This is a genomic window from Azospirillum sp. Marseille-Q6669 (assembly GCF_965111635.1).
On the sequence record NZ_CBCOOP010000002.1, the window covers coordinates 991,492 to 1,045,374 of the forward strand.

58 protein-coding genes, 1 tRNA gene, 1 other RNA gene, 1 pseudogene and 1 riboswitch (2 of these 62 cut by a window edge) are annotated in these 53,883 nt (G+C 68.7%); of the genes and pseudogenes, 27 read left to right on the forward strand and 34 right to left on the reverse strand.

Annotated elements, in window-relative coordinates; genetic code table 11:
- The 4 genes from ACWPXE_RS15930 to ACWPXE_RS15945 form a co-directional block, all read right to left on the reverse strand.
- Positions 1-582 carry the 5' portion of a sensor histidine kinase gene (locus ACWPXE_RS15930; protein WP_454018610.1) on the reverse strand. 468 nt of this gene lie to the left of the window's left edge, so the window shows 582 of its 1,050 coding nt (coding positions 1-582); it begins with the start codon at positions 580-582; its stop codon lies off the left edge, out of view.
- A complete protein-coding gene (locus ACWPXE_RS15935) occupies positions 579-977 on the reverse strand; it encodes a DUF1987 domain-containing protein (RefSeq protein ID WP_237903340.1) in 399 nt (132 codons plus the stop codon). The genes ACWPXE_RS15930 and ACWPXE_RS15935 overlap by 4 nt, the downstream gene beginning before the upstream one ends.
- Before the next feature lie 27 nt (positions 978-1,004).
- Positions 1,005-1,556: a SiaB family protein kinase gene (locus tag ACWPXE_RS15940; protein WP_014240539.1), complete on the reverse strand. Its 552-nt coding sequence runs from the start codon at positions 1,554-1,556 to the stop codon at positions 1,005-1,007.
- Between the two features lie 169 nt (positions 1,557-1,725).
- On the reverse strand, positions 1,726-3,501 hold the full coding sequence (locus tag ACWPXE_RS15945; RefSeq protein WP_454018611.1) for an ATP-binding response regulator: 1,776 nt from the start codon (positions 3,499-3,501) through the stop codon (positions 1,726-1,728).
- A 228-nt stretch (positions 3,502-3,729) separates the two neighbouring features.
- Between ACWPXE_RS15945 and ACWPXE_RS15950 the strand changes: the two genes are divergently transcribed.
- From ACWPXE_RS15950 to sugE, 5 genes are all read left to right on the forward strand, one after another.
- Positions 3,730-4,851 (forward strand): hypothetical protein, encoded by a 1,122-nt coding sequence (locus tag ACWPXE_RS15950; RefSeq protein ID WP_454018612.1) that lies wholly within the window; start codon positions 3,730-3,732, stop codon positions 4,849-4,851.
- 19 nt (positions 4,852-4,870) lie between these two features.
- Positions 4,871-5,443, forward strand: a complete 573-nt coding sequence (locus ACWPXE_RS15955) for a hypothetical protein (RefSeq protein WP_454018613.1) — start codon at positions 4,871-4,873, stop codon at positions 5,441-5,443.
- Positions 5,440-5,985, forward strand: coding sequence for a hypothetical protein (locus ACWPXE_RS15960; protein WP_454018614.1), 546 nt, complete (start codon positions 5,440-5,442; stop codon positions 5,983-5,985). Before ACWPXE_RS15955 ends, ACWPXE_RS15960 begins: the two co-directional genes overlap by 4 nt.
- Before the next feature lie 83 nt (positions 5,986-6,068).
- Positions 6,069-6,242 (forward strand): hypothetical protein, encoded by a 174-nt coding sequence (locus ACWPXE_RS15965; protein WP_454018615.1) that lies wholly within the window; start codon positions 6,069-6,071, stop codon positions 6,240-6,242.
- A gap of 141 nt (positions 6,243-6,383) precedes the next feature.
- A complete protein-coding gene (gene sugE, locus ACWPXE_RS15970; protein ID WP_145626089.1) occupies positions 6,384-6,701 on the forward strand; it encodes a quaternary ammonium compound efflux SMR transporter SugE in 318 nt (105 codons plus the stop codon).
- Positions 6,702-6,714: 13 nt separating this feature from the next.
- On the opposite strand, the gene ACWPXE_RS15975 is transcribed toward sugE, so the two are convergent.
- From ACWPXE_RS15975 to murA, 4 genes are all read right to left on the reverse strand, one after another.
- Complete coding sequence (locus ACWPXE_RS15975; RefSeq protein WP_454018616.1) at positions 6,715-7,746, reverse strand: SDR family oxidoreductase; 1,032 nt, start codon at positions 7,744-7,746, stop codon at positions 6,715-6,717.
- Positions 7,747-7,841: 95 nt separating this feature from the next.
- Positions 7,842-8,261 carry an OsmC family protein gene (locus tag ACWPXE_RS15980; protein WP_454018617.1) on the reverse strand — a complete coding sequence of 140 codons (420 nt, stop codon included), beginning with the start codon at positions 8,259-8,261 and terminating at the stop codon, positions 7,842-7,844.
- 13 nt (positions 8,262-8,274) lie between these two features.
- A complete protein-coding gene (locus ACWPXE_RS15985; protein WP_454018618.1) occupies positions 8,275-8,739 on the reverse strand; it encodes a DUF2948 family protein in 465 nt (154 codons plus the stop codon).
- A 44-nt stretch (positions 8,740-8,783) separates the two neighbouring features.
- The gene (murA, locus tag ACWPXE_RS15990) at positions 8,784-10,088 is read right to left on the reverse strand and encodes a UDP-N-acetylglucosamine 1-carboxyvinyltransferase (protein ID WP_454018619.1); all 1,305 of its coding nucleotides are present in this window, start codon (positions 10,086-10,088) and stop codon (positions 8,784-8,786) included.
- A gap of 231 nt (positions 10,089-10,319) precedes the next feature.
- Between murA and ACWPXE_RS15995 the strand changes: the two genes are divergently transcribed.
- Positions 10,320-10,799, forward strand: coding sequence for a GNAT family N-acetyltransferase (locus tag ACWPXE_RS15995; RefSeq protein WP_454018620.1), 480 nt, complete (start codon positions 10,320-10,322; stop codon positions 10,797-10,799).
- Here ACWPXE_RS15995 and ACWPXE_RS16000 read toward each other — a convergent pair.
- The 4 genes from ACWPXE_RS16000 to ACWPXE_RS16015 form a co-directional block, all read right to left on the reverse strand.
- Positions 10,768-11,697 carry a DMT family transporter gene (locus tag ACWPXE_RS16000; protein WP_454018621.1) on the reverse strand — a complete coding sequence of 310 codons (930 nt, stop codon included), beginning with the start codon at positions 11,695-11,697 and terminating at the stop codon, positions 10,768-10,770. The two genes, ACWPXE_RS15995 and ACWPXE_RS16000, sit on opposite strands and share 32 nt — an antisense overlap.
- A 93-nt stretch (positions 11,698-11,790) precedes the next feature.
- Complete coding sequence (locus ACWPXE_RS16005) at positions 11,791-11,937, reverse strand: hypothetical protein (RefSeq protein ID WP_200485387.1); 147 nt, start codon at positions 11,935-11,937, stop codon at positions 11,791-11,793.
- Positions 11,934-13,901, reverse strand: coding sequence for an asparagine synthase (glutamine-hydrolyzing) (gene asnB, locus ACWPXE_RS16010; RefSeq protein ID WP_454018622.1), 1,968 nt, complete (start codon positions 13,899-13,901; stop codon positions 11,934-11,936). Before asnB ends, ACWPXE_RS16005 begins: the two co-directional genes overlap by 4 nt.
- Before the next feature lie 17 nt (positions 13,902-13,918).
- A complete protein-coding gene (locus ACWPXE_RS16015) occupies positions 13,919-14,257 on the reverse strand; it encodes a hypothetical protein (RefSeq protein ID WP_149163371.1) in 339 nt (112 codons plus the stop codon).
- Positions 14,258-14,443: 186 nt separating this feature from the next.
- On the opposite strand from ACWPXE_RS16015, the gene ACWPXE_RS16020 reads away from it, so the two are divergent.
- The 6 genes from ACWPXE_RS16020 to ACWPXE_RS16045 all read left to right on the forward strand — a co-directional run bounded on the left by ACWPXE_RS16020 (position 14,444) and on the right by ACWPXE_RS16045 (position 20,872).
- Positions 14,444-15,427 (forward strand): SDR family NAD(P)-dependent oxidoreductase, encoded by a 984-nt coding sequence (locus ACWPXE_RS16020; protein ID WP_454018623.1) that lies wholly within the window; start codon positions 14,444-14,446, stop codon positions 15,425-15,427.
- A 10-nt stretch (positions 15,428-15,437) separates the two neighbouring features.
- The gene (locus ACWPXE_RS16025) at positions 15,438-16,628 is read left to right on the forward strand and encodes a glycosyltransferase family 4 protein (RefSeq protein ID WP_454018624.1); all 1,191 of its coding nucleotides are present in this window, start codon (positions 15,438-15,440) and stop codon (positions 16,626-16,628) included.
- Positions 16,625-17,626 carry an MraY family glycosyltransferase gene (locus tag ACWPXE_RS16030; RefSeq protein WP_454018625.1) on the forward strand — a complete coding sequence of 334 codons (1,002 nt, stop codon included), beginning with the start codon at positions 16,625-16,627 and terminating at the stop codon, positions 17,624-17,626. Before ACWPXE_RS16025 ends, ACWPXE_RS16030 begins: the two co-directional genes overlap by 4 nt.
- Positions 17,626-18,579 (forward strand): NAD-dependent epimerase/dehydratase family protein, encoded by a 954-nt coding sequence (locus tag ACWPXE_RS16035; protein ID WP_454018626.1) that lies wholly within the window; start codon positions 17,626-17,628, stop codon positions 18,577-18,579. Before ACWPXE_RS16030 ends, ACWPXE_RS16035 begins: the two co-directional genes overlap by 1 nt.
- 70 nt (positions 18,580-18,649) lie before the next feature.
- Positions 18,650-20,635 (forward strand): polysaccharide biosynthesis protein, encoded by a 1,986-nt coding sequence (locus ACWPXE_RS16040; protein ID WP_454018627.1) that lies wholly within the window; start codon positions 18,650-18,652, stop codon positions 20,633-20,635.
- Between the two features lie 162 nt (positions 20,636-20,797).
- Positions 20,798-20,872 (forward strand) — tRNA-Thr (locus tag ACWPXE_RS16045).
- A gap of 197 nt (positions 20,873-21,069) precedes the next feature.
- Here ACWPXE_RS16045 and pal read toward each other — a convergent pair.
- The 16 genes and pseudogenes from pal to ACWPXE_RS16125 form a co-directional block, all read right to left on the reverse strand.
- Positions 21,070-21,546, reverse strand: coding sequence for a peptidoglycan-associated lipoprotein Pal (gene pal, locus ACWPXE_RS16050; protein WP_149163366.1), 477 nt, complete (start codon positions 21,544-21,546; stop codon positions 21,070-21,072).
- A 148-nt stretch (positions 21,547-21,694) separates the two neighbouring features.
- The gene (tolB, locus tag ACWPXE_RS16055; protein ID WP_094307343.1) at positions 21,695-23,047 is read right to left on the reverse strand and encodes a Tol-Pal system beta propeller repeat protein TolB; all 1,353 of its coding nucleotides are present in this window, start codon (positions 23,045-23,047) and stop codon (positions 21,695-21,697) included.
- 2 nt (positions 23,048-23,049) lie between these two features.
- Positions 23,050-24,210 (reverse strand): hypothetical protein, encoded by a 1,161-nt coding sequence (locus ACWPXE_RS16060; RefSeq protein ID WP_454018628.1) that lies wholly within the window; start codon positions 24,208-24,210, stop codon positions 23,050-23,052.
- 28 nt (positions 24,211-24,238) lie between these two features.
- Positions 24,239-24,721 carry a protein TolR gene (gene tolR, locus ACWPXE_RS16065; protein WP_014240514.1) on the reverse strand — a complete coding sequence of 161 codons (483 nt, stop codon included), beginning with the start codon at positions 24,719-24,721 and terminating at the stop codon, positions 24,239-24,241.
- 1 nt (position 24,722) lies between these two features.
- Positions 24,723-25,445, reverse strand: a complete 723-nt coding sequence (gene tolQ / locus ACWPXE_RS16070) for a protein TolQ (protein ID WP_149163363.1) — start codon at positions 25,443-25,445, stop codon at positions 24,723-24,725.
- Between the two features lie 5 nt (positions 25,446-25,450).
- The gene (gene ybgC / locus ACWPXE_RS16075; protein WP_454018629.1) at positions 25,451-25,930 is read right to left on the reverse strand and encodes a tol-pal system-associated acyl-CoA thioesterase; all 480 of its coding nucleotides are present in this window, start codon (positions 25,928-25,930) and stop codon (positions 25,451-25,453) included.
- Entirely contained in the window at positions 25,923-27,014 is a 1,092-nt protein-coding gene (ruvB, locus tag ACWPXE_RS16080) for a Holliday junction branch migration DNA helicase RuvB (RefSeq protein ID WP_454018630.1), read from the reverse strand. Before ruvB ends, ybgC begins: the two co-directional genes overlap by 8 nt.
- The gene (gene ruvA / locus ACWPXE_RS16085; protein ID WP_137138859.1) at positions 27,011-27,640 is read right to left on the reverse strand and encodes a Holliday junction branch migration protein RuvA; all 630 of its coding nucleotides are present in this window, start codon (positions 27,638-27,640) and stop codon (positions 27,011-27,013) included. Before ruvA ends, ruvB begins: the two co-directional genes overlap by 4 nt.
- Positions 27,637-28,053: an endonuclease domain-containing protein gene (locus ACWPXE_RS16090; RefSeq protein WP_454018631.1), complete on the reverse strand. Its 417-nt coding sequence runs from the start codon at positions 28,051-28,053 to the stop codon at positions 27,637-27,639. Before ACWPXE_RS16090 ends, ruvA begins: the two co-directional genes overlap by 4 nt.
- A 125-nt stretch (positions 28,054-28,178) precedes the next feature.
- A pseudogene (gene ruvC, locus ACWPXE_RS16095) lies at positions 28,179-28,718 on the reverse strand (crossover junction endodeoxyribonuclease RuvC); the annotation flags it as partial.
- A 29-nt stretch (positions 28,719-28,747) separates the two neighbouring features.
- Entirely contained in the window at positions 28,748-29,500 is a 753-nt protein-coding gene (locus ACWPXE_RS16100; RefSeq protein WP_014240508.1) for a YebC/PmpR family DNA-binding transcriptional regulator, read from the reverse strand.
- A 200-nt stretch (positions 29,501-29,700) separates the two neighbouring features.
- Positions 29,701-30,522, reverse strand: coding sequence for a TIGR00282 family metallophosphoesterase (locus tag ACWPXE_RS16105; protein ID WP_454018632.1), 822 nt, complete (start codon positions 30,520-30,522; stop codon positions 29,701-29,703).
- A 12-nt stretch (positions 30,523-30,534) separates the two neighbouring features.
- Positions 30,535-31,143 carry a 5-formyltetrahydrofolate cyclo-ligase gene (locus ACWPXE_RS16110; protein ID WP_454018633.1) on the reverse strand — a complete coding sequence of 203 codons (609 nt, stop codon included), beginning with the start codon at positions 31,141-31,143 and terminating at the stop codon, positions 30,535-30,537.
- Positions 31,144-31,182: 39 nt separating this feature from the next.
- Positions 31,183-31,342, reverse strand: a non-coding RNA gene (ssrS, locus tag ACWPXE_RS16115) — 6S RNA.
- A gap of 13 nt (positions 31,343-31,355) precedes the next feature.
- Complete coding sequence (locus ACWPXE_RS16120; RefSeq protein WP_237903316.1) at positions 31,356-31,670, reverse strand: cell division protein ZapA; 315 nt, start codon at positions 31,668-31,670, stop codon at positions 31,356-31,358.
- Positions 31,671-31,673: 3 nt separating this feature from the next.
- Positions 31,674-31,898 carry a hypothetical protein gene (locus tag ACWPXE_RS16125; RefSeq protein WP_038527192.1) on the reverse strand — a complete coding sequence of 75 codons (225 nt, stop codon included), beginning with the start codon at positions 31,896-31,898 and terminating at the stop codon, positions 31,674-31,676.
- Positions 31,899-32,227: 329 nt separating this feature from the next.
- Here ACWPXE_RS16125 and tkt point away from each other — a divergent pair, with 329 nt between their 5' ends.
- Positions 32,228-34,240 carry a transketolase gene (gene tkt, locus ACWPXE_RS16130; RefSeq protein ID WP_454018634.1) on the forward strand — a complete coding sequence of 671 codons (2,013 nt, stop codon included), beginning with the start codon at positions 32,228-32,230 and terminating at the stop codon, positions 34,238-34,240.
- A gap of 94 nt (positions 34,241-34,334) precedes the next feature.
- On the forward strand, positions 34,335-35,342 hold the full coding sequence (gene gap, locus ACWPXE_RS16135; RefSeq protein WP_109469277.1) for a type I glyceraldehyde-3-phosphate dehydrogenase: 1,008 nt from the start codon (positions 34,335-34,337) through the stop codon (positions 35,340-35,342).
- A gap of 103 nt (positions 35,343-35,445) precedes the next feature.
- On the opposite strand, the gene ACWPXE_RS16140 is transcribed toward gap, so the two are convergent.
- Positions 35,446-35,790, reverse strand: coding sequence for a type II toxin-antitoxin system HicB family antitoxin (locus ACWPXE_RS16140; protein ID WP_149163355.1), 345 nt, complete (start codon positions 35,788-35,790; stop codon positions 35,446-35,448).
- A 118-nt stretch (positions 35,791-35,908) separates the two neighbouring features.
- On the opposite strand from ACWPXE_RS16140, the gene ACWPXE_RS16145 reads away from it, so the two are divergent.
- The 7 genes from ACWPXE_RS16145 (at position 35,909) to ACWPXE_RS16175 (ending at position 41,917) form a co-directional block, all read left to right on the forward strand.
- Complete coding sequence (locus tag ACWPXE_RS16145) at positions 35,909-36,352, forward strand: hypothetical protein (RefSeq protein ID WP_454018635.1); 444 nt, start codon at positions 35,909-35,911, stop codon at positions 36,350-36,352.
- An 87-nt stretch (positions 36,353-36,439) separates the two neighbouring features.
- The gene (locus ACWPXE_RS16150; protein WP_454018636.1) at positions 36,440-36,685 is read left to right on the forward strand and encodes a hypothetical protein; all 246 of its coding nucleotides are present in this window, start codon (positions 36,440-36,442) and stop codon (positions 36,683-36,685) included.
- A 180-nt stretch (positions 36,686-36,865) separates the two neighbouring features.
- The gene (locus tag ACWPXE_RS16155; protein WP_306711140.1) at positions 36,866-37,795 is read left to right on the forward strand and encodes a class I fructose-bisphosphate aldolase; all 930 of its coding nucleotides are present in this window, start codon (positions 36,866-36,868) and stop codon (positions 37,793-37,795) included.
- A 12-nt stretch (positions 37,796-37,807) separates the two neighbouring features.
- Complete coding sequence (gene thiE, locus ACWPXE_RS16160; protein ID WP_145699857.1) at positions 37,808-38,446, forward strand: thiamine phosphate synthase; 639 nt, start codon at positions 37,808-37,810, stop codon at positions 38,444-38,446.
- A gap of 19 nt (positions 38,447-38,465) precedes the next feature.
- Complete coding sequence (locus ACWPXE_RS16165; RefSeq protein WP_454018637.1) at positions 38,466-39,272, forward strand: TSUP family transporter; 807 nt, start codon at positions 38,466-38,468, stop codon at positions 39,270-39,272.
- A 179-nt stretch (positions 39,273-39,451) separates the two neighbouring features.
- A complete protein-coding gene (locus tag ACWPXE_RS16170) occupies positions 39,452-40,798 on the forward strand; it encodes an OmpP1/FadL family transporter (RefSeq protein WP_454018638.1) in 1,347 nt (448 codons plus the stop codon).
- A 123-nt stretch (positions 40,799-40,921) separates the two neighbouring features.
- Positions 40,922-41,917, forward strand: coding sequence for an MDR family oxidoreductase (locus tag ACWPXE_RS16175; protein WP_454018639.1), 996 nt, complete (start codon positions 40,922-40,924; stop codon positions 41,915-41,917).
- Between the two features lie 27 nt (positions 41,918-41,944).
- Here ACWPXE_RS16175 and epmA read toward each other — a convergent pair whose 3' ends face one another.
- A complete protein-coding gene (gene epmA / locus ACWPXE_RS16180; protein ID WP_454018640.1) occupies positions 41,945-42,997 on the reverse strand; it encodes an EF-P lysine aminoacylase EpmA in 1,053 nt (350 codons plus the stop codon).
- 167 nt (positions 42,998-43,164) lie between these two features.
- Here epmA and efp point away from each other — a divergent pair, with 167 nt between their 5' ends.
- The 5 genes from efp to ACWPXE_RS16205 all read left to right on the forward strand — a co-directional run bounded on the left by efp (position 43,165) and on the right by ACWPXE_RS16205 (position 48,273).
- Positions 43,165-43,731, forward strand: a complete 567-nt coding sequence (efp, locus tag ACWPXE_RS16185) for an elongation factor P (RefSeq protein ID WP_014240821.1) — start codon at positions 43,165-43,167, stop codon at positions 43,729-43,731.
- Between the two features lie 91 nt (positions 43,732-43,822).
- A complete protein-coding gene (locus ACWPXE_RS16190; RefSeq protein WP_059398833.1) occupies positions 43,823-44,677 on the forward strand; it encodes an inositol monophosphatase family protein in 855 nt (284 codons plus the stop codon).
- Positions 44,678-45,164: 487 nt separating this feature from the next.
- Positions 45,165-45,662 carry an OmpA family protein gene (locus ACWPXE_RS16195; protein WP_454018641.1) on the forward strand — a complete coding sequence of 166 codons (498 nt, stop codon included), beginning with the start codon at positions 45,165-45,167 and terminating at the stop codon, positions 45,660-45,662.
- 52 nt (positions 45,663-45,714) lie between these two features.
- Positions 45,715-46,902 carry a DNA repair protein RecN gene (locus ACWPXE_RS16200; RefSeq protein ID WP_119510309.1) on the forward strand — a complete coding sequence of 396 codons (1,188 nt, stop codon included), beginning with the start codon at positions 45,715-45,717 and terminating at the stop codon, positions 46,900-46,902.
- Between the two features lie 51 nt (positions 46,903-46,953).
- Positions 46,954-48,273, forward strand: a complete 1,320-nt coding sequence (locus ACWPXE_RS16205; protein ID WP_454018642.1) for a peptidoglycan -binding protein — start codon at positions 46,954-46,956, stop codon at positions 48,271-48,273.
- Between the two features lie 139 nt (positions 48,274-48,412).
- On the opposite strand, the gene gcvPB is transcribed toward ACWPXE_RS16205, so the two are convergent.
- The 4 genes from gcvPB to gcvT are packed head-to-tail and all read right to left on the reverse strand — an operon-like array spanning position 48,413 to position 52,840.
- A complete protein-coding gene (gene gcvPB, locus ACWPXE_RS16210; protein ID WP_454018643.1) occupies positions 48,413-49,978 on the reverse strand; it encodes an aminomethyl-transferring glycine dehydrogenase subunit GcvPB in 1,566 nt (521 codons plus the stop codon).
- Positions 49,978-51,318, reverse strand: a complete 1,341-nt coding sequence (gene gcvPA, locus ACWPXE_RS16215; protein WP_454018644.1) for an aminomethyl-transferring glycine dehydrogenase subunit GcvPA — start codon at positions 51,316-51,318, stop codon at positions 49,978-49,980. The genes gcvPB and gcvPA overlap by 1 nt, the downstream gene beginning before the upstream one ends.
- A gap of 1 nt (position 51,319) precedes the next feature.
- A complete protein-coding gene (gcvH, locus tag ACWPXE_RS16220) occupies positions 51,320-51,697 on the reverse strand; it encodes a glycine cleavage system protein GcvH (protein WP_454018785.1) in 378 nt (125 codons plus the stop codon).
- Positions 51,698-51,727: 30 nt separating this feature from the next.
- Entirely contained in the window at positions 51,728-52,840 is a 1,113-nt protein-coding gene (gene gcvT / locus ACWPXE_RS16225; protein ID WP_454018645.1) for a glycine cleavage system aminomethyltransferase GcvT, read from the reverse strand.
- A gap of 175 nt (positions 52,841-53,015) precedes the next feature.
- Positions 53,016-53,129, reverse strand: a riboswitch (glycine riboswitch).
- Between the two features lie 547 nt (positions 53,130-53,676).
- Between gcvT and ACWPXE_RS16230 the strand changes: the two genes are divergently transcribed.
- Positions 53,677-53,883, forward strand: partial view of a class I SAM-dependent methyltransferase gene (locus ACWPXE_RS16230; protein WP_454018646.1) — the beginning only. Its footprint extends 711 nt past the window's final position; only the first 207 of its 918 coding nucleotides appear in the window; it begins with the start codon at positions 53,677-53,679; its stop codon lies off the right edge, out of view.

Genomic DNA, 53,883 nt, shown 5'->3' on the forward strand with positions numbered 1-53,883 from the left:
GATGTAGCGGTTGAGGTGCACGACGCGCCGTTCGGCGCTGGCACGGTCCACCGCCACCTGCTTGAAGCTGGCGATCAGCTTGGCCGCCCGCTCGCAATTGGTGAGGATCAGCGCCGTCGTGTCCGTGGCGGTGGCGACGTAGCGGGTAAAATCCGCCTTGCTCAGCTCGCCCGTCTGGGCACGCCCGCGCAACCGCGACGTGGCGTCGGACAGATGCGACGCGCAGGACACGGCAATGCCGACCGGCGTGTTGATCTCGTGGGCCACCCCGGCCACCAGGGCGCCGAGGGACGCCAGCTTCTCCGCGCGGACCATCGCCTCCTGCGCCTCGCGCAGGTCGGCCAGAGCGGTTTCCGCCTCCTGCCGGCGGCGCTCCAGCTCCTGGTTGGCAGAGCCGAGCTGCGCCTGCAGCCGGTCGCTGACCCGCACCAGCCGGCGCTGTTCGCGCGTGCTGCGCTGGAACGCCTCCACCAGCGCCTCGAAATCAGCGCGCAGTTCGGGCGCGGCAGCGCCCAGCCTCTCCCCCAGAAGGCGGGCCTGCTCGATGGCCTGCTCCTCGGCGGCGAAGAGGTTGAAGGTCATGACGCCTCGTCTGCGGGAATCTGTTTCAGAGTGAAGGCGACGTGATGCAGATCCTCGGAGAAATCCTCGCCCAACTCCTGCATGGAGTCGTCGTTCTCCTCGTAACACCAGGTGACGGAAATGCTGCGCCCTTCACTGGCCGCCGTCTCCAGCATCTGAAAGATGTTCATCAGCGCCTTCGCGCTGGAGCTGTTAAAGTACAGCAGCTCCATGTCGAACCGGATGGGATGGCCGCCCGCTTCGGCCAGGAAGGCGCGGAGCGCTGCGAAGATCGGCCCGAAGAAGGTCGCCACGTCGTCGGGATAGGACTCGCCGCTGAGGCGGAGCACGCCTTGGGCAAAGTCGAAATCGACCTCGGGCGTCCGGCCCGTCGCGGGTAATTTCAGGGATTCCATGGTCGTCCGGATGTCCACAAGCCGCTTTCAGATCCGAGCCTTAAGGCAGAAGAAGCTCTTGCCCTCGTCCATTTCAAGGAAGTCGTACTCGATGGGTTCGCTGGCGCGGCGCGCGATCTCGATCAGCCCGATGTTGGCGCCCCGCGCGCCCTCTTCCGGGGTTTCGCGCAGCTGCTCCCGGTAATAGGTCTTGATCGCGTCCTTGTCCAAGCCCTTGAGATACTCCAGCCGCTCGCGCAGGCGCGGCACGTCGGCGTTGTACACGGTGTTGCCGCAGACGATGAAGACCTTCCCGCCTTCCATGCCGATGGTGACCATGCCGGCGCTCAGCTCGACCGGCTTCTCCCGGGCGCCGGTCACCTTTTCGGCCGAGTAGCGGATGATGTTCTGCATCTGCTCGACGAAGACGGCGAAGACCCGGCGGACCGTCGGGCCGTCGGTGTCCTCCAACGTCATCTTTTCCCGCAACGCCTCTCCCAGGGAATAGAGTATCCCCTCGGACAGATAGCCACTGAACGAGAAGATGATGCCCTTCTCGTCAAGGTCCCGTTTGATCCCGGCATATTGCTGAGCGAGCATGGTGGAGTCCACGGTTCTTCCGTTGGAGTGCGACGAGGCCGCCTGTTGCGTCTGAACGTCCCGGACCGCATCCGGAGATCGCGTCGGCCTTGTTATGAACACGTTACATTTCCGCCCGCTGCGCTGGAAGGAATATCGCGGCGCACATCGGCAGCCCGGCGTTGCGGATTCAGCCCTTCACGGGAAGGCGGACGCGGAAGACGCTGCCCTGCCCGACCGTGCTTTCCGCGGTGATCGATCCGCCGTGCAGCAGGATGATCTGCCGCACCGTGTGCAGACCGATTCCCGTTCCCGGCACCCCGGCGGAACCGGCCCCCCGGTAATGCCGCTCGAACAGCAGGGGCAGCTCGTTCTGTGGAATGCCGCGCCCCTGGTCGGCCACCTCCACCACCGCCACGCTTCCCTCGGCCCACCCGCTCGCCGTGACGCGGCAGTCGCCATCCGAATATTTGAAGGCGTTGTTCAGCAGGTTGTTGAAGAGCATTCCCAGCAGATGCCCGTCGGCCATCACCATGGGCGGCAGACGGTCGAGATCGAGGCGGAAGTCGCACCCGGGATAGGCGGTGCGGAAGGGTTCGGTCACCGAACGCAGCAGCGCCGGCAGATCGACCTCCGCCCGCTGCACCTTCAGCGTCCCGGCCTGGAGCCGCTCGTCGGTCAGATGCGTGTCGATCAGTCCGGTCAGGCGCTGCACGCTGCTGCGGATGACGCGCAGCCGCTCCAACGATTCCGGGGTTTCCCGCTCCGCCCGCAGGGTCAGCATCTGGGCCGCGCTGTCGATGATGGCCAGCGGGGTGCGGAATTCGTGGCTGACCATGGTGACGAACTGGCGCTGCTGCTCGCGGGCGACCAGTTCCGCCTCCAGCGCACGCTCCACCCGCTCCTTGGCGGCGACCAGTGCGGCCTGGTTGGCGGCCAGCTCGGCCGTCCGCTCACTGACACGCCGCTCCAGCGACTGGTTCAGCGCGACCAGATCCTCATACAGGCACACATTGTCGAAGCCGATGATGACGCGGGCGCAGAACAGCTGCAGCAGCCGGTGGTCGTCCTCGCGATAGGGCTCGCTCCGCTCCAGGGCGAAGACCGTCGTCCCATGCTCCCGCGTGCGGAAGGCCAGGATGCAGCGGGCCGATCCGAAACTGCTCTGCTGCGTCTCGAAGGCGGCGACCACCTGGGCGGTCAGGTCGGGCTCCAGCGCGTCGGAAGCGGGCCGCCCGATAAACCGCGCGAAGCGGCTGGAGCCGGCGATCACGGTGGCTCGCGTCTTGCCGTCGCCGCGATCCACCATGCGGCAGGCCAGAACGGCGCCGCCGCTGTTGTCCACCACCTTGCTGAGCTGGTCCACCAGTTCCTCGACCAGCGTGCGCATGGACCGGGTTTCGAACAGCGGGGCCGAGGCGGCGAGGATGCGCTCCAGACCCTGGCGATGCCGCTCGATGGTCACGATGTCGCGCCACGCCCGCAGCCCGCTGACCAGCGTGGTGAACAGGCGCTGGGCGGTGAGTTCGCTCTTGGCCTTGTAATCGTTGATGTCGTAGGCGACGACCACGTCCCGCTCCGGCGCCTGCCCCGGCTGGCCGGTGCGCAGGATGATGCGCATGCGGTGGTTGTTGAGATCCTCGCGGATGAAGCGGACCAGACGCAGGCCGGCGTCGTCGGTTTCCATCACCACATCGAGAAGCGCCACCGGGATGTCCGGGCGCGTCAGAAGCAGCGACCGCGCGGCCGCGGCGGACAGGGCGCTGACCACCTCGAACGGACGGCCTTCGAATTCGAAGTCGCGCAGCAGAACCTCGGTCATGGTGTGGACCTGAGGATCGTCGTCGACCACCAGCACGGGCCAGGGGTCCGCCGGTCGGGCGTTGGCCGCGGAGTCGTCGGCGAACCCGTCGTCGGGGCCGAACAGCGGCTCGTCGTCCAGACCTTCGTCCATATCCTGGCCCATGGCCTCCTCCACGCACGACCTACCCGGATGGTTCCGCATCACCGACCGGAAAGGCACCAAAGCGGTACGAGACCTAAGCCCGCCCGTCCAGGGCCGTATCAAATTGTCACAAAACGTGATGTTTTAGAGCCATCTAGCGCGAATTGGCGCCGATTCTGCCCTTTGATGAATACCCAAGTATTACCTTTATCTTTTATACTCTCCGAGAACGAGGGAGTTGGCCCACGTATGGACATGGAACTCAACCGCGATCTCAAGGGTGGCGATCTCAAGGGCGCCAGTGTCGAGGGCGACAACCTTGAAGGCGCCAGCCTCAAAGGCGGCGGCCTCGATGCTGGGAGTTTGTACGGCATGGACCTGAACGGTGCGAACCCGGACAGCGCATCCGCCGGCCGGTACGCGGCGTTCCGCCGGTTCCTGTCGCGCTTCGATCACCGAACCGGTTCGTTGCGGGCCGCGGAGCGGCCAGGCAGCCCGCCCATGCGCGCCATGCTGCTCAGCCTGCTGTCCAGCCGCCGCCGCGCCCACACGCGCCGCCTGTGGGCGCGTTGGCTGGAACCGGTGATGCTGCGCGATCCGCTCCTGCTCTGCATTCCGGATCCGTTGCCCGGCTGCATTCGCGTCATCGACACCGCCGGCTGGTGGCCCGCGCTGTCGCGGCGCATGGACGACCTGCCGGTCACCGTGCAGACCCGCCTGGAGAATCGGCTGGCCGATGGCGCCCTGGACCGCGTCCTCGCCTCGCCGGAGATGGTGGACTGGGCCGAAACCTTGCGTGAGCGGTCGCTGACCGTCCTCGACGCGATCCGCACCAGCCCCGGGGCTCTCGCCCTGTTTCTGGAGGAGGCCAACACGCATCGCATGCGCGCCGCCAGCACCCTGGCGATTCCCGGTGGAGTCACCGCTCTGCGCCCCTTGGACGGCACGGACGTGGACACGCTGGCCGCCGCGCTGCGCCTGTCCGACGGATGGCGGACGCTGGGCGGGCGGGCACCGGACATGGAGATCGACGAGTTGCTGGCCTGCGTGCGCGGCGCGATGGCCGACGGCAGCGTCCCGCCGGAGGCGATGGCCTTCTTCGCGGTGGCCGGTCTTTACACGCGCCGCGATCCCCTGCTCGGCGCGGCGTTGCGCGCGCTGCTGCCGCTGCCGCTGGTCGATGCCGCCGCCGCCTGGCTGACGGCGCACACGGAGGAAACGGATGGCGGCGTCGCGGAGATGTCCCCGCTCGGCGGCGGTCCAGCGCGGGGGTTCGACCGCGGCTTGCGGGACTTGTTCGAGGCCGCGCGGCGGTCCGGGAATGCCCCGTCCGGGGTGATGGGCGCCGCCGGCGGATTGGGCGGACGCTGATGGTTCGGATGGTGGCGCGATGAACATGGACACTTTCGCCTTCGCCATGCTGGTCCTGTGCGTCGGCGCCCTCGGCCTTTCCATCGTCTACGAGGCGTCCCGCCTGACCGCCACCAGCAGCCGCAAGGCCTTGACGCGGCGGAAGCTGGATGCCCTGGCCGCCGACCTCGCCACCCTCGGCCGGCAGATCGAGGATGCCCAGGCCGAAGGCGCCGCCCGGCAGGAAGCCATCGACCGGCTGACCGCCGAACGCGGTCGCCTGTCCAGCCTGATCGCGTCGGTCAAGGCGTCCAAGATCGCCCTGGTGCACGAGATCGGCGACGCGCAGAGCGGCGCCCAGCGCTATGAGAGCGAGTTGCGCACCGTTCCGGATTTCGCCCGCCTCGATCCCCGGCGCATGCTGTTCGCGCGGGTGATCTGGGAGCGCCGGAACATCGCCCGCGTCTGGGCCGACACCCCGGACGCCGCGGCCGCGATGCTTCAGCGCGCCTTCAGCACGCGCAACGGAGTCCTGTCCTCGCGGCCCGAGACGATCCCGTTGCTCCCGGCCGGAAACGGGGCCGACGACGGCACGCGGCCGGTTTCCCCATGACGGCGATCATCCTCTACGCCGCGCTGCTGCTCCTGGCGGCCAGCGTGCTGGTGAACCGGATGGGCGAACGCCGTGTCCGCGCGGCGCGCAGCGAACTCGTCACCGCCGACAAGGACATCCGGACCTTCGAGCAGCGCGTCCAGGAGGCTCGGAAGACGCTGGAAGCGACCCGCGCAAAATTGGGCGGCCTGGAGGAGGCGCTAACCGAGGCGAAGCGGCAGGCGGAACTGCTGGAACGGCAACTCGACGCGGTGCAGCAGGCGCCGATGGAACTCTTCCACGTCTTCGACCGGCTGGAGGCCCGACCCGGAACCATCTGGGAAGTGGCGGTGCGCCGCGCCCCGGACGCGCTCTACACCAGTGGCGCCATGGCCGCCTCCTGGCGCGACGGACGGGCCTACCTGGTCGTCGCGGCCAACCAGAAGGAAGCGCTGGACCGCGTCGCCCAGCGCTTCCCGCGTGTGAACGGCTACGAGATCGGACCGGTCCTGACCTGCCGCCTGTTCCTGCCCAAGGACGCGACGGAGCGCAAGCGGGCCTGACACGCTCTGTGAGGCGCGCCACAGCGCAGGCGGAACACCACGGCTAGAGTGGAGCCAACACCCTCTCCACCCTGGTGACCGCCATGACCCGCCGCACCACAACACACGCTCAGCCCCCTTCCCCGCCGCAGCCCACCAACCGCGAGCGTCCCGCGTCCGGCTTCACGGTCCTGCCTCTCGACGACCGCCGCTGTCCCCGCCGTGAGGTCGCCGTGCTGTGCGAGACCGACAGCGGCCACCGCTGGGACGGGGCTTGACCGGACCGCCCGCATCCCTATATCCCGGTCGCCCTCCCGTGAGGACGACCTCACCACGGCACACCCGACCATGGCACCCCCAAGTCGGGCGTGGGGAGTTCGGCGGGGACGACCCTGCCTCCAATCCATCGGAGGTGTTCCATGTCCTGGGTCATCCTGTTCTTCGCCGGCCTCTTCGAAATCGGCTGGGCCGTCGGCCTGAAGCAGACGGAAGGCTTCACCCGTCCCATTCCCACCGCCCTGACCGTCGCCTCGATGGTCGTCAGCCTCGCCCTGCTGGGGATGGCGCTGAAGTCACTGCCGCTCGGCACCGCCTACGCCGTGTGGACCGGCATCGGGACGGTCGGCACGGTCATCCTGGGCATCCTGCTCTACGGGGAATCCGCCGACATCCTGCGGCTCGGCTGCATCGCGCTGATCGTGGCCGGCATCCTCGGGTTGAAGCTGATCACGCCCTGACCCATCGCCGCCATCAGGCGCGTTCCTTCCGCAGGGCCGCGCGCGCCGCGTAGCCGATTCCTCCGGCCAAGGCCAAGCCGGCGAGGAAGGCGAAACCGCGCGCCGCGGTTCCCGTGGTGCTCAGCGACAGGCGCTCCTCCTGCCCGGTGAAGCGCCCATGCGTGCGGTACAGGCCGGGCACCGGCTCGAACAGATTGTCGGGCCGGTCCGGCGCTTCCGTTTCCTCCGTCTCCTGTCCTTCGAAGGCGGTGAAGGCCACCCGGTAATCGGCGTAGGCGGGCAGCGCCTGCGTCCCGAGGATCGCCTCGGCGGTGGTGAAGCCCAGCCAGTGCTCCCGCTTGGGGTCCGCCGCCGCCCGGACGATGGCGTGGCCGATGTCGTCCGGATCGAAGATGGCGCCGACCGGCCGCGCCCGCCGTGGCATGTGGCTGCGCGCCCAGTCGAACTGCGGCGTGTTGACGGCGGGCAGATGGACCATGGTTACTTGCAGGCGGCTGCCGTCGTGGATCAGTTCGGAGCGCAGGCTGTCGATGAAGCCGCGGATGGCGCTCTTGGCCCCGCAATAGGCGGCTTGAAGGGGAATGGAGCGATAGGCCAGCGCCGACCCGACCTGAAGGATGAGGCCGCGGTCGCGCGGCAGCATGCGGCGCAGCGCCGCCATCGTGCCGTGGACGGAGCCGAGATAGGTCACCTCGGTCACCCGCCGGACCTCCTCGGGCGTCAGGTCGCGGATGCGCCCGAACACCGTCACCATGGCGTTGTTGACCCAGACGTCGATGGGACCGAGCGCCCGCTCGGCCTGCTTGGCGGCGGCCTCCACCGCCTCGGCGTCGGCCACGTCGGCGGGCAGCACCAGCGCCGTGCCGCCGAGCCGTTCGACCTCCGCCGCCACCTCTTCCAGCGCGTCGCGGGAGCGGGCGATCAGCCCGACCGCCGCACCCCATTCCCGCGCGAAGGCAAGCGCCGTCGCCCGACCGACCCCGGCGGACGCTCCGGTGACGACAACAACGGGCCGGGTCCGACCGGCAATGGGGCTGGTGGGCATGGCGGCGGGGCTCCGTGGGCTGGGACGAGATCGACGCTGTCCAAACCCGCCTGGAGCCCGCCGGTTCCGCCACCACAGTTCCGCCGCCGTTGCGCTTACGGCGCCTCGACGATCTCGAAATCGTGGGTGATCGCGGCGGTGGCGCCCAGCATGATCGAAGCGGAACAGTACTTCTCGGCCGACAGGGCGATGGCGCGCTCCACCTTCGCCGGGTCCAGGCCGCGTCCGGTGACCACGAAATGGACGTGGATCTTCGTGAAGACCTTGGGGTCGGTCTCGGCGCGCTCGGCCTCGATCTCGGCCACGCAGTCGGTGATGGCCTGGCGGCTCTTCTCCAGGATCATCACCACGTCGAAGCCGGTGCAGCCGCCCATGCCGATCAGCAGCATCTCCATGGGACGGATGCCCAGGTTACGCCCGCCCGCCTCCGGCGCGCCGTCCATGACCACGGCGTGGCCGCTGCCGGACTCGCCGACGAACATCCGCCCATCAACCCACTTCACCCGCGCCTTCATGGCGGTCTCCCAGTTATTGTTCGTCTTCCAATGGATGGCAGGGCTTGCAGCCGGTCGGCCAGGGCTCGCCCAGATCCTCCACGAAGCAGGTCCAGGACGGGCTTTCCAGCCGGATGCAGGCGCCGCCGGCAAAATTCAGGACCAGGGCGCCCTCCGCCGCCTCGACGGAGAGCAGTTCCAGGATCTGCGCGCGGTCCTTCACGTCGAGGCCGCGCAGCTTCACGGCCTTCACCCCTTCGATCCGCACGCCGCAATTGACGCGCTCGAAGGGGTTCAGGTGGTCGTCGTCGGCGGTGGGGCCGGGGCGGCGCCGGTCCGCCGTCTCCCACTTGAAGCGGTTGGCCACCAGCACGAAGCGCGCCTCTTCGGGCAGGAAGCACATGTCGCCGATCGGCAAGATCGCGTCCTGCAGGCAGGCGGAGACGACTTTAAGATCCTCGGCATCCTGGGCGCGCAGGCGGATCGGCGTGGCGGTCATGGGCTTCCCTTCGCTGTGGACGGCTGAGCGGGCGCAGGACGCCGTCAGTCGTCCTCCGCCCGGATGCGTTCGATGTCCGCGCCGCAGGCCGCCAGCTTGTCCTCCAGCCGCTCGTAGCCGCGGTCGAGGTGATAGACGCGGTTGACCGTCGTCTCCCCTTCCGCCGCAAGACCGGCCAGAACCAGCGACACCGACGCGCGGAGATCCGTCGCCATAACGGGCGCGCCGGTCAAACGCTCCACACCCCGGACGAGGGCGGAGGAACCGTGCACCGTGATGCGGGCTCCCATGCGGGTCAGCTCGGGCGCGTGCATGAACCGATTCTCAAATATGGTCTCGGTGATCATGCCTGCACCCCTGGCCGTGCACATCAGGGCCATCATCTGGGCCTGAAGGTCGGTGGGGAAGCCGGGATAGGGCTCGGTCATCACGTCGACACCGACCAGCTCGCCGTTGGCGCGGGAGACACGGATGCCCGTCTGGCCGTTGGTCTCGATCTCGGTGAACTCCACGCCCGCCGGGACCAGGGCGGTCACCGCCGCCTTGATCAGGTCCAGACGGGTGTTCAGGATGTCCAGCGTGCCGCCGGTCATCGCCGCCGCCATGGCGTAGGTGCCGGTCTCGATGCGGTCCGGCACCACCATGTGGCGGGCGCCGTTCAGCCGGTCCACGCCGACGATGGTCAGCCGGTCGGTGCCGATTCCGGTGATCTTGGCGCCCATCTTGACGAGGCACTCGGCGAGGTCGCTGACCTCCGGCTCGCGGGCGGCGTTGACCAGCACCGTGGTGCCGCGGGCCAGCGTGGCGGCCATCAGCAGGTTCTCGGTGGCGCCCACCGACACCTTGGGGAAGACATACTCAGCCCCGCGCAGGCCGCCCGGCGGCGCCTTGGCGACGATGTAGCCGCCCTCGATGCGGATGTCCGCCCCCATGGCCTCCAGGCCCTTGATGTGCAGGTCCACCGGGCGGGCGCCGATGGCGCAGCCGCCGGGCAGCGACACCTTGGCCTCGCCGCAGCGGGCGAGCAGCGGGCCGAGCACCAGGACGCTCGCCCGCATCTTGCGGACGAGGTCGTAAGGGGCCGTGGTGTTGGTGATGTCGCGGGCGGTGAACTCCACCACGCGGCCAGCACAATCCCCGCCCGCCCCGGCCATGTGGATCGCGACGCCGTGCTGGAGCAGCAGGTTGCACAGCGTGTTGATGTCCGCGAGGATCGGCAGGTTGGTGAGCGTCAGCGTCCCGTCGGTGAGGAGCGCCGCGGTCATCAGGGGCAGCGCCGCGTTCTTGGCGCCGCCGACCGTGATCGACCCGTGAAGGGGCTTGCCGCCGCGGATGCGGATCTTGTCCATGAAGCTGTCTTGTCCGGTCAGATGCTGTCGAAAAGGCCGAAGCCCGGCGGATTAGGCCATCTTGCGGGTCCGAGGGTCCACGACACGCCCATCGTCGGCGGACTTCTCGGGTCTTACGGGGATTGAATCTGTCAGGCGTTGTAGCGGAGCATGCGGGCGCGCTCAAGGGAAGGAATTGAGGCTTTTTCTCATGGAAGCCCTTCTCCCGCCGCAATTGAAAGGACGGACCGCGTGACACAGGACAGCGCCCGGGACAACACCCAGGACAACATGATGGCCGGGCTGACCCTCTCCCTCTCCGGGCGGCTCGACCCGGACGAGGTGAAGCAGATCCACGGCGAACTGCGCGCCTTCAACGAGCGTTTCACCGCCCCATACGACCTGCGGGAGATCATGATCACCGTTCGCGACGCGGACGGGGCGCTGATGGCCGGGCTGACCGGCTACACGAACTGGGAGTGGCTGTACGTGGACTATCTGTGGGTCCATGACGGCCGGCGCGGCGGCGGGCTCGGCGCCCGCCTGCTGGCCGCCGCGGAGGCGGAGGCGGTGAAACGCGGCTGCCGCTGGTCGCGCCTCTACACCTACGATTTCCAGGCGCCGGGCTTCTACCGCAAGCAGGGCTACGACGTGTGGGCGGAGATGGAGGGCTACCCGCCGGGGCACACGCAGATCTGGCTCAGGAAGGCTCTGCGGCGGGACGGGGAATAGCCTGCACGGCGGATTCGTTGCGCTTCAGGAAGACGATCACCGCGCAGACCACCGCCATCCCGGCCAGCTGGGGCAATTCGAAGGTTTCGCCCAGCAGCAGGAAGGCCGTCACCCCGGCGAAGACGGGATCGAGCATGCCGATCACCGTCGCCGGGAACGGCTCGATGGTCTTCAGCCCCTCCAGATAGAGCCAGTAGGGCGCGACCGTGCCGAAGACGCCGATGAACAGCACGAAGCCCACCATCTCCCAGGTCACCTCGACCGCCGCATAGTCGATGGCCGGGGTGGCGAGCAGCCAGAACAGCGCCGACAGGAAGAAGGGCCAGAAGGTCATCGACCAACTGTCCAGCCCCCGCCGGTGGCCATGGGCGCAGCGGACGTTGTAGGCGGCGAAGCACACGGCGCAGAGCATGCCCACCGCCGCCCCCAGCGCGTTGCCCGACCACAGGGCCGGGTCGTAGGCGCCGACCAGCAGGAAACAGCCGGCGGCGTTGCCCACCAGGATCAGCGCGACCGCCCGGTTCATCCGGTGGGTGCCGAGCAGCAGCCCGGCGGCCACGATCAGCATGGGCGCGGTGTATTCCAGCATCAGCGCCAGCGCCACGTTGGTCAGGGCGATGGCGTAGAAGAAGGTCAGGTTGACCAGCGTCAGCCAGACCGCCAGCTCCCCCAGGAACGGCAGGTCCGCCCGCCGCACCCGGATCGGACGACCGAGCGCCAGCATGATCAGGGCCAGCACGGCGGCGGACACCATGGCGCGCACCGCGATCATGACCAGCGGCGGCATGGAGGCGACGAACATCATCTTGGCCGCCGTACCGGCCACGCCGAACAGCAGGGCGGAGGCGACGATGCAGCCATAGCCCCACAGGCGCCCCTGCGCCGGATCAACCGCCATAAACCCTGCCCAGCCCTGTTCCGGATCGGCGGCAACGATAGCGTGCGCGCCTCACCGCGCCGATGCGGCAAATGCGTCATCGGCTTGTGACGGTCAGCCCGGCTGGCCGTCCTTCTCCCGCCCGCGCGCCTGCTCCTTGCGCTTGCGCAGGTTCTCCCGCAGGCGGGCAGCGAGCCGATCCTGCTTGTCGTCCTTTTTCGGCGGGGCGGCGGGTGTCTTGGTCGTCTCGTCGGTCGTCATGCGGCGCTCGCGGCAAGCGGGGCCGGGGCGGCGGCGCTGCCCCAGCGGCGGTTCCAGTCCTGGAACATCAGCACGTTCCAGAGCCGGTGCTGGTTGTTGCGGGTCCCGGCCAGATGCTCCGCCCAGCAGGCGCGGATCGGCGCGGGATCGAGGAAGCCTTCCCGGCGCAGCCGCCCCTCGTCCAGCAAATCCTCCGCCCAGTCGCGCAGCGGGCCGCGCAGCCAGCCGTCCAGCGGAATGGCGAAGCCGGCCTTGGGCCGCTCCACCAGGGCCGGCGGGACATGGCGGTAGAGCACCTGGCGCAGCAGCCACTTGCCCTTGCCGTCGCGCAGCTTCTGCGCTTGCGGCACGCGCCAGGCGAACTCCACTACCCGATGGTCGAGCAGCGGCACGCGGGCCTCCAGCGACACGCCCATGCTGGCGCGGTCCACCTTCGCCAGGATGTCGTCCGGCAGATAGGTGACGCTGTCGAGATGCTGCATCCGCTCGACGAAATCGGGGATGCCCGCCACCAGCCCGCCGTCCCAGGCCGGGCCATGCGGCTCCCGCCCGCCGCGGACCAGCGCATCGGGGTCCTGCCACTGGCTGACCAGACGGCGGTAGATGGCGTCCGGTCCGGCGGCGTCCAGCACCCCGGCCAGCTTGTGCAGCTTGTCGCCGGTCTGGCGCGGGCGCCGCCCCTCGGGGATCAGCCCGGCCAGGGCGTCCCACCCCGCCGGCCGGACGGCGCGGATCAGCCCGGCGGCGCCCCGTCGCAGCCCGGCGGGCAGCGACGCCATGCGCCGCCACAGGGCGGGCGCCGTGAGATAGCGGTTGTAGCCGGCGAACAGCTCGTCCCCGCCATCGCCGGACAGCGCCACGGTGACGGAGCGCCGGGTCATCTCCGACACCAGCAGCGTCGGGATCTGCGAGCTGTCGGCGAAGGGCTCGTCGTACCAGTCGGCCAGCTTGGGGATGACCTCCAGCGCGTGGCTGGCCTCCACCCGAAGCTCGGTATGCTCGGTGCCGAGATGGGCGGCGACCGCACGGGCGTGCACCGCCTCGTCGTAGCCGTCCTCGCCGAACCCGATGGTGAAGGTGCGCACCGGCCGCGCGCTCTGCGCCTGCATCAGCGCGACGACGGTGGAACTGTCGATCCCGCCGGACAGGAAGGCGCCCAGCGGCACATCGGCCATCATCTGCCGCCCGATGGCGTCCTTGAGCAGCGATTCCAGCGCGTCCGTCGCCTCGGCGTCGGACAGCGACAGCCGGTCGGCAATGCCGGCCCGTGCCGCGTCGCCGGCGTCCCAATAGACGCTGCGCTCGGGTTCGCGCCCCGGACGGACGGTCAGGATGCTGCCCGGCTCCAGCTTGTGGACGCCCTGATAAATGCTGTGCGGCGCCGGGACGTAGCTGAAACGGAGATAGGCGGACAGCGCGTCGCGGTCGATCGCCGCCGTGAAGGCCGGATGGCCGCGCAACGCCTTGGGCTGGGAGCCGAACAGCAGCGTCCCGCCCATCCGCGCCCAGTAGAGCGGCTTCACCCCCAGATGGTCGCGCACCAGAAAGAGCGTGCGCTCGCGGCGGTCCCACAGGGCGAAGGCGAAGATGCCGACCAGGCGGCGCACAGTGCGCTCGACTCCCCAGGCGGCGCAGCCCTCCAGCAACACCTCGGTGTCGGAGTGGCCGCGGAACCGGTGGCCGGCGGCTTCGAGTTCCGCCCGCAGGTTCTGGAAATTGTAGATCTCGCCGTTGTAGACGATAACCCAACGCCCGTCCGCCGATTCCATTGGCTGGCGGCCCAGCGGCGACAGCTCCACGATGGCGAGCCGCCGGTGGCCGAGCGCGATCCCGGCCTCCCCATCGGCCCATACGCCGTCCCCGTCGGGGCCGCGGTGGGCGATGGTGTCGGCCATGCGCCGTGCTGTGGCCTCAAGCCCGGACTCGAGGGCCGGGCCGGCCAGGAAGCCGCAGATGCCGCACACGGCGCGCGCCCTCGCCCTTAGTGGTCGGACCGGTGCAGGATGCTGTCGCGCAGACCCGTCTCGTAGGCCATGCCCTCGGCGGTCACGACACCGTAACCGGGATCGCGGCGCAGCATGCCCTTGCGCTCGAGGATGGTCCAGACGGCCTCGTTGGTCAGGCCGGTGGCGTCGCGGGAGGCGACGACCGCGCTGCCCAGATGGAAGTGGTTGCCATGGGCGTGCGGCAGGTTGGTGACCTGGAAGGCCCCTTCCTCGCCCTCGACCGGCTTCTGCTCCAGACGGGCGAGTTCCTGAAGGAGGGTCAGCGTCTTGAGCTGCAGCGGGTTGAGGTTCGCGGGATTCTTTTTCGGCGGCATGGAGTCCGGCTCGGCAACGTGATTAAGGTTGCGGCAGTAGATCGGGTGCGCCCGGCGGCTGTCAAGCGGCGGAGGATTTTTGCGGACTGGCGTCCGGTCCCCGGGTCGGGCATAAGACGGGCTGTTGACGCGCGTTACCTTTGAGACAAGCGTTTGGCCGGCGCAGGCCCGTCAAGGATGGTGGATATGACGATCGTGGTCACCGGCGCGGCCGGCTTCATCGGCTCGCACGTCGCGGCGGCCCTGCTGGATCGCGGCGAGACGGTGTTGGGGATCGACAACCTCAACGACTACTACTCCGTGGCGCTGAAGGAAGCCAGGCTGGCCCGCCTCGCCGCCCGCCCCGGCTTCCGCTTCGTCAAGGCCGACGTGTCCGACCGCGCCGCCATCGAGGCGCTGGACCCCGATTTCGCCGAGGCGACCGGCGTCGTGCATCTGGCCGCCCAGGCCGGCGTGCGCTATTCGCTGGAGAACCCCTACGCCTATGTGGACGCCAACGTCACCGGGCAGGTGGCGATGCTGGAAGCCGCCCGGCGCATGCCGAAGCTGAAGCATTTCGTCTACGCCTCCACCTCCTCCGTCTACGGCGCCAACAAGAAGATGCCCTTCTCGGTGGAGGACCGCGTCGACTCCCCGATGTCCATCTACGCCGCCACCAAGAAGGCGGCGGAGATGATGACCTACGCCTACTGCCACCTCTACAAGTTCCCGGCGACAGGCTTGCGCTTCTTTACCGTCTACGGCCCCTGGGGACGTCCGGACATGGCCGCCTACCTGTTCGCCGACGCGATCATGGCGGGCCGCCCGATCCGCGTCTTCAACGAGGGGCGGATGAAGCGCGACTTCACCTTTGTCGAGGACATCGCGGCGGGTGTCCTGGCTACGCTGGACCGTCCGGCCAAACCCGACGCCAACGGCGCGCCGCACACCGTCTACAACCTCGGCAACAACCGCACCGAGGACCTGATGCGCTTCATCGGCATCATCGAGGAATCGCTGGGCCGCGAGGCGGTGAAGATCATGGAGCCGTTGCAGATGGGCGACGTGCCGGAAACCACCGCCGACATCGAGGCGAGCCGCCGCGACCTGGGCTATGAGCCGAAGACGCCGATCGACGTCGGCCTGCCCCGCTTCATCGCTTGGTACAAGGACTATCACGGCATTGCCTGAGGCCCGTCCCGTGAGCACCCGATCCACAAGCGCCGGCCGCAAGCTGATCTATCTGGTGACGGAGGACTGGTACTTCTGGTCCCACCGCCTGCCCATGGCCCGCGCCGCCCGCGAGGCCGGGTTCGAAGTCGCCGTCGCCACCCGCGTCGACAAGCACGGCCCCCGCATCGAGGCGGAGGGCTTCCGCGTGCTTCCCCTGTCCTGGCAGCGCCGCAGCATCAACCCGGCGGGCGCCCTGTCCGCTGTGGCGGAGATCGCCGCGCTGTACCGGCGGGAGGCACCGGATCTGGTCCACCACGTCGCCATGAAGCCGGTGCTGCTGGGCGGGCTGGCCGCCGGACTGGCCGGGGTGCCGGCGGTGGTGAACGCGCTGACCGGGCTGGGCTCCGCCTTCCTCGGCACCGGCGGGCTGAAGTCCCGCCTCGCCGGGGCCGCTGCCCGCCCGCTGCTGCGCACCGTGCTGAAGCGCCCGAACAGCCTGACCATCCTGCAGAACGAGGACGACCGGCAGACGCTGGTGGCCGCCGGGTTGCTGCCCGACGAGCGCGCCTGGATCATCCGCGGCTCCGGCGTCGACACCGCCCATTATCAGGTGCTTCCCGAGCCGCCGGAGCCGCCGGTGACGGTGGGCTGCGTCGCCCGTCTGCTGGCCGACAAGGGGGTCGGTCCGCTGGTCGAGGCGCAGCAGAGGCTGCGGGCCAAGGGGCTGGACGTCCGGCTCCTGCTGGCCGGCACGCCCGATCCGGAAAACCCGACCTCCGTGACGCAGGCCGAGTTGGACCGCTGGGCCGCCCTGCCCGGCGTCGAACTGCCCGGCCACAGCGCTGACGTGCGGCAGGTCTGGGCACGTTGCCACATCGCCGTGCTGGCCTCCCGCCGCGAGGGGCTGCCGAAGAGCCTGCTGGAGGCCGCGGCCTGCGGGCGGGCCATCGTCGCCACCGACGTGCCGGGCTGCCGCGAGGTGGCGCACGCCGGCGGGAACGCCCTGCTCGTCCCACCCGACGACGCCGCGGCCCTGGCCGACGCGCTGGAGGTTCTGGTGCGCGACGCTTCTCTGCGCCGGCGCTTCGGCGCCGCCAGCCGGCGTCTGGTCGAATCCGACATGGCGTCCGACCGGGTGGGCGCGAAGACGGTCGAGCTGTACCATCGGCTGCTGGCGTCTACCCAGCCCGGCACGGCCCCGGTCGCGGAGGCATCATGAGCGGCCCCCTGGCCCTATTCCTCGCCCTGGCCGGCAGCTTCGCGCTGTCCTGGCTGTTCACCGGGCGCGTGCTCGCCTACCTGCGGCGCAAGGCGATCCTCGACCACCCGAACGACCGCTCCAGCCATTCCATTCCGACGCCGCGCGGCGGCGGCTGGGGTGTCATGCTGACGCTGCTGCCCGTCTGGACGCTTATCGCGATGACGGCGGACCATCCGCTGCGGGCACTGCCCATCCTCGTCGGAACGGTGGCGCTGATGACGGTGTCCTGGATGGACGACCGGCGCGGGCTGGGTCCGGCACCGCGCTTCCTCGCCCAGATCGCCGCGGTGATCGCGGGGCTGACCGCGCTTCCCGGAGACGGGCTGGTTTTCCAGGGGCTTCTGCCCTTCTGGGCGGACCGGCTGGTGGCCGCGGTCGGCTGGCTGTGGTTCGTGAACCTGTTCAACTTCATGGACGGCATCGACGGGCTGGCCGGCAGCGAGGCGGCGTCCATCGGCGCCGGGCTGGCGCTGGTCTCCGCGCTCGGCGCGCTCGACCCGGCGCTGGCCTTCTACGGGCTGGCCGCGGCGGGTGCGGCGCTGGGCTTCCTGGTGTGGAACTGGCACCCCGCCAAGCTCTTCATGGGCGATGTCGGCAGCGTGCCGCTGGGCTTCACGCTGGGCTGGCTGCTGCTCGTCCTGGCGGCGTCTGGGCTGTGGGTGGCGGCGCTGCTCATCCCCGCCTATTTCCTGGCCGACGCCACCATCACCCTGCTGCGCCGTCTGGCCGAGGGCAAGAAGGTCTGGCAGGCCCACCGCGAGCATTTCTATCAGAAGGCCACCCAGCGCGGGCGCAACCACGCCCAAGTGGTTCGGCTGGTCCTGGCGCTGAACGCCACGCTGCTGCTGCTGGCTGTGGCGTCGCTGGCGCTCGGCTGGACGGTGTTGCCGGCAGGGGCCGCGGCGGTCGTGCTGCTGCTGGCCCTGCTGGCGCGGCCCGTGCAGGCGGCGGCGTGATGCGCGTCCTGGTCACCGGGGCCACCGGTTTCGTCGCGCGGACGGTCATCCCCCTGCTGGTGGAGCGCGGGCACAGCGTGCGCGCCGTGGTGCGCCGCCCTGACGTCCCGGTTCCACAGGCAGCGGATACCGTCACCATTACCGATATCGGCCCCGCCACCGCCTGGGGCAACGTGCTCCAGGGCATGGACACGGTGGTCCATCTGGCCGCCCGCGTCCACGTCATGCGCGACCGAGAGTCCGACCCGCTGGCCGCCTTCCGTCGCGTCAACACCGCCGGCACCCGCGTGCTGGCCGAGGCCGCCGCCGCCGCAGGCGTCAAGCGGATGGTCTATCTCAGCAGCGTCAAGGCGCTGGCCGACGAGAGCCGCCCCGACGAGCTGAGCGAGGAGACGGAGCCCGATCCCCATTCCCCCTACGGCATCTCCAAGCTGGAGGCTGAACGGGCACTGGCGGAGATCTCGGCCCGCACCGGGCTGGAGGCCGTGGTGATCCGTCCGCCGCTGGTCTACGGCCCCGGCGTGGGCGGCAACTTCCTGCGGCTGATGCAGGCGGTGGACCGCGGCATCCCCTTGCCGTTGGGCGCCCTGGAAAACCGGCGCAGCCTGATCTTCGTGGGCAATCTCGCCGACGCCATCCAGGAGTGCCTGACCCACCCGCAGGCGGCGGGCGGGCGGTTCCTGGTCCATGACGGACGACCGATGTCCACGGCGGAACTGGTGCGAGCCATTGCCGAGGCGTTGGGCAAGCCCGCGCGTCTTCTGCCCGTGCCGCCGTCCCTATTGGCGCTGGCCGCGCGGCTGGCCCGGCGGGAGGCCATGCTGGACCGCGTCGCCGGCTCGCTGGTGATCGACGACGGGGCCATCCGCCGCGCGCTGAACTGGCGCCCGCCCTGCTACCCCGCGTACGGCTTGCGCCTGACCGCCGAATGGTTCAAAGCTGTGCGCGGCTGAACGGCCAGGATGGGCCTGGGATTCCCCGAAAGGGAGTGCCCCGGCGAAGCGATAGTCTAAGGTAAAGCGCATGCGTATCCCGTCTCCGCGGGCGTCCCTCGTCTACCTGCACGATCTGACGATGACGGCCGCTGCCCTGGTCGTGGCTTTGTATCTGCGCGTGGGCGAGCAAGCGTTCCAGGAATACAGTGACCCGCTGCTGACGGGGCTGCCCATACTGGTGCTGATCGCGGCGGTGGTGTTCCGCTTCTCGGGCCTGTACCGCGGCATCTGGCGCTACGCCTCCGTCCCTGATCTGGCGCAGCTCCTGCGTGCGGTCACGATGGTCGTGCTCTGCTTCCTGGCGGTCATGTTCCTGCTGACCCGGCTGGAGGCCCTGCCGCGCTCCCTGCCGGTGATCCTGTGGTTCGTGCAGCTCGTCCTGCTGGGCGGGCCACGCTTCGCCTACCGCCTTTTGAAGGACCGCCGTCTCGGCCTCCACGATCGGGAAGCGGGCGGTGTGCCGCGCATTCCGGTGCTCCTGCTGGGCGTCAGCGACGCGGCGGAACTGTTCATCCGCTCGCTGGACCAGAACGCCGGCGCCGCCTACCGCGTGGTCGGCCTGCTGGATGACAAGAACCGGCGCATCGGCCACGCCATCCGCGGCGTGCCCGTCCTGGGCGGCCCCGACGACCTGCCCCGCGTGGTCGAGGACCTGGCGCAGCGCGGCGACCGCCCGCAGCGCCTGATCGTCGCCAAGGGTCAGGCCGACGTGCCCGGCACCGTGCTGCGCGACCTGCTGGAGCAGGCGGAGTCCCTCGGCCTGTCCATGGCCCGGCTGCCCAGCCTGACCGAGTTCAAATCGGCGCTCGGGGAAGGCAAGATCGAGGTGCGCCCGATCGCGCTGGAGGACCTTCTCGGCCGCCCCCAGGCGGTTCTCGACCGCGGCGCCATCGCCAGCCTCGTCACCGGACGGCGCGTCGTCGTCACCGGAGCGGGCGGCACCATCGGCAGCGAACTGGTCCGCCAGATCGCCGCCCTCCAGCCGGAGACGCTGACCCTCGTCGATGCCGGGGAGTTCAACCTCTACAGCATCGAGATGGAGGTGCGGGAGCGCTTCCCCGCCCTGGCGCTCCAGGCGGTGATCGCCGACGTCCGCGACCGCGACCGCATCTTCCGCCTGTTCCAGACGCAGCGCCCACACATGGTCTTCCACGCCGCGGCGCTGAAGCATGTGCCGCTGGTGGAGGCCAACCCGGCGGAAGGCGCGCTGACCAACGTCATCGGCACCCGCAACGTCGCCGACGCGGCGCGGGCCAACGGCTGTCAGGCCATGGTCCTGGTGTCCACCGACAAGGCGATCCGCCCGACCAGCGTGATGGGCGCCACCAAGCGCTTTGCCGAATGCTACTGCCAGGCGCTCGACATGCTGCCGCCGCGCGACGGCGGCGAGACGGCGACCCGCTACATGACGGTCCGCTTCGGCAACGTTCTGGGCTCCAGCGGGTCGGTGGTGCCGCTGTTCACCCGCCAGCTCGCCAAGGGCGGCCCGCTGACCGTCACCCACCCCGACATGCGCCGTTACTTCATGACGGTGCGCGAGGCGGTGGAACTGGTGCTCCAGGCCTCTGCCCACGGCGTGGCCCGCCTGGAGGAGCGCGGCAAGGTGCTGGTGCTCGACATGGGCGAACCGGTGAAGATCGTCGACCTCGCCCGGCAGATGATCCGGCTGGCCGGCTACCGGCCCGGCCACGACATCAAGATCGAGTTCACCGGCCTGCGCCCCGGCGAGAAGCTGTTCGAGGAGATCCTGACCTCGACCGAGGCTCCGACGCGCACGGAGGCCGATGGCGTGTTCCTCGCCTCGCCCCGCGTGATCGACTATGCCCTCATCAACCGGGCGCTGGGCGAGCTGGAAACGGCCGCGCGGGCCGGTGACGCCGAACGGGTGATGACGATCCTGTCCAACATCGTCCCCGATTTCCGCGCAGAGGCCGTCCTGCCGCCGCCGAGCGCCTTCGGCAACGCCGCGGCGGGCGGTGAGGCCGGGGCGCTGAACCAGGGCGGCTCCGACTGATCGACCGGGAAACGGACGTGACCATGGGCGGGGATTTCCCCGCCCATTTTTCTTTTCCGGAAAGGCACTTCATCGCTTGCATCGGCGCAAAGCCTATGGCATAACCCGCGCCACTTCGTCGGTTGGCCGCAAGTTCTTCCCGGCCAGCAACACCGTCCCGGCGCTGCCGTAGCTCAGTGGTAGAGCACTCCCTTGGTAAGGGAGAGGTCGAGAGTTCAATCCTCTCTGGCAGCACCATCCTCCCCCTTCGTTGTTTCTTTGAGAACGCTGAAGCGCAGCCGTTGGCCGGCTTGCGTGGCTTTTTGCGTTCTGCATTCAGCGATGGATCTGGACCTTGCCCCCTCCCTAAACCCTCCCCGTCGTCCCGAAAGAAAAACGCCGCTCCGGATTGCTCCGGAGCGGCGTTTCCCTTGGAACCCGGACGGGCGCCGTCGTTAGTCGACGACGGTCACGCCACGGCGGTTCTGCGCCCAGGAGGCCTCGTTCGAGCCGAGGACCGCCGGCTTCTCCTTGCCGTAGGAGATGACCTTGACGCGCGAGGCGTTGATGCCGCCGGCGACGAGGTAGTTCTTCACCGAGTTGGCGCGACGCTCACCCAGGGCGAGGTTGTACTCGCGGGTGCCGCGCTCGTCAGCGTGGCCTTCGACGGTCACGGTGACGTTCGGGTACTGCTTCAGCCAGGAAGCCTGACGGTCCAGGGTGGCGCGAGCCTCCGGAGCCAGGTCGTAGCGGTCGAGACCGAAGAACACGCGGTCGCCGACGTTGACGACCAGGTCTTCCTGCGAGCCCGGGCGGATCTGGCTGGACGTGGCGGCGCCAGTGGCGTTGGCGTTGCCGGCATCCTTCGGAGCGGTTTCGCAAGCGGCAACCAGAGCGACGGCCGCGATCAGGCTCAGATACTTGATACGCATGTTAAATGACCCCCTAAGCGACACGAGATGTTTTGACCGGATTGTGGAGAAAGAACGCCGCCGACTTCCGCCAGACCCCGACGGAAGTACCGACTTCCGGCCTTCGTCTTGAGCGTCGTTCTTGCGCGCGCAAAATAGGGCTACTCCACTAGGGAATCAAGGGCGACCATGCGGGATCGGAGCCGTCGAGCGGAGTGATCACACGGCGTTCGTTTGCGCCCGTCACGTCGATGGTGTAGAGCTTCGCGCTTCGCCCGCGGCCGTCCCCGGCCGGAACATCGCGGAAGAAGCTCAGCACGCGGCCGTTCGGCGCCCAGGTCGGGCCTTCCACGTGGAACGACTCGGTCAGGATGCGCTCGCCGGTGCCGTCCGGACGGATCACGCCCAGAGCGAAGTTGCTGCCACGCTGGCGGGTGAAGGCGATCAGGTCGCCGCGCGGCGACCACACCGGCGTGCCGTAGCGGCCCTCGCCGAAGGTCAGGCGCTTCGGACCCGAGCCGTCCGCGTTCATGATGTAGAGCTGCTGGCTGCCGCCGCGGTCCGACTCGAAGACGATGCGCTGGCCGTCCGGCGAGTAGCTGGGGCCGGTGTCGATGCCCGGCGAATCGGTGAGCTGGGTCTGGCGGCGGGTGCGCAGGTCCAGGGCGTAGATGTCGGTGTTGCCGTTCTGCGCCATGCTCATGATGACCTTGTTGCCGTCCGGCGAAAAGCGCGGGGCGAAGGTCATGCCGACGAAGTCGCCGAGGACTTCCTGGCGGCCGCTGTCGATGTTGAACAGGTACACGCGCGGCTTCTTGTTGAAGTACGACATGTACGTGATTTCCTGGGTCGCCGGCGAGAAGCGCGGCGTCAGGACGAGGTTCTTGCCATCGGTCAGGAACTGATGGTTCTCACCGTCCTGGTCCATGATGGCGAGCTGCTTCTTGCGCGCGTTGGCCGGGCCGGATTCGGCCACATAGACGATGCGCGTGTCGAAATAGCCCTCTTCGCCGGTCAGCCGCTTGTAGATGGCGTCGGCGACGATGTGGGCGATGCGGCGCCAGCTGTCGGCGGTCGCGGTGTAGCTCAGCCCCTGCATGTATTGGCCGGCGGCGACGTCCCACAGGCGGAAGTCGACCTTCATGCGGCCGTCGCCCATGGCGGTGGTGTTGCCGGCGACCAGCGCCTGGGCGCCGACGGCGCGCCAGTCCTGGTAGCGCGGCTCGCCGGAGCGGAGCTGGTCGGGTGTCTGCAGGAAGCCCTTGGGGTCGAGCGGACGGAACAGGCCCGACCGCTCCAGATCGGCGGCGACCACCTTGGAGATGTCCGAGCCGACCTGCGCCTCGCGCCCGCCGGCACCGGCGAAGCTGGTGATGGCGATCGGCAGCGGCTCGACCACGCCCTTGGTGATGTCGATTCGCACCTCGGCGCGGGCCGGGGCGGGCGCCGCGACGCCGAGGGCGAGCAGCAGGGCGCCGGCGCAACCGGCGGCCTTCAGCAGGAGCCTCGTCTTCTTCGTCATCGTCAGAACATGTCCCTCGGGTCGAAATTGAACACGAAGTAACGCCACTCTTCATACCGGGCGGGCGTGAAGTCGCCGGAAAACTCGCTGATGGGCAGGGGGCTGGCCCGCTTCACCGCGCGCAGCGCAGCGTCGGCCGATGCCCGGAAGGCCGCGTCCGACATGTAGCGGGAGCGGTACCTCTCGTTGATCGTCGCGTTGAGGACCGAACCGTCGCGACCCAGCTCAACGATGATCTCCACCTGCATGTTCCCGGCGTCCTTGCGGCCCGGGTCGAAGTTCCAGTTCTTGCTCACCGCGCCGCGGATGCCGTCGATGGCGCGGCCCGACGGCTTGAACGGCTTGTCGGGTCCGTTCACCGCCTTGGCCGCCCCTGAGGGCGCCGCCGAGGGCGACGCCGACGCGGCGGCGTTCTGGGTCGGCTTGGCGTCGGCCTTGCTCTCGGAGGCCGCCGGCTTGGCCGGGGCGTTCTTCTGAACGTTCTTCAGAAGGTCGGCCAGCGCGTCGGTCTTCTCCGGCGGCTTCTCCGGCTTCTTGGGCTCGGCCTTCGGCGTCTCCGGCTTGGCCGGCTCGGGCTTCTTGGGCTCGGGCTTGGGCGGTTCCGGTTTGGCCGGTTCCGGCTTCGGCGGCTCGGGCTTCTTCGGCTCCGGCTTCGGGGGCTCGGGCTTGGGAGGCTCAGGCTTCGGCGGTTCCGGTTTGGGCGGCTCCGGCTTCGGAGGCTGCGGCTTCGGTTCCGGCTTGGGCTCGGGCGGCTTGACCACCGGCGCCGGCTCCGGATCGGGCGGCGGCGGGGGTGGCGCCGGCTTGGGCGGCGGCGGCGGTTCGCGCGCCGGGGGCGGCGTCACCTGGGCGACCTTGGGCGGCTCCGGAACCTTCGGCTCGGGCCGGGGCGGCGGCGGCGGGGGCGGGGGCTCGCTGGCCGGTTCCGGTGGCGCGGGGGCCGGCGGACTCGGCTTGGCCTCGGGAACCGGCGGCTTGGGCGCCGACGGTCTGGGCTCGCCCTTGTCGACGCGCGCGGCCTGGGTCACCTCGCCCATGTCCACGATCTCGATCGGGATGGACTCGGGGATGTCCAGCTTGCGATCGCTGGGCGGCATGCCGAGCACGAACAGCGCGACCAGCGCGACGTGCAGCGTTGCCGAGGCGATCAGGGGTTTGCGCATGGGTCAGCCTTCAACTCGCCGTGGCGTCTCAGCGCTGCGCCGAGCCGCCGACGCGCGGCCCGGTGGCGCCCGGCCCGCTGGGCATCTCGGCGACCAGCCCGACCTTCTTGAAGCCGGCGGCGCTCATGGTGCCCATCACCTCCAGCATCTTGCCGTAGGCGATCTTCGCGTCGCCGCGCACCAGGATGCGGGCGTCTGGGTTGTTGTTGGTCACGGCGATCAGCAGCGGCACCATGTTGGCCGTCTCCACCGCCGTCTCCTGCACATAGACCCGGCCGTCGGACTGGACAGTCACGAACAGCGGGTCCTTCTGCGCCTCCAGCGGGGCGGCGTTGGTCTTCGGCAGATCCACCGGCACGCCGACGGTCAGCAGCGGTGCCGCGACCATGAAGACGATCAGCAGCACCAGCATGACGTCGATGAAGGGCGTCATGTTGATGTCGGCCATCGCGCGGTATCCGCGGCGGCGGCCCCGTCCGTGGCCGCCCTTTCCTGCGAGCTGGGCTCCCATGTCAGGCGGCTCCCCGCTCCTCGAGGTGGCGCGACAGGATCGCCGAGAACTCGCCCGAGAAGGTCTCCAGCCGATCGGCGTAGCGGCCGAGGTCGGTGGTGAACTTGTTGTACGAGATCACGGCGGGAATGGCGGCCACGAGACCCAGCGCCGTGGCGAACAGCGCCTCGGCGATGCCGGGGGCGACGACGGCGAGGCTGGTGTTGCCCGACGCGGCGATGGAGGTGAAGGAGTTCATGATGCCCCACACCGTGCCGAACAGGCCGATGAAGGGCGCCGTCGAACCGACCGACGCCAGGAAGGTCATGTAGCGCTCGGCGCGCAGCATCTCGCGCCCGATGGTCACCGACATGACGCGCTCGACCCGCTGCTGCAGCGAGCCCTTCATCGAGCCGATGCCGCGGTCGGCGGCGTGGCGCCACTCGCGCATGCCGGCGGCGAAGGTCGCCGACATCGGATCGGTCGGATTCTGGCCGATGCGGTCGTACAGCGCGTCCAGCGAGCCGCCGGACCAGAAGCTTTCCTCGAAGGCGTCCGCCTGCGCGTTCAGGCGGCGGATGCGCATCAGCTTCTCGATGATGATGGCCCAGCACCACACCGAGGCAACCAGCAGCATCAGCATCACGACCTTGACGATCAGGTCGGCCTGCCAGAACAGGCCCCACATCGTGATGTCGTGAGCCTTCGCCGCGGCCCCGACCACCTGGGCGGAATTCAGATCCATCGCAGTCAGTCTCGCTTCTGCCTTTTGTACAAATCGATGAGCGCCTCGCGGACCGGCGCCGGGAGGCGCGCGGGACGTCCGGCCCGGTTACCGGCCAAATTGATCATCGCCAGCTGAATCACCGCCCGCGCGAGGTCGCGGCCGTCGCGACGGGCAAGTTGTGCAACTGCGAAGGAGGCACCGCCGGTATCGGTGATTCGCGTCACCACTTCAAGCGTATCCTCGAGCTTTGCGGGAGCGACAAAATCGATCTCCGCCCGTCGTACCGCAAATGACACACCGTCGCTTTCGGCCAAGCCGGCGTTGGTGAATCCGGTCAGCCGCAGCATCTCGGTGCGCGCCCGCTCGAAGAAGCGCAGGTAGTTGGCGTGATAGACCAGCCCCCCGGCGTCCGTGTCCTCGTAGTAGACCCGCAAGCGCAGCCTGTGCTGCGCGTTCTCGTCAAACCAGCCTGATAGATTCGCCGTCCCGGCCGCGTCAGGCATCGCCGTCCTCCGGGTCCGGGTTGGCCTCCGACAGCCGGTCCAGCAGGTCGAACTGGCGGGTCGGCGCGGACGGTGGGTTCAGGCCCAGATAGCGGAAGCCCTGGTCGGTCAGCATGCGCCCGCGCGGGGTCCGCTGCAGAAAGCCCTGCTGGATCAGGTAGGGTTCCACCACCTCCTCCAGCACGTCGCGCTGCTCGCCGAGCGCGGCGCCCAGCGTGTCCACGCCCACCGGGCCGCCGCCGTAGTTGTTGGCGATGATCCCCAGATAGCGCCGGTCCATGCTGTCGAGGCCGAGCCGGTCGACCTCCAGCCGGGTCAGGGCGGCATCGGCGATGCGGGCGTCGACCTCCGGCACGCCGGCCACCGAGGCGAAATCGCGCACCCGGCGCAGCAGGCGGCCCGACACGCGCGGCGTCCCGCGCGACCGGTTGGCGATTTCCCGCGCCCCTTCCGGGGTGATGAGCATGTTGAACACGGCCGCGGCGCGGCGGACGATCAGCTCCAGCTCGTCCGGCTCGTAGAACTGCAGCCGCACGGGAATGCCGAACCGTTCGCGCAGGGGGCGCGTGATCAGGCCGGACCGCGTGGTGGCGCCGACCAACGTGAAGGGCGGCAGGTCGATCCGGATGGACCGCGCCGACGGGCCTTCGCCGATGATGAGGTCGAGCTGGAAATCCTCCATGGCGGGATAGAGCACCTCTTCCACGGCGGGATTAAGGCGATGAATCTCGTCGATGAAGAGGACGTCGTGCGGCTGCAGGTTGGTCAGCAGAGCGGCGAGGTCGCCGGCCCGCGCGATGACCGGGCCGGAGGTGGCGCGGAAGCCCACCCCCAGCTCGCGCGAGACGATCTGGGCCAGCGTCGTCTTGCCGAGGCCCGGCGGCCCGAACAGCAGCACATGGTCCAGGGCCTCGCCGCGCGAGCGGGCGGCCTGGATGAAGATCGACAGGTTCTCGCGCGCCTGCCGCTGGCCGATGAACTCGGCGAGCGAGAGCGGGCGGATCGAGGCTTCGCCGGAATCGCCGGCGCCCCGCCCCGGCTGCACCAGCCGGTCGGGATCGGTGCCGTTCTGGTCGGCGGTCATTGGCTGAGTTCCTTAAGGCCATGGCGGATCAGCTCCGACACGCCGGCTCCGTCACCCAGCTTGCGCCCGGCGGCCACGACGGCGCCGAACGCCTCCGACCGCCCGTAGCCGAGGTTGACGAGGGCCGAGACGGCGTCCGCCATGACCATGTTGTCGGGGCCACCCGCCGCCGGCGCCGCCTTGCCGCCCGCCGCCGGAGCGGCGGAGGCCGAGGCGCCGAGGGTGAGGTTGCCCACCTTGTCCTTCAACTCGTTGACGATGCGCGCGGCCACCTTCGGCCCCACGCCGTCGGCGCGGGTGAGCGCCGTCTTGTCCTGCGCGGCAATGGCGCGGGTGAGCTGGTCGGGATCGAGCACGCCGAGGATCGACAGGGCGAGGCGCGAGCCGACGCCCTGGATGGTGGTCAGCAGCCGGAACCAGTCACGCTCGCCGGCATCGGCGAAGCCGTAGAGGGTGATCCGGTCGTCGCGGATGAAGGTCTCGACGACCAGCGCCCGCCGCTCCCCCACCGCCATGCGCGACAGCGTGCGGTTGGAGCAGGCGACTTGGTAGCCGACCCCGTTGACGTCCACCACCACCCAGTCGGTCCCGACCGAATCCACGACACCGGTGAGCTTGGCGATCATGGGGAATTCTCCTTGTCCCTCAAACGCTGGAGGGGATCACGGCGCAACACGGTGGTCGCGGAAAGCGCCGTGCGGATGGTTTCGAGAACGCCTTCCAGATTGTCGTTCACGTCGTTGTTCCAGAAGCGCAGCACGCGGAAACCGGCCTGTTCCAGCATGCGCGTCCGGCGCTCGTCATACGGCGCCTGCTCGGCGTGCTGCCCACCATCCAGTTCGATCACCAACCGATGGTCGTGCGCGACGAAATCCACGATAAAGCCGACAATGGGTTCCTGCCGTCGGAATTTGGCCCCCATCTGCGCGTTCCGCAAACGTTGCCATACGATCTTTTCCACTTCCGTGGAATCGCGCCGCATCTGAACGGCACGGTTGGTGTGCAAAGGCGCCGGCTTGTCCTTCACAACCGGCAGCAATACCCCCTCTCCCCTCTGGGGAGAGGGTTGGGGTGAGGGGCTGCGCTTGTGCCGGACGCCCCGCCACGCGCATCCCCCTCACCCGGCCCTGCGGGCCACCCTCTCCCCAGAGGGGAGAGGGATACCCCGCCGCCCCGCCGCCACATCTGCCAGCTTGCGCGGTGATGTGCGTGGCAGATCGCCACGGCCAAGGCGTCCGCGGCGTCCGGCGTGGTGATGGCGCAGCCGGGAAGCAGCAGGCGCACCATCGCCTGGACCTGCGTCTTGTCGGCCCGGCCCTGCCCCACCACGGCCTTCTTCACCATGTTGTTGGCGTATTCCGCCACCGACAGCCCGGCCAGCGCCGGGACCAGAAGGGCCACCGCCCGCGCCTGCCCCAGCTTCAGCGTGGAAACCGCGTTGTTGTTGACGAAGGTCTCCTCGACCGCCGCCTCGTCGGGACGGTAGCGCTCCAGCACTCCGGTCAGCGCGTCGTGGATCTGGCACAGCCGTTCGGCCAGCGGACGGTCGCCGTCGGAATGGACGGCGCCGTCCGCCACATGGGTCAGCCGGTTGCCGGACACGTCGATGACGCCCCAGCCGGTGTGCCGGAGGCCGGGGTCCAGCCCCAACAGGCGTACGGGCGGCTGTTGCGCCGCCCCGCTCCTTCCGGCCTGCCCAAGCACCCCGGTTCCCTCCGCTCCGCGGCCTGAAATCAGGCCGTCAGCTTCTGCATCAGCTCGTCGGAGATGTCGAAGTTGCCTTCGACGGTCTGGACGTCGTCGTTGTCCTCCAGCACGTCCAGCAGCTTCATCAGGCTGGCCGCGGCGTCCTCGGACGGAGCGACGGTGTTCAGCGGCTTCCAGGTCAGGCGCGCGCTCTCCGCACCGCCGAACTTGGCCTCCAGCGCGTCGCGCACGATCGCGAAATTCTCCACCGTGGTGGTGACCTCGTGACCATTCTCGTCGGACGCCACGTCCTCCGCGCCGGCTTCCAGGGCCACCTCGAACACGGCGTCCGCCGCCGCGGCGGCGGCCGGGTAGTAGATCGCGCCGACGCGGCTGAACATGAAGCTGACCGAGTTCGTCTCGCCCAGCGAGCCGCCATACTTGGTGAAGGCCGAGCGCACTTCCGAGGCCGTGCGGTTGCGGTTGTCGGTCAGCGCCTCGACGATCAGCGCGACGCCGCCGGGGCCGTAGCCCTCGTACCGCACCTCGTCGTAGTTCGCGTCGTCGCCACCGCCGGGCGTGCCCTGCTTGATCGCGCGGTCGATGCGGTCGCGCGGCATGTTCTGCACGCGGGCCGCGGTGATCGCGGCGCGCAGGCGCGGGTTGGCTGCCGGGTCCGGGAGGCCGCCCTTGGCCGCCACGGTGATCTCGCGGGCGAGCTTGTTGAAGATCTTCGACCGCTTGGCGTCCTGCGCGCCTTTGCGGTGCATGATGTTCTTGAATTGGCTATGACCGGCCATGCGTCGAACGAGCCCCAGATGGATTCAAAGATACAAGGTCTTGTGAAACAGCTTGGTAAGCGGTGGGACACATGTACCAGCCTTTGTGCGCCACCGCACGCCTTCGGCGCCGGAGACGACACCTACCCATATAGAAAGTCAATATGGCAGTATTGGGGCGCCCCTTTTGCGCCCTGCGACGCCTAAGCCGGCGGCGTCGCTCAGCCCCGCACCGGAACGGACTGGCTCAGCCGGCCGCCCAACCGCAAGGGCTGGATGCTGGTGGCGAGGCCGGTGCGGTCTTCGGTCTCGACGTAGCAGCCGCAGACGGTGGCCTCGCCTTCCGCCGGGCTCAGCCGCTCGGTCGGCAGCTTGCGGATGATCTTGGCCATGGCGACTTCCTTCTTCATGCCGATGGCGCTGTCATAGTCGCCGCACATGCCGGCGTCGGTCAGATAGGCCGTACCGCCCTTCATCACCACATGGTCCGCCGTCGGGACGTGGCTGTGCGTGCCGACCACCAGCGAGGCGCGTCCGTCGCAGAAATGGCCCATGATCATCTTCTCGCTGGTCGCCTCGCCATGGACGTCGACCAGGATGGCGTCGGCGCCGTTGGGACCCAGCCGGTGGGCGCGCAGCACCCGGTCCACCGCGGCGAAGGGGTCGTCCATCGGGTCCATGAACAGGCGCAGCATCACATTCATGACCAGAACCTTGCGCCCGCCCCGCGCCTGCAACAGCACGAAGCCGCGCCCCGGCGTGCCTTCCGGGTAGTTCAGCGGGCGGATGATGCGCGGCTGCTGGTCGATCGCCGCGACCAGCTCCTTCTGGTCCCAGCTGTGGTTGCCCAGCGTCACCACGTCCACGCCGGCGGCGAAGAACTCCTCGGCGATCTTGACGGTGATGCCGAAGCCGCCGGCGGCGTTCTCGCCGTTCACCACGGTCAGGTCGGGGTCCAGCCGGTCGCGCAGCATCGGCATGTGCGCGATCACCGCGTCGCGTCCCGACCGCCCCACCACATCACCGAGAAACAAAAGCCGCATCGTCCCCAACCTTCACTGCGTAAAGCGGAGCGTCTCGCGCTCCGTCAGAATCCAATCGAGCCGCTCGTCGTGCGCCCCGCAGGGCACCGCGTCCATCTCCTGCGCGGCGAAGGCCATACCGACCGCCAGGACGGGACGGAGCGCGCGCAGGGCGTCCAGCGTCCGGTCGTAGTAGCCGGCGCCGTAGCCCAGCCGGTGCCCGCTGCGGTCGAAGGCCAGCATCGGCACCAGAAGCACCGCCGGAACCACCTCGGGCCGGTCGGCGCCCGGCTCCTGGATGCCGTAGCGGCCGGCGGCCAGCGGCAGCACCGGGTCCCAGTCGCGGAAGGTCAGCGCCTGCCCGCGCGGGCCGGTCACCGGAAGCGCGATGGAGCGCCCGCCCGTCTTAAGTCCGCCCGTCTTAAGATGGAGCAGCAGAGGCCGCACGTCGAGTTCCGAACCGAGCGGCCAATAGCCGGCGACCGGTCCGTCTGGGATGAATCCCGGCCGCACCAGATCCTCCAGGAAGCGCTCGCGCAGAGCATCCGCGGCGAAAGCGCGCAGCTGGTCGTCGCTGAGGGAGTCGCGCCGGGCGCGGGCCTGGGCTCGGGCGGCGTCCTTGGCCGCGCGCGGGTCGGTCATCGTCGCCTGGAAAGGTCGGGAAAATTCAGGGGAGAGGCGGAAGGTGCCGCCTTGGCCGTTGGCATTGCTTATCCTCCATGACCTGCAGAGCAGGTGGGCGCCGTATAACCGGACCAGGGTCCGGACAGGGACAGCTCCCGAGAGTCTAAGATTATCGGCCCTGGGGATTATTGCGACCTGACGAACCAGGCAGCGACCTTCCGTTCACTAACTTAAGCGCGCTCGAGCCGCGCGGCAACCTCTTCGATGCGCAAAGCGACATTGTCCACGGCGGCGGCCACCTCGGCCTCGTTGACCGTGGACAGCGGGGCGAGACCGCGCCCGGCCATCACGTCCTGCATCTCGTCGGCCATGACGATGGCGGTGAGAACGAGCATCTGCGCCTCCGACCCGGATTTGCCGCCGCCGGTCACCTGCTTCAGCTTGGCGTCGACGAAGCCGGCCAACTCACGCAGGCGGGCCTCCTGGCCGTCTTGGCAGAAGACGCGGTAGGCGCGCCCGTTCACCTCGAATTCCACCTGGGCCATGGCTTAGTTCTCCAGAACCGCTTCGAGACGGCCGATGGCCGCCTCCAGACGCTTCGACACGGTTTCCGCGTTCTCCTGGGCACGCGCCTGTTCTATGCGGGCCTCGCGCAGGGACTCGCTCAGCTCCTGCTCGCGCTTGGCCACCCTTTCCTCGCGGGCGCACGCGGCATGCTCCAGACGATCCACGGCCTTGGAGAGGCGGTCGAGCGCGGCTTTCAGGGAATCCATGGGCGGGGAACCTTGACGGACGGACGGACGGCGGGCGGGCGGCATGTTCACACATGCATAAAATGCCGAGCGCTACAGTTGGGCCGGCCATGCCGCCCCGTCAACCGGAATTACGCCGCAGTTTGCGGTGGAAATGGCGCCGTCACAATGCGCCGGAAGCCGAACCGCCATCCCCATTCCCGTGTTGACCTGCGCACACGGGTTCTGCATGGTGCGCGCGTCCTGCGGGAAGCCTTGTTTCCCGCCCAATCGGTGTTGCCCGACCCCGTTCGGCCCCCACCGTTCGCTGCCCGCCTGCCCACGGGAACATTCTTCAGGAACCCTGCCCGATGTCCGCTGCTTCCGCCGCCAACCCGCCCGCCCCCATCACCACCATGGCGAACGCCATCCGCGCGCTGTCCATGGACGCGGTGGAGGCCGCGAAGTCCGGCCACCCCGGCATGCCTATGGGCATGGCCGACGTGGCCACGGTGCTGTTCACGCGCTTCCTGAAGTTCAACCCGAAGCAGCCGGCCTGGGCCGACCGCGACCGCTTCATCCTGTCGGCCGGCCACGGCTCGATGCTGATCTACTCGCTGGGCTACCTGACCGGCTATGAGCGGATGACCATCGACGAGCTGAAGCGCTTCCGCCAGCTCGGCAGCCTGACCCCGGGCCACCCGGAGGTCGACCCCTCCCTGGGCATCGAGATGACCACCGGCCCGCTGGGCCAGGGCGTTTCCACCGCCGTCGGCTTCGCCCTGGCGGAGCGCATCACCAACGCCCGCTTCGGCGACGACCTGATCAACCATTTCACCTACGTCATCGCCTCGGACGGCGACCTGATGGAGGGCGTCAGCCACGAGGCCTGCTCGCTGGCCGGCCATCTCGGGCTGAACCGCCTGATCGTGCTGTGGGACGACAACCACATCTCCATCGACGGCTCGACCGATCTCAGCTTCACCGACGACACGCCGGCCCGCTTCCGCTCCTACGGCTGGAACACGGCGACCGTCGACGGCCACGATCCGGAAGCCGTCGCCAAGGCCATCGAGGCCGCGCAGGACTCCGACAAGCCGACGCTGATCGCCTGCCGCACCATCATCGGCAAGGGCGCCCCGAACAAGGCCAACACCCACGGCTGCCACGGCTCGCCGCTGGGCGCCGACGAGGTGGCCGCCACCCGTGAGAATCTCGGCTGGCCGCACGAGGCCTTCGTCGTTCCGCAGGACGTGCTGGACGCCTGGCGCGCCGCCGGCACCCGCGCCGACGCCGCCTACGCCGACTGGGCGCAGCGCGTCGCGGCGATGGACCCCTCCGCCCGCAAGGCGTTCGAGGCGGCCATGGACCGCGGCGTTCCCGCCGGCCTGGACGAGTTGATCGCCGCCTTCAAGAAGAAGGTGTCGGAGGACAAGCCGAGCTGGGCGACCCGCGTCGCGTCGGGCAACGTGCTCGACATCCTGGTCCCGGCGGTGCCGGAAATGATCGGCGGCTCCGCCGACCTGACCCCGTCGAACAACACCAAGGCGAAGAACACCGCCGACGTGAAGGGCCGCGGTGAATTCAACGGCCGCTACGTCCGCTACGGCGTGCGCGAACACGGCATGGCCACCGTCATGAACGGCATGGCGCTGCACGGCGGCGTCATTCCCTACGGCGGCACCTTCATGCAGTTCGCCGACTACTGCCGCCCATCGATCCGTCTGGCCGCGCTGATGAAGCAGCGCTCGATCTTCGTGATGACCCACGACTCGATCGGCCTCGGCGAGGACGGCCCGACCCACCAGCCGGTGGAGCATCTGGCCGCTCTGCGCGCCATTCCGAACCTGCTGACCCTGCGCCCGGCCGACGCCGTGGAGACCGCGGAGTGCTGGCAGATCGCGCTGGAGCGGGTCAACGGCCCGTCCGTCCTTGCGCTGACCCGTCAGAACGTGCCGACCCTGCGCACCGAGCACGCGGCGGAGAACCGCTCCGCCCGCGGCGGCTACGTGATCCAGGAGGCCGAGGGCGAGCGCAAGGTGACGCTGCTCGCCACCGGCTCGGAAGTCTCGCTGGCCGCCGAGGCCCGCAAGGCGTTGCAGGCCGAGGGCATCGGCGCCGCCGTGGTGTCGATCCCGAGCTTCGAACTGTTCGAGGCGCAGGACGACGCCTACAAGGCGTCCGTGCTCGGAAGCGGCGTCCGCGTCGCGGTCGAGGCCGCCATCCGTCAGGGCTGGGACCGCTGGCTCGGCTATCCGGGCGCCACGGCCGTCGCCTTCGTCGGCATGAGCGGCTTCGGCGAGTCGGCCCCCTATCAGGAACTCTACAAGCACTTCGGCATCACCGCCGAGGCTGTGGTCGCCGCGGCGAAGGCGCGCTTGTAATCGAATTGCCGCCCCGGACTTCGGTCCGGGGCCGGGAGTGACCGCCCCAAGCCGTTCGGTTCGGGGTCGGGGAATGCCAGACTGGAGGAAAACAATGGCTGTTCGGGTAGCGATCAACGGTTTTGGCCGTATCGGCCGTCTGGTTCTGCGGGCCATCTACGAGAGCGGCCGCAACGACGTGGAGGTCGTGGCGATCAACGACCTGGCCGACCTCAAGGCCAACGCCCACCTGCTGAAGTACGACAGCGTCCATGGCCGTTTCCCCGGCACCATCGAGACCCGCGACGGCGAGCTGATCGTCAACGGCCACTCGATCAAGGTCGTGCAGGAGCGTGACCCGGCCAAGCTGCCGTGGAAGGATCTGGGCATCCAGATCGCCATGGAATGCTCGGGCATCTTCACCAAGCGCGCCGACGCCGCCAAGCATCTGGAAGCGGGTGCGGAGAAGGTGCTGATCTCCGCCCCGGCCACCGACGAGGACATCACGGTGGTCTACGGCGTCAACCACGACCAGCTCAAGGCCGATCACCGCATCGTCTCGAACGCGTCGTGCACGACGAACTGCCTGGCCCCGGTGGCCTTCGTGCTGAACAACCTGATCGGCATCGAGAAGGGCTTCATGACGACGATCCACTCCTACACGGGGGATCAGCGCATCGTCGACACCAACCACAAGGACCTGCACCGCGCCCGCGCCGCGGCGCTGAACATGATCCCGACCTCGACCGGTGCGGCCAAGGCGGTGGGCAAGGTGCTGCCGGAGCTCAAGGGCAAGCTGGACGGCACCGCCATGCGCGTGCCCACCCCGAACGTCTCGGTGGTCGACTTCAAGTTCACCGCCAAGCGCGCCACCTCGGTGGAGGAGATCACCAAGGCGATCGCCGAGGCCGCCAACGGCCCGCTCAAGGGCATCCTGGGCGCCTACACCGAGGATCTGGTGTCCACCGACTTCAACCACGACCCGCACAGCTCGATCTTCGCGCTGAACGAGACCAAGGTCATCGACGGCAACTTCGTCCGCATCATGACCTGGTACGACAACGAGTGGGGCTTCTCCAACCGCATGAGCGACACCGCCGTCGCCATGGCCAACGCCAAGTAAGCCACCCGCGGCTTGCGGCCAAAGAGAAAGGGCGCCCTGAACGGGGCGCCCTTTTTTCATGTCCGTCATCCTGTTCGCCGGCGTGTTTCCCGCCGGAATTCGGTCACCCCGCCTTGACAGCGTTGATGCCCGTGGCCTGCGCCAGCTGATCGGCGACCCAGGCTGCAACGCTCTTGCCTTCGCGTTCCGCACAGGTGGCGATGGCGCGGTGGAGCATCGGGTTGACGCGGATGGCGAGCTTGCCCGAATAGGGCTGCTCGGTGTTGCCCGCCATGTCGCAAGCCATCGCCAGATAATCGTCCACAGCCTCGCGGAAGGCCCTGCGCAGCTCATCGACCGAGCGGCCGGTGAAGGTGATGCCGTCGCGCGTGTTGATGACGGCGCCGACGAAGATGCCGGCATCGTCGTCGAAATCGATCTGGGCCTTGTAGCCCTTATAGTCCATCATCGGCGGCGACCCCAGGGATGCGTGGGGTGGAAGGATAGCCTCGCCTCCGCCCCGGCGGTTTGACCTGCCTCAATTCCCGGCATGGGGATGGGGAAATGCCCACTCGGATTTTCCCGTCATGACCGCCATGCCCGCGCACAGCCGCCCCATCCGCATCCACGGCCTGAACGACGCCGACGCCGCCTGCGCCGTTGCGACGGACCTCGGCGTTCCCCTTCTGCTTGTCAGCGCACCCGGTGCGGCGGCCTCCGCCGGGGCCGGCTGGTTTCGCGAGGTTGTCGCCCGCGCCACTGCCCGGCATCCATCGGCTGCAATGACCGCGGTGCTTGACTGCGCCGACCGGCCCGGCGATGCCCTGGGCGCGCTGTCCGCCGGGATCGGTGCGATCCTGTTCACCGGACGGCTGGACGTCGCGGAGCGGCTGGGCGACATTGCCGCGCAGCGCGGCGCCCGCCTGCTGACGGCGCTTCCCGAAGCGCTCGACCTGCGCAGTGCCCGCGATCCCTGGCGCGCCTGCCGGAACTGGCTAAGCGGGCAAGACAATGCCCATGTCACGGAATAGTCCCAAGGCGATACCGCTTTTTCCCCAAATCCGCACGATCAAAAGTGGTGTATGGTGATTTCATCATCACGATGCGGTACCACCCCCATGACCACGACCACGCCTTTGCGGCCCCAGGCGGACGCCACACCGCTGAAGGGCGAGGACTCCGCCCCGCTCCATCCGGAGAGGCCGGACGGGCTTCCGCGCGGCGCGCGCTTTCCCGCGCCTCAGGTGGAGAAGATCCGCGGCGCCCGGCTCCTCGTCGTCTGGGCCGGCTTGGCCGCCGGGGCGTGGGCCGTGGCGGTGGGGGCGGGCTACGGCCTCTACATCATCGTCCAATCCGTGCTGTGACAACAAAAGGCTGTTGCGCGACGTTCGCCTCGCCTTTGGGAGAATTCCGAATCCGACCTCTCGGATAGGCCCTTTTGGCGCCGCGGGAGGCCGCGTTACACCCCTGCCGACGTTGCAAAGAGTCCCGCTCTGGGCTATGAGGGCCGCATTTCCGACAGAAACCCCAAGGGGAAGAGCCAGATGAAGCTCACTCGTCGTGTTAAGGAAATTCTTGCGAACTACGAAAGCGACACCCCGGGCGTCAAGGCCAACCTTGCCCGCATTCTTATGGAAGGCAAGCTGGGCGGCACCGGCAAGCTGGTGATCCTCCCCGTCGACCAGGGCTTCGAGCACGGCCCGGCGCGCAGCTTTGCGCCGAACGAGCCGGGCTACGACCCGCATTACCATTACCAGCTCGCCATCGACGCCGGCTGCAACGCCTACGCCGCCCCGCTGGGGTCGCTGGAGGCCGGCGCCTCGACCTTCGCCGGCTCGATCCCGCTGATCCTCAAGATGAACAGCGCCAACAGCCTGTCGCGCCAGAAGGAGAACGCCGACCAAGCGGTGACCGCCTCGGTGCAGGACGCGCTGCGCCTCGGCTGCTCGGCCATCGGCTTCACGATCTACCCCGGCTCGGACGCCATGTACGACCAGTACGAGGAGATCCGCGAGCTGTCGAAGGAGGCCAAGTCGGTCGGCCTGCCCACCGTTCTGTGGTCCTACCCGCGCGGCGGCACCGTCTCCAAGGAGGGTGAACTGGCCATCGACGTGATCGGCTACGCCGCCCACATGGCCGCCCTGCTCGGCGCCCACATCATCAAGGTGAAGCTGCCGTCGGCCCATCTGGAGCAGGCGGAGGCCAGGAAGGTCTACGAGTCCAAGAACATCCCGATCGCCACCCAGGCCGACCGCGTCCGCCACATCATGCAGTGCGCCTTCAACGGCCGCCGCATCGTGGTCTTCTCGGGCGGCGCGACCAAGGGCGAGGACGCGGTGTTCGAGGATGCCCGCGCGATCCGCGACGGCGGCGGCAACGGCTCGATCATCGGCCGCAACGCCTTCCAGCGCCCGCGCGACGAAGCTTTGAAGCTGCTCGACCGGATCATGAAGATCTACCAGGGCAAAGAGTAAGGATCGCCTCGGGTGACCGAAACCGCCTGTCGGCTCTACCTCGTGACGCCGCCGGTCCTGGAACCGGCGGCGTTTGCGCCGAAACTGACCGAAGCGCTGGACGCGGGCGATGTCGCCTGCGTCCAGTTGCGTTTGAAGGACTGCTCCGACGACGCCGTGCGCCGGGCCTGCGACGCCCTGCGCCCGATCGCCCAGGAGCGCGGGGTGGCCTTCATCCTGAACGACCATCCCGAACTGGCCCGCGAGACCGGCTGCGACGGCGTGCATGTCGGGCAGAAGGACACGCCCTACGCCCAGGCGCGGCGGATCGTCGGCAACGACGCCATCGTCGGCGTGACCTGCCACGACAGCCGCCATCTTGCCATGGAAGCGGGTGAGGCCGGGGCCGATTACGTCGCCTTCGGCGCCTTCTTCCCCACCACCACCAAGGACGCCGAATTCAAGGCGGAGCCGGAGCTGCTCCGGTGGTGGTCGGAGCTGATGGAGGTCCCCTGCGTCGCCATCGGCGGCATCACCCAGGAGAATTGCGGGCCGTTGGTGAGCGCCGGGGCCGATTTCCTGGCCGTGGTCGGCGCCGTGTGGAATCATCCCGATGGGCCGGGTGCCGCCGTGAAGGCGTTCAACGCCGCCATCGCCGCGGCCGAGGGGTAACGAAGGCCGCCGCCGAATCATGGATCTCCTTTCCATCGAGACGCTGTCCGCGCTGTTCGCGGTCGGCCTTGTCGCGGGCTTCGTCGACGCCATTGCCGGGGGCGGCGGGCTTCTGACCCTCCCCGCCTTGCTCTGGGCCGGTCTGTCGCCCGCGCAGGCGCTGGCGACGAACAAGCTGCAATCCAGCTTTGGCTCCCTCTCCGCCGCGGTGAAGTTCACCCGCGGTGGCGAGGTCAAGCCGCGCGACATGGCGGTGATGATCGCCTGCACCTTCGCCGGCTCCGCGGCGGGCGCCATCATTGTCCAGATGATCGATCCGGGATTCCTGCGCAACGTCATCCCGGTGCTGCTGATCGGCATCGCCATCTGGCTGCTCGTCTCCCCGAAAGCCGGAGAGATCGACGCGCAGCAGCGCATCGGGGAGCGCGGCTTCGCCCTGCTCGCCGGGACGGGGATCGGCTTCTACGACGGCTTCTTCGGGCCTGGCACCGGCACCTTCTTCGCCATCGCCTTCGTCTCGCTGCTCGGCTTCAACCTGCGCAAGGCGACCGCCCACACGAAGGTGCTGAACTTCACCAGCAACATCGCCGCGTTGCTGTTCTTCCTGGCTGGCGGTCAGATCGCCTGGCTGGCCGGGCTGCTGATGGGGGTGGGCCAGATGATCGGCGCGCAGATCGGCGCCCATATGGTCATCCGCAACGGCGCGGCCATCGTGCGGCCCATGCTGGTCGTCGCCTCCATCGCCATCACGGCGAAGCTGATCTGGACGGACGCCCAGAGCGTGATCGGCGCGGGCATGGCCATGGTCGCCGGCTGGCTGGGCTGAGCACCTTCTGATTTCCACATTTCCAGCCCGCGGCGAATCGACCGTGGCGGGCATTTCCCTGTCCAAAGCGTATCTCCGGACGCATGGTTTGTTGGTCCAACATTTTTTCAGCGGGTCCACTTTACGTTAACGTCAATGTGTGTATCATTGCGTCAAATAACGAAATTGGGGAGAAACGCATGTCCAATTGGTCACTGAAGGGGAACCTGCTCGCCGCCGCCGCGGCCATCGCCATCGCGGCGCCGCTGCCGGCCGGCGCCGCCGGCTATCTGCTGAAGGAACAGAGCGCCTCCGGTCAGGGCACCTCCTTCGCAGGCGCCACCGCCAACGGCATGGGCGACGCCACCGCGCTGTTCTTCAACCCGGCAGCGCTGGGCAGCATCGAGGGGAATCAGGCGGTCGGCGTGCTGAGCGGCGTGTTCCCGACCTCGAAGACCAGCAACGCCCGCGGCACCCGCGCCACGCGGCTGGGCGGCAGCACCATCCAGGGCACCTCCGACCCCGGCGACATCGGCATGGACGCGGTGATTCCGTCGGGCTATCTGGCCTACACGGTGTCGCCGGACGTGAAGCTGGGCCTCGCCATCACCGCGCCCTGGGGCCTATCCACCGACTATCCGGAAAGCTGGACCGGCCGTTACCACGGCATCCATTCCAGCCTGCTGACGATCAACATCTCCCCGACCGTGTCCTACCGGCTGATGCCGGACCTGACCATCGCTGGCGGCCTGCAGCTCCAATACGCCAAGGCCCGGCTGAGCCAAGCGGTGGATTTCGGCTCCATCCTGGCGGCCACCGGCGTCCCCATCGCGCCCGGCTCGCGCGATGGCGTGGGCGAGGTCAAGGGCGACAGTTGGGGCTTCGGATTCACCGCCGGCATGCTGTACGAGCCGGTCAAGGGCACCCGCTTCGGCGTCTCCTACCGTTCCTCCGTCTTCCACGAACTGGACGGTGATTCGAAGTTCGAAGGCGTTCCCGCCGTCCCGGCGCTGCGCGCCAGCTTCGCCAATTCGCCGGTGCGGGCCAAGGTCGCCACGCCGGATATCATCTCCTTCGGCGCCTATCACGAGCTGACCAGTTCCTTCGCCGTGATGGCCGACGCGCAATGGACCAACTGGTCGCGCTTCAAGGAGCTGCGCATCCGCTACCGCAACCCGTTGCGCACCGACACCGTGACCGACGAGAACTGGGACGACTCCTGGTTCTTCGCGCTGGGCGCCGCCTACAAGTGGAACGAGAAGCTGACCCTGCGCTTCGGCGTGGCCTATGACCAGACCCCGGTCACCGACCAGTACCGCACGCCGCGCATTCCGGACGAGGACCGCTACTGGGTGTCGATCGGCGCCGGCTACCAAGTCACCGACAACATCCGGACCGACATCGGCTACAGCCACATCTTCGCCAACAAGGCCAAGATCGACCTGCGCGACAACCTGACGGGCAGCGACGCCTTCCGCGGCAACCTGTCCGCCGACTACAAGGCCCATGTGGACGTGATCGCGCTCCAGACCAAGATCACCTTCTGATCCGCACCCCGGTGGAGCGCGCGGGCGCCGCCCGTTCGCTTCACCGTCCCCGCCTCTTGTCCATCGCCGCGTCCGTGCTAGGCTTTTCCCCAATCAAGAACCCGTCCCGGGAGAGGAATCCGCATGGCCGACACCTTCACCGCCTTCGTCATCGAGGACGCCGACGGCAAGCCCAAGGGGGGCTTCAAGCCGTTGAGCCTGACCGACCTGCCCGACCATGACGTGCTGGTCGAAGTCGCCTTCTCCACCCTGAACTACAAGGACGGCCTCGCCGTCTCCGGCAAGGGCCGGATCGCCCGCAAGCTGCCGATGGTCGCCGGCATTGACCTCGCCGGCACGGTCGTGGAGTCGCGCTCCGCCGACTGGAAGGCCGGGGACAAGGTCATCGTCAACGGCTGGGGGCTGTCGGAAACCCAATGGGGCGGCTACAGCCGGTTCCAGCGCGTGAAGCCGGAATGGCTGACCCGTCTGCCCGACGTCTTCTCCCCGGAGGAGGCGATGGGCATCGGCACCGCCGGCTACACCGCGGCGCTCTGCGTCGACGCGCTGGAGGATTGGGGCACGATCCAGCCCGGCGGCAAGGAGGTTCTGGTCACCGGAGCGGCCGGCGGCGTCGGTTCCGTCGCGGTCGCCCTGCTCGCCAAGGCCGGCTATCCGGTCACCGCTTCCACCGGACGGCCCGAAACCCACGAATATCTGTCCGGCCTGGGCGCCACCGGCTTCATCGACCGCGCGGCCCTTCAGGAGAAGGGTCCGCCGCTCCAGAAGGAACGCTGGGCCGGCGGCGTCGATTCGGTGGGCGGCATCACGCTGGTCAACGCCCTGTCGCAGACCGTCTGGGGCGGCGCCATCGCCGCCTGCGGGCTGGCGGGCAGCGCCGACCTGCCCGGAACGGTCCTGCCGCACATCCTGCGCAGCGTCACGCTGATCGGCATCGACTCGGTGGCCGCCCCGGCGGCGCGGCGCGAACGCGCCTGGGCGCGGCTGGCCCGCGACCTCGACAAGGACCACCTGAAGGCCATGTACACGGTGGAGCCGATGTCGAAGCTGCCGGAACTGGCCGGCCGGATCCTCGCCGGGCAGGTCCGCGGCCGCGTGGTGATCGACGTCACCGCCTGAGGCCGCCGAAGCCGGTGGCGGACGGCCTCAGCCCCCCGCCACCGGCAGCCAAAGCACCTCGTCGATACGCTCCGCCCCGCTGCACAGCATGACCAGCCGGTCGAAGCCCAGCGCAATGCCGCTGCATTCCGGCATGCCGTGCTCCAGCGCGGCGAGGAAGTCCTCGTCCACCGGGAAACGGTCGCCGTAGATGCGTTCCTTCAGGTCCATGTCGGCCTCGAAGCGGGCACGCTGGGCGCGGGCGTCGGTCAGTTCGCCGAAGGCGTTGGCGAGTTCCAGGCCACAGGCGTACAGCTCGAACCGCTCGGCCAGCCGCGGGTCCTCCGGCTTGGGGCGCGACAGGGCGGCCATGCAGACCGGATAGTCGGTCAGCACGCAGGGCACGCCCATGCCCAGATGCGGCTCGATCCGGTCGAACATGATGCGGAAGACGATGTCCTCCCAACGGTCGCCGTCGTGCGGCGGGATGCCGATGCCCCGCGCCATAGCGGCCAGCGGGGCCGGATCGGGGTCGTGTGTGCCGTCGAAGGTCTCCAGAAGGTCGAACCCCGCATACTCCCGGAAGGCGTCCTGCACAGTCAGCACCCGCCACTCCTTGAAGGGATCGCAGGTCATGCCGCGGAACTCGAATCGTGTCCGCCCGGCGGCGACGGCGGCCTCCCGCACCAGATCCTCGCAGTCGCGGATCAGCGCCCGGTAGCCCTCCCCCGCCCGGTACCATTCGAGCATGGAGAATTCCGGCGCGTGGGTGGCCGACCGCTCGCCGTTCCGGAAGACATGGGCGATCTGGTAGATGCGCGGCAGCCCGGCCACCAGCAGCTTCTTCATCGCGAATTCCGGGCTTGTGTGCAGGTGCAGCCGCCGCCGGTCGTCGGGGTGCGGCCCCACCAGCTCCGTCGCGAAGGCCTGGAGATGCGGCTCCATCCCCGGCGAGACTTGGAGCGCCGGGGTGTCCACCTCCAGGAAGGCGTTCTCCTCGAAGAAGCGGCGGACGGCGCCCAGCACGCGGCCGCGCACGGCCAGATGGGGGCGGCGGCGGGCGAAGCTCTCGGGAGCCCAAGCGGGCGTGACGGGGGACATGATAGCCTTCACTGACGGAGCGATGACGCTGCTTAGCAGAGTGGGAACGGTGGCGAAAACGGACAAAGAAGGCGCAGAACGCTGAATGAGCCCCACCCGGCGTTGCCACCAGCCCGGCAAGCTGCTAGGTTCCGCGCCGCCTGTCTCCTGGAAATCACGAGTATGTCATGAAGGTCAACGCCAACACGATGCGTCCCGGCCATGTGCTGGAGCATAACGGTAAGCTCTGGGTCATCACGAAGACCGCCATCGTCCAGCCCGGCAAGGGCGGCGCCTTCATCCAGCTTGAAATGAAGGATGTGCGCACCGGCAACAAGTCGATCGAGCGCTTCCGCACCCAGGAGACGGTCGAGCGCGCCCGCCTGGACGAGCACGAGATGACCTTCCTGTTTGCCGAAGGCGACAGCTACACCTTCATGGACAAGGAAAGCTACGAGCAGACCGCCATCCCCGGCGAGATCATCGGCGACCAGAAGGTGTTCCTGCAGGACGGCATGGAAGTCACCGTGCAGTCCTTCGAAGGCGCGCCGCTCGGCGTCGAGATCCCCGGCAAGGTCACCCTGCAGATCACCGAGGCCGACCCGGTGGTGAAGGGTCAGACGGCCTCCTCCTCCTACAAGCCGGCGAAGCTGGAGAACGGCGTGTCGATCCTGGTGCCGCCGCACATCGAGTCGGGCACCCGCGTCGTCGTCGACACCCAGACCGGCGAGTATGTCGAGCGCGCCAAGGACTGACCGTCCTGACTGATTTTCTGCGCACCGGCTCTCGCTTAAGGCAGGGGCCGGTGTATTCTTTTTCCGGTTCCGCACGAGATAAAGCACGCCCATGGCCACCCGCTCCGCCCTTATCAACGTGATGGTCCGCGCCGCCGAAAAGGCGGCCCGCGGCCTTGTCCGCGACTTCGGCGAGGTCGAGCACCTCCAGGTGTCGCGCAAGGGCCCGGCGGACTTCGTGTCCGCCGCCGACATGAAGGCGGAAAAGCTGCTGCGCGAAGAGCTGCAGAAGGCCCGCCCGGATTTCGGCTTCCTCATGGAGGAGACGGGCGCCAGCAAAGGCAGCGACCCGACCGCCCGCTGGATCGTCGATCCGCTGGACGGCACCACCAACTTCCTGCACGGCATCCCGCATTGGGCGATCTCCATCGCCGCGGAGAAGAACGGCGAGATCGTCGCCGGCGTCGTGTACGAGCCGGTGCACGACCAGATGTTCTGGGCCGAAAAGGGCCAGGGCGCCTTCCTGAACCACCAGCGCCTGCGCGTGTCGGAGCGCCGCAACCTCGCCGACGCGGTGATCGCCACCGGCATCCCCTTCAAGGGCCGCGGTGACCATGCCGGCTTCCTGGTGGAGGCCGAGGCCCTGATGAAGGAAGTCGCGGGCATCCGCCGCTTCGGCGCCGCCTCGCTCGACCTCGCCTACGTCGCGGCGGGCCGCTACGACGGCTATTGGGAGCGCGGGCTCGCCCCCTGGGACGCTGCGGCCGGCCAGCTTCTGGTGACCGAGGCCGGTGGCTTCGTCGGTGAGATCGGCGGCGGGCGCAACCCGGTGTTCGGCGGCACGATCCTGGCGGCCAACGCCCACTTCCACCTGCCGATCGCCAAGATCCTGCGCGGTGCGACGGATCGCAAGGTGCGCTCCGCTCCCGCCGGAGCGGCTGGGGCGGCGGACGCCGGTCAGGGCTGACCTCCGGCCGAGCCATAAGCCCTTCATGACGTTGGGGTAGCAAGGGCCGCGCTTTGGTGGGGAAACACGCCGCGCGGCCCAAAGGGCGTTGTCCCTACGCCGATCGAAGGGCTATGGTACCAACGCTTTTCCGTGTCATTGGGAACAACGCGCTGGTCACCATGAGGATTGTCGGACGCATGAGCCGTTCTCCGAACGCGCCCGCCGGGCGGTCGCTACCCCCGCGCGTCCTCCCCACCGCCGCGGCCGTGGCGCTGTCCCTGGTCGTGACCGCCTGCTCCTCGCCCGGCACCGCGCCGCCCCAGACCAGCGCTTCCGCTCCGGCCCCGGCCGCAACCCCGGCCCTCCCGCCCCGCCCCGGCCCCCACCCGCGCCACCGGGGGGGCGGCCGCGGGAGACCGCGCACCCCCTGCCGACCCCCCCGCGGCCCAATCTCTTCCCGCCGCGGCCCCCGCCGGCCCCGCCCGTCTTCAAGGCCCCGACCCTGATGACGGCGCCGGATCTGCCGCAGATTGCGATCGGTCCCACGCCGCCCCCGCCGGCCATGCCGGAAGGCGCACCGCCGGTCCCGGCCTCCAACCGGCCGGCGGCACCTCCACCGCCTGACCGGACGCAGACCGCCGCACTGCCGCCGCCGACTCCGAAAGCGCCCTCAGCGCCCGCCCTGCCCCGGATGGAGCCGTTGACCGTGCTGTTCGACGGCACCGCCACCGCTTTGCCCGAACCGGCCCGGACGCGTCTGGACGCCATCGCGGAGCGCCTGAACGCCAACCCGCAGCTTCGCCTGCAGATCCGCTCCTACGCCAGCGGTACGCCGGAGACGGCGCGCGAGGCGCGGCAATTGTCGCTGGCCCGTGCCCTGGCCGTCCGCGAACGCCTTGGCACCGCCGGCATCGCCAGCACCCGCGTGGACATCCGCGCCATGGGCATGGAGGCGGCCGGCGGCGCGCCGGACCGGCTGGACGTGGAGTTTCTGAACCAGTGAGCTGCCCTCTGTAACCCGTGCCGCCTACCCCTTCCCCTGGACGAGAGTGCCCATGGCCGCCATCGCCCCGTCGTCCCAGCCTCTTGAGGAGCCTTCCCCGATGACGCGCCCGGAGCGCTTCCTGACACGGATGATCCTCTTCCTGGTGGTCGTGGGAAGCGTGACGGCGTTGCTGTTCCCGGCCCTGCGCGCCGCCTTCATGAACAACCCGGCGCTGAACGGGCTGATCCTCGGCACGCTGCTCGCCGGCATCCTGTTCATCTTCCGCCAAGTGCTGATGCTGCGGCCCGAGGTGGCATGGCTGGAGCATTTCCAGTCCGGCAACCCCGCCGTCGCCGCGCCGGAGCCGGTGCTGCTCGCCCCGATGGCGCGCATGCTGCGGGAACGTCGCGGGCGACTGACCCTGTCGGCGCTGTCCATGCGCTCGCTGCTCGACGGCATCGCCTCGCGGCTGGACGAGTCGCGGGAGCTGTCGCGCTACCTGATCGGTCTGCTGATCTTCCTCGGCCTGCTCGGCACCTTCTGGGGCCTGCTGCACACGGTGCAGTCGGTCGGCTCGGTCATCGGGGGGCTGTCGGTGCAGGGCGGCGACGTCGGGGCGATGTTCAGCAACCTCCAACACGGGCTGGAAGCGCCGCTGACCGGCATGGGCACGGCCTTCAGCTCCTCGCTGTTCGGTCTGGCGGGCTCACTGGTGCTGGGCTTCCTTGAGCTTCAGGCCAGCCAAGCGCACAACCGCTTCTTCCAGGACGTTGAGGACTGGCTGTCCGGTGCCACCCGCCTTTCCAGCGGGGCCGGCGGCAGCCTGGAGACCGGCGACCAGTCGATGCCGGCCTATTTGACGGCGCTTCTGGAGCAGACGGCGGAGAACCTCGATTCGCTCCAGCGCACCGTCGCCACCGCCGAGGAAGGCCGCCGCTCGGCCAACGCCAATCTGATGGCGCTGACCGAACGGCTGAGCACGCTGACCGACCAGATGCGCGCCGAACAGCAGCTTCTCCTGCGGCTGGGCGAGAGCCAGCTTGAGATGAAGGGACTGCTCGACCGGCTGTCCGACGCGGCCATCGGCGGCTTCGACGACGCCTCGCGCCAGCATCTGCGCAACATGGACATCTACCTCGCCCGCATGGTCGAGGAGTCGTCCACAGGCCGGGTCCAGGCGGTGCAGGAGATCCGCAGCGAGATCAAGCTGTTGGCCCGCACCATCGCCGCCCTGGCCGAGGAATCGGAACAGCGCTGATCGGAACGGCGCTGACGCCTACCCCCTGTCCGTCCGGAGGGACACCCCGCCATGCCCAGCATCAGCCGCCGCAACGGCCACCGTGAGGCCAGCGCATGGCCCGGATGGGTGGACGCGCTGTCGTCCCTCGTCATGGTGGTCATCTTCCTGCTGATGATCTTCGTCGTCGCGCAGTTCTACATGGCGACCGCCCTGACCGGGCGTGACGAGCAACTCGGCAGCCTGAACCGCAAGGTGGCGGAGCTGAACGACCTGCTGGCGCTGGAGCGGGACGCCAACGCCGACCTCCGCATCAACGTCGCCCAGCTCTCGGCGGAGCTTCAAGGCTCCGTGGTGGCGAGGGACACCATGACCGGCCGCATCGCCACGCTCCAGGGCGACCTCGACCACGCCACCCGCGCGGCGGAGGAGTTGCAGCGCACGATCCGCGCCGACAAGGAAACCATCGAGCTGAAGCTGGCCGAAGCCGCCAGCCTCCAGGCCGATCTGAAGGCATTGCGCGAAGCCCGGACCAAGCTGGAGGGCGAGCTGGCCGCCGCCGCCGCTCAGCAGCGCCTGACCGAAGAGCAGCGTCAGGCCCTGCTGGCCGAGCTTGGCGGGGAACGCGACCGGTCCAAGGCGCTGGAAACGCGGCTCGCCAGCGCCGACGAGAAGACGATGCTCGCGCAGAAGGACATCGAGAAGCGCGACATCCGAATCACTGAGTTGATGGCTTCCCTGTCCGCCGAGCAGGGCGCGACTGGCAAGGCGAACGAGCAGGTCGACCTGCTGAACCGGCAGATGGCCGCCTTGCGCGAGCAACTCGCCCGCATCGGCGCCGTGCTGGAAATCTCGGAGAAGAAGGCGGAGGAGCAGCAGGTCCAGATCGCCGAACTCGGCTCGCGGCTGAACCAGGCGCTGGCCGCCAAGGTGCAGGACCTCGCCCGCTACCGCTCCGAGTTCTTCGGACGGGTGCGCGAGGCTTTGGGCAATCGGCAGGACGTGCGCATCGTCGGCGACCGCTTCGTCTTCCAGTCGGAGCTGCTGTTCCCCTCCGGCTCCGCGACTCTGGAGGAGGCCGGCAAGCAGCGGCTGGCGGAACTGGCGCGCACGCTGATCGAGATCGGCCGGACCATCCCGCCGGATATCAACTGGGTGCTGCGCGTGGACGGCCACACCGACGCGCGCCCGGTGCGCATCCAGTTCGCCTCGAACTGGGAGCTGTCGGCGGCGCGCGCGATCTCGGTGGTGAAGTACCTGATCGACCAGGGAATTCCGGCGGACCGTCTGGCCGCCGCCGGTTTCGGCGAGTATCAGCCGCTTGACCCCGGCACCAGCGACGAGGCGCTGGCGCGGAACCGGCGGATCGAGGTGAAGCTGGATCAGCGGTGAAGGGCTTGCCCCCACCGCGCTTGCCTGTTGCCCCCACCCTTCCCATGCTTCGCATGGCCCTTCCCTCCCCGCTGCGCAGGAGAGGGAATTTTATCCCCTCCTGCGCAGCGGGGAGGGTTAGGGAGGGGGCAAGTGCGCCCTACTCCGCCGCGACTTTCTCCGGCTCCACCGTCGGCGTCCAGCGCAGCACCGGCTTGCGCGCCGCGGCGGTCTCGTCCAGGCGGCGGCGCGGGGTCAGGCGCGGAGCGCCCTGGAAATAGGCCACGTCGCCGGACTTGGCCCGCTCCGCCAGGGCGCGCAGCGCCGTGACGAACTGGTCCAGACTGGCCTTCGACTCGGTCTCGGTCGGCTCGATCAGCAGGGCGCCGTGCACGACCAGCGGGAAGTACATGGTCATCGGGTGGAAGCCCTCGTCGATCAGCGCCTTGGCGAGGTCGAGCGTGGTCACCCCCGTGCCCTTCAGGAAGCGGTCGTCGAACAGGCATTCGTGCATGCACGGCCCGTCGAAGGAGGGCGTCATCACGTCCTGAAGGCGCGCCAGCAGATAGTTCGCGTTCAGCACCGCGTCGTTCGCCACCTGCCGCAGCCCGTCGGCGCCGTGGCTCATCATGTAGGCGAGCGCGCGGACGAACATGCCCATCTGGCCGTGGAACGCCTTCATCCGCCCGAAGGCCGGGCCGTCGCCGGCCTGCTCCACCAGACGGAAGGCGCCGTCCTTGTCCTGCACCACGTAGGGCACCGGGACGAAGGGGGCCAGCGACTCCGCGAAGACCACCGGGCCGGAGCCCGGACCACCGCCGCCGTGCGGGGTGGAGAAGGTCTTGTGCAGGTTGATGTGCATCACGTCGATGCCGAGGTCGGCCGGACGCACCCGCCCGACGATGGCGTTGAAGTTGGCGCCGTCGCAGTAGAAATAGGCGCCCGCCGCGTGCACCGCCTCGGCGATGGTGATGATGTCGCGCTCGAACAGGCCGCAGGTGTTCGGGTTGGTCAGCATCAGGCCGGCGACGTCAGGGCCGAGCTTGGCCTTCAGCGCCGCCAGATCGACGCGCCCGTCCTCGGTCGCCGGAATCGCCTCGACGGCGTAGCCGCAGGCGGCGGCGGTCGCCGGGTTGGTGCCGTGGGCGCTTTCGGGGACGAGGATCTTCGTGCGGCCCTTGTCGCCCTTGGCGTCATGGGCGGAGCGGATCGCCATGATGCCGCACATCTCGCCGTGCGCACCGGCCGCCGGGGCCAGCGTCACCGCCGCCATTCCGGTCAGCGTGGCGAGCCAGCGGCCCAGCTCCGCCATCAGCTCCAGCGCCCCCTGCACCGTGCTTTCGGGCTGGAGCGGGTGCACGTCGGCGAAGCCCGGCAGCCGAGCCATCTTCTCGTTCAGGCGCGGGTTGTGCTTCATCGTGCAAGAGCCCAGCGGGTACAGGCCGCTGTCGATGGCGTAGTTCTTCTGCGACAGGCGGGTGTAGTGGCGGACCACCTGCGGCTCGGCGAGGCCCGGCAGGCCGATCCGGCCGCGCGGCTTGACGGAACCCAGACGCGAGCCCACCGCCGGGACCTCGGGCAGGTCGACGCCGCAACGCCCGGCGCTGTCCTGTTCGAAGATCAACGGCTCCTCGATCTGCAGGCCGCGGTTGCCGGTGACGGTCTCCGGAACGGCGCTGTCCGAATTCTGGATGCCGGTCGGGCGACCCTGGTTGTTCATGCTCATCACAGAACCTCGGCGAGGGCGGTGGCGAAGGCGTCCATGTCGGACTCGGTGTTGGTCTCGGTGGCGGCCACAATCAGCAGGTCGTCGAGCCCGCCGCCGAACAGGCGGGAGGCCGGCACGCCGCCCAGGATGCCGCGTTGCGCGAGAGCTTCCACGACCTCCGCCGCCGGCTTTGGCAGCTTGACGGTGAATTCGTTGAAGAAGCTGTCGTTGACGATCTCGACGCCCGTCACCGCCGCCAGCTTGTCGGCCAGTTGCACGGCCTTGGCGTGGTTGATCTCAGCGAGCCGGGTGAAGCCCTCTTCCCCGAGCAGGCTGAGGTGGATGGAGAAGGCCAGCGCACACAGGCCGGAGTTGGTGCAGATGTTCGAGGTCGCCTTCTCGCGGCGGATGTGCTGCTCGCGCGTCGACAGCGTCAGCACGAAGCCGCGCCGCCCGTCAGCGTCCACCGTCTGGCCGCAGAGGCGGCCCGGCATCTGGCGGACCAGCTTCTCCTTCACCGCGAACAGCCCGACATAGGGGCCGCCGAAGTTCAGCGCGTTGCCCAGCGACTGGCCTTCCGCCGCCACGATGTCGGCGCCCATCTCGCCCGGCGGGGTCAGCAGGCCGAGCGACACGGCCTCCGTCACCACGACGATCAGCAGGGCGCCCTTGGCTTGGCAGGCGTTGCCCAGCTCCGTGTAGTCGCGGACATGGCCGAACACGTCGGGATTCTGCACGACGACGCAGGAGGTGTCGCCGTCGACCGCAGCCAGCAGGTCCTCGCCGCCCGTCGGGGCCGGCGGCATCACCACCGTCTCGAAACCGATGAAGCGGGCGTCGGTCGTCGTGGTGTCGCGGTAATGCGGGTGCAGGCCGCCGGACAGCACGGCCTTCTTCCGGCGGGTGACGCGGTTGGCCATCATCACGGCTTCCGCGCAGGCGGTCGCGCCGTCGTACATGGAGGCGTTGGCGACGTCCATGCCGGTCAGCAGCGAGACCTGGGTCTGGAACTCGAACAGGACCTGCAGCGTGCCCTGGCTCACCTCAGGCTGGTAGGGGGTGTAGGCGGTCAGGAACTCGCCGCGCTGCACCAGATGGTCCACCGTCGCCGGGATGTGGTGGCGGTAGGCGCCGGCGCCGAGGAAGCTCGGCACGCTGCCGGCGGGCAGGTTCTTCCCTGCCATCGCCGACAGGGCGCGATCGACCTCAAGCTCGCCCATATGGTTGGACAGCCCCTTGATCGGGCCGGAGAGGCGGGCCGCCTCGGGCACGTCGCGGAACAGCTCGTCCACCGACGGCACGCCGATGGCCTCCAGCATGGAGCGCCGGTCGGCCTCGGTCAGGGGCAGGTAACGCATCTCAGGCTTGCCCTTCCACGAAGGCCTTGTAGGCGGCTTCGTCCATCAGCCCGTCCAGCTCCGCCGGGTTGCTGAGGCGCAGCTTGAAGAACCAGCCGGTGGTCTCGGCCCCGGCGTTCACCAGCGACGGGTCGTTCTCCAGATCGGCGTTGGCCTCGATCACCTCGCCGGAGACCGGGGCGAAGACGTCGCTGGCGGCCTTCACCGACTCCACGACGGCGGCTTCCTTGCCCTGGGTGAGCTGGCGGCCGACGTCCGGCAGCTCGACGAACACGACGTCGCCGAGCTGCTGCTGGGCGTGGTCGCTGACGCCGACGGTGCCGACATCGCCCTCGACGCGGACCCACTCATGGTCCTTGGTGTACTTGATGGTCATGATTGTCCCCTGTTCGAAACGGTTTTGTGATTCTCAGCCGCGGTAGTAGCGCTGCGGCACGAAGGGCATGGCGGCGACCTTGGCGGCCAGCGGCTTGCCGCGGACCATGAGCTGAACCGGCGTGCCCACCGCGGCGTGCGCGCGGTCCACATAGCCCATGGCGACCGGGGCGGAGGCGGTGGGGCCGAAGCCGCCGCTGGTCACCTCCCCGATCTTTTGCCCATCCGCGTCGCAGACGTCGGTGTGCTCGCGGGCCGGCTGGCGGCCTTCCGGCTGAAGGCCGACGCGGCGGCGCGGGGCGCCGTTGGCGAGCTGGTCCTTGATGATGGCGTAGCCGGGGAAGCCGCCCTCCTCCCGGCGGCGCTTGGACAGCGCCCATTCCAGGCCGGCTTCGACCGGAGTCGTCGTCTCGTCGATGTCGTGGCCGTAGAGGCAGAGCCCGGCCTCCAGCCGCAGCGAGTCGCGGGCACCAAGTCCGATGGCCTCGACCTCGTCCTCGGCCAGCAGGGCGCGGGCGATGGTCTCGGCGTCGGATTTGTCGCAGGAGATCTCGTAGCCGTCCTCGCCCGTGTAGCCGGAGCGGGTGATGATGACCGGGATGCCGTTGAAGGTGGCCGGCAAGTAGCTCATGAACTTCATGGTGGCCGCTTCGGGGATGAAGCGCCCCAGCACCGCCGCGGCCTCCGGCCCCTGCAGGGCCATCAAGGCGAGGTCGTCCAGCAGTTCCACCTCGGCCTTGCCCTTCAGCCGCTCGCGCATGTGGGCGACGTCGTGATCCTTGCGGGCGGCATTGACGACCAGGAACAGGTGGTCGCCGGCGTTGGTGACCATCAAATCGTCCAGGATGCCGCCCTGCTCGTTCAGGAACAGCGTGTAGCGCATGCGCCCACGGGCCAACCCCTTGATGTCGCCGGGAACCAGCGACTCCAGCGCGGCGGCCGGGTCCTCGCCGGTCAGGCGCACCTGCCCCATGTGCGACACGTCGAACAGCCCGGCCTTGGCGCGGGTGTGCTGGTGTTCCTTGAGGATGCCGAGCGGGTACTGCACCGGCATGTCGTAGCCGGCGAAGGGCACCATCTTGCCCTTCAGCTCCAGATGGAGGCTGTGCAGCGGCGTTTTCTTGGGGGACTCAGAAGCCTCGGTCACGCGGGTCCTCCGACATAGGGTCGCACAACCCGCGCCGGGATTGGCGCGAGTCCTGCCCCCTCTGTCCTGGACCTGAGAGATTCACCGGCGGGGTCCAACCCCCAACGACCGGTTTACTCCTTCGGTGAGCCGTCGCCCGCCATGCGCGGACGAAGCTGCTTTCCAGAGTTGCCTTATCCCCCTTGCGGTCCTTTTGCCTGAGAGTTTCCGGGGCGGTTGCTCCTTCGGCGCCGCAGACCGGCATCCAGTGTCCTGGCCCCCGGCCCGCGATCTCTCCCGCGAGGGATCGTCGGCTTGTGCGATCTAACCTACCGAGACCTTTGGGAATGTCAATCAGCGCATGGATAAGCTTGGCCTCCGGCCTCAGGCTGACGACGGTGAGATGACCCCCATTTTCCGCCCCCCTCCCATATAGCGGGGATTAGGCGGTAAGGAGGACTCGGCGACGCAGTTTGAGCGTCCATACTGGCGCTTGATGAACTCCAGCTTGTTGATCGGATCTTCCGCCTGCCCACTGCTCCAGGCCATGGTAAGCGGCGTTTTGACGGAGGCCTCGCCTTGCCCCACTCCGGTGGCGAAGGCCTTGACAGCTGGGAAGCCGCATCACTGCCCATCGCCGCGCGAAATGGGGGAACCGGGACTGGTCCGAGGCTGGCTTGAGGCGCCAAAGAAACCGGAGTTGCAAGGCCTGCGCGATTCTCGCTTGCGACTGCGGCCTTGCTTGGCTAACAAGCTCGCAATCTGCTATTCAATGGAGACAGTTCTTGCGTCTTTTATGAAAATGGCAGCGCAAACCGGTGCGAATATCACCATGCAGTCAGTGGAGGATGCAAAGCATGATTCGAAAAATCAAAACAACAGTTAGACTCATTAGGAATTTGCAAAGCCTCCCTGATATAGAGAGCGATATTCAAAAGCTCAATACTGCCAATGAAGAAATAATAAATAATACTAATACATTATCAGAAAAACTAAGCCTTTTAGATAATTCACTAGAGCACAGGTTCAACAAAGAAATTCTTAATACCATTTCATCAAGACTC

What these genes read in the sequence shown, in the direction of transcription:
- ACWPXE_RS15980 (WP_454018617.1), bottom strand. Translation starts at nt 8,261, where the DNA reads ATGAAGGCGCGGGTGAAGTGGGTTGATGGGCGGATGTTCGTCGGCGAG.
- ACWPXE_RS16165 (WP_454018637.1), top strand. Translation starts at nt 38,466, where the DNA reads ATGGATCTCCTTTCCATCGAGACGCTGTCCGCGCTGTTCGCGGTCGGC.
- ACWPXE_RS16110 (WP_454018633.1), bottom strand. Translation starts at nt 31,143, where the DNA reads ATGACCGACCCGCGCGCGGCCAAGGACGCCGCCCGAGCCCAGGCCCGC.
- ACWPXE_RS16120 (WP_237903316.1), bottom strand. Translation starts at nt 31,670, where the DNA reads ATGGCCCAGGTGGAATTCGAGGTGAACGGGCGCGCCTACCGCGTCTTC.
- ACWPXE_RS16035 (WP_454018626.1), top strand. Translation starts at nt 17,626, where the DNA reads ATGCGCGTCCTGGTCACCGGGGCCACCGGTTTCGTCGCGCGGACGGTC.
- ACWPXE_RS16140 (WP_149163355.1), bottom strand. Translation starts at nt 35,790, where the DNA reads ATGATGGACTATAAGGGCTACAAGGCCCAGATCGATTTCGACGACGAT.
- ACWPXE_RS15940 (WP_014240539.1), bottom strand. Translation starts at nt 1,556, where the DNA reads ATGCTCGCTCAGCAATATGCCGGGATCAAACGGGACCTTGACGAGAAG.
- ACWPXE_RS16000 (WP_454018621.1), bottom strand. Translation starts at nt 11,697, where the DNA reads ATGGCGGTTGATCCGGCGCAGGGGCGCCTGTGGGGCTATGGCTGCATC.
- ACWPXE_RS16145 (WP_454018635.1), top strand. Translation starts at nt 35,909, where the DNA reads ATGACCGCCATGCCCGCGCACAGCCGCCCCATCCGCATCCACGGCCTG.
- ACWPXE_RS16190 (WP_059398833.1), top strand. Translation starts at nt 43,823, where the DNA reads ATGGCCACCCGCTCCGCCCTTATCAACGTGATGGTCCGCGCCGCCGAA.
- ACWPXE_RS15935 (WP_237903340.1), bottom strand. Translation starts at nt 977, where the DNA reads ATGGAATCCCTGAAATTACCCGCGACGGGCCGGACGCCCGAGGTCGAT.
- ruvB (WP_454018630.1), bottom strand. Translation starts at nt 27,014, where the DNA reads ATGACCGCCGACCAGAACGGCACCGATCCCGACCGGCTGGTGCAGCCG.
- sugE (WP_145626089.1), top strand. Translation starts at nt 6,384, where the DNA reads ATGTCCTGGGTCATCCTGTTCTTCGCCGGCCTCTTCGAAATCGGCTGG.
- ACWPXE_RS16150 (WP_454018636.1), top strand. Translation starts at nt 36,440, where the DNA reads ATGACCACGACCACGCCTTTGCGGCCCCAGGCGGACGCCACACCGCTG.
- tkt (WP_454018634.1), top strand. Translation starts at nt 32,228, where the DNA reads ATGTCCGCTGCTTCCGCCGCCAACCCGCCCGCCCCCATCACCACCATG.
- ACWPXE_RS16005 (WP_200485387.1), bottom strand. Translation starts at nt 11,937, where the DNA reads ATGACGACCGACGAGACGACCAAGACACCCGCCGCCCCGCCGAAAAAG.
- tolR (WP_014240514.1), bottom strand. Translation starts at nt 24,721, where the DNA reads ATGGGAGCCCAGCTCGCAGGAAAGGGCGGCCACGGACGGGGCCGCCGC.
- ACWPXE_RS16020 (WP_454018623.1), top strand. Translation starts at nt 14,444, where the DNA reads ATGACGATCGTGGTCACCGGCGCGGCCGGCTTCATCGGCTCGCACGTC.
- ACWPXE_RS16100 (WP_014240508.1), bottom strand. Translation starts at nt 29,500, where the DNA reads ATGGCCGGTCATAGCCAATTCAAGAACATCATGCACCGCAAAGGCGCG.
- ACWPXE_RS16155 (WP_306711140.1), top strand. Translation starts at nt 36,866, where the DNA reads ATGAAGCTCACTCGTCGTGTTAAGGAAATTCTTGCGAACTACGAAAGC.
- ACWPXE_RS15945 (WP_454018611.1), bottom strand. Translation starts at nt 3,501, where the DNA reads ATGGGCCAGGATATGGACGAAGGTCTGGACGACGAGCCGCTGTTCGGC.
- ACWPXE_RS16040 (WP_454018627.1), top strand. Translation starts at nt 18,650, where the DNA reads ATGCGTATCCCGTCTCCGCGGGCGTCCCTCGTCTACCTGCACGATCTG.
- ACWPXE_RS15975 (WP_454018616.1), bottom strand. Translation starts at nt 7,746, where the DNA reads ATGCCCACCAGCCCCATTGCCGGTCGGACCCGGCCCGTTGTTGTCGTC.
- epmA (WP_454018640.1), bottom strand. Translation starts at nt 42,997, where the DNA reads ATGTCCCCCGTCACGCCCGCTTGGGCTCCCGAGAGCTTCGCCCGCCGC.
- ACWPXE_RS16175 (WP_454018639.1), top strand. Translation starts at nt 40,922, where the DNA reads ATGGCCGACACCTTCACCGCCTTCGTCATCGAGGACGCCGACGGCAAG.
- ACWPXE_RS15965 (WP_454018615.1), top strand. Translation starts at nt 6,069, where the DNA reads ATGACCCGCCGCACCACAACACACGCTCAGCCCCCTTCCCCGCCGCAG.
- ACWPXE_RS15985 (WP_454018618.1), bottom strand. Translation starts at nt 8,739, where the DNA reads ATGACCGCCACGCCGATCCGCCTGCGCGCCCAGGATGCCGAGGATCTT.
- gcvPA (WP_454018644.1), bottom strand. Translation starts at nt 51,318, where the DNA reads ATGCGTTACCTGCCCCTGACCGAGGCCGACCGGCGCTCCATGCTGGAG.
- ACWPXE_RS16170 (WP_454018638.1), top strand. Translation starts at nt 39,452, where the DNA reads ATGTCCAATTGGTCACTGAAGGGGAACCTGCTCGCCGCCGCCGCGGCC.
- ybgC (WP_454018629.1), bottom strand. Translation starts at nt 25,930, where the DNA reads ATGCCTGACGCGGCCGGGACGGCGAATCTATCAGGCTGGTTTGACGAG.
- ACWPXE_RS16060 (WP_454018628.1), bottom strand. Translation starts at nt 24,210, where the DNA reads ATGCGCAAACCCCTGATCGCCTCGGCAACGCTGCACGTCGCGCTGGTC.
- ruvA (WP_137138859.1), bottom strand. Translation starts at nt 27,640, where the DNA reads ATGATCGCCAAGCTCACCGGTGTCGTGGATTCGGTCGGGACCGACTGG.
- pal (WP_149163366.1), bottom strand. Translation starts at nt 21,546, where the DNA reads ATGCGTATCAAGTATCTGAGCCTGATCGCGGCCGTCGCTCTGGTTGCC.
- ACWPXE_RS16125 (WP_038527192.1), bottom strand. Translation starts at nt 31,898, where the DNA reads ATGGATTCCCTGAAAGCCGCGCTCGACCGCCTCTCCAAGGCCGTGGAT.
- tolQ (WP_149163363.1), bottom strand. Translation starts at nt 25,445, where the DNA reads ATGGATCTGAATTCCGCCCAGGTGGTCGGGGCCGCGGCGAAGGCTCAC.
- gcvPB (WP_454018643.1), bottom strand. Translation starts at nt 49,978, where the DNA reads ATGAGCATGAACAACCAGGGTCGCCCGACCGGCATCCAGAATTCGGAC.
- murA (WP_454018619.1), bottom strand. Translation starts at nt 10,088, where the DNA reads ATGGACAAGATCCGCATCCGCGGCGGCAAGCCCCTTCACGGGTCGATC.
- ACWPXE_RS15950 (WP_454018612.1), top strand. Translation starts at nt 3,730, where the DNA reads ATGGACATGGAACTCAACCGCGATCTCAAGGGTGGCGATCTCAAGGGC.
- ACWPXE_RS16015 (WP_149163371.1), bottom strand. Translation starts at nt 14,257, where the DNA reads ATGCCGCCGAAAAAGAATCCCGCGAACCTCAACCCGCTGCAGCTCAAG.
- tolB (WP_094307343.1), bottom strand. Translation starts at nt 23,047, where the DNA reads ATGACGAAGAAGACGAGGCTCCTGCTGAAGGCCGCCGGTTGCGCCGGC.
- ACWPXE_RS16030 (WP_454018625.1), top strand. Translation starts at nt 16,625, where the DNA reads ATGAGCGGCCCCCTGGCCCTATTCCTCGCCCTGGCCGGCAGCTTCGCG.
- gap (WP_109469277.1), top strand. Translation starts at nt 34,335, where the DNA reads ATGGCTGTTCGGGTAGCGATCAACGGTTTTGGCCGTATCGGCCGTCTG.
- ACWPXE_RS15955 (WP_454018613.1), top strand. Translation starts at nt 4,871, where the DNA reads ATGAACATGGACACTTTCGCCTTCGCCATGCTGGTCCTGTGCGTCGGC.
- ACWPXE_RS16200 (WP_119510309.1), top strand. Translation starts at nt 45,715, where the DNA reads ATGGCCGCCATCGCCCCGTCGTCCCAGCCTCTTGAGGAGCCTTCCCCG.
- ACWPXE_RS16205 (WP_454018642.1), top strand. Translation starts at nt 46,954, where the DNA reads ATGCCCAGCATCAGCCGCCGCAACGGCCACCGTGAGGCCAGCGCATGG.
- efp (WP_014240821.1), top strand. Translation starts at nt 43,165, where the DNA reads ATGAAGGTCAACGCCAACACGATGCGTCCCGGCCATGTGCTGGAGCAT.
- ACWPXE_RS16105 (WP_454018632.1), bottom strand. Translation starts at nt 30,522, where the DNA reads ATGCGGCTTTTGTTTCTCGGTGATGTGGTGGGGCGGTCGGGACGCGAC.
- ACWPXE_RS15960 (WP_454018614.1), top strand. Translation starts at nt 5,440, where the DNA reads ATGACGGCGATCATCCTCTACGCCGCGCTGCTGCTCCTGGCGGCCAGC.
- ACWPXE_RS16195 (WP_454018641.1), top strand. Translation starts at nt 45,165, where the DNA reads ATGACGGCGCCGGATCTGCCGCAGATTGCGATCGGTCCCACGCCGCCC.